Here is a 56,379-nt window from a genome sequence, read left to right as displayed (position 1 = left end):
TCCGCAAGGAAGTGTTCGGCCACGAAGTGGCGCAAGCGAAAGCCGCCGCCGAGTACATCACCTACTTCCCGCAATACATCGCCAAGGGTATCGAGAACGAGCTGCTGGACGCCGAGCTGGCCAAGTTCGACCTGGCCAAGCTGGCCAAGGCCCTGGTGGCCGACCGCGACCTGCAGTTCGGCTACATCGGCCTGCAGACCCTGTACGACCGCTACTTCCTGCACGTGCGCGACGTGCGCATCGAAATGCCGCAGGCCTTCTACATGCGCGTGGCCATGGGCCTGGCGCTGCGCGAAGACAACCGCGAAGCGCGCGCCATCGAGTTCTACAACCTGCTGTCGACCTTCGACTTCATGTCGTCCACCCCGACCCTGTTCAACTCCGGCACGCTGCGCTCGCAGCTGTCGTCGTGCTACCTGACCACCGTGTCGGACGACCTGGAAGGCATCTACGACGCCATTAAGGAGAACGCGCTGCTGGCCAAGTTCGCCGGCGGCCTGGGCAACGACTGGACCCCGGTGCGCGCGCTGGGCGCCCACATCAAGGGCACCAACGGCAAATCGCAGGGCGTGGTGCCGTTCCTGAAAGTGGTCAACGACACCGCCGTGGCGGTCAACCAGGGCGGCAAGCGCAAGGGCGCGGTATGCGCCTACCTGGAAACCTGGCACATGGACATCGAGGAATTCCTCGACCTGCGCAAGAACACCGGCGACGACCGCCGCCGCACCCACGACATGAACACCGCGAACTGGATTCCCGACCTGTTCATGAAGCGCGTGATGGAAAAAGGCGACTGGACCCTGTTCTCGCCGTCCGAAACGCCGGACCTGCACGACAAGGTCGGCAAGGCCTTCGAACTGGCCTACACCGGCTACGAAGCCAAGGCCGCTGCCGGCGAAATCCGCGTGTTCAAGAAAATCGCCGCGCTGGACCTGTGGCGCAAGATGCTGTCCATGCTGTTCGAAACCGGCCACCCATGGATCACCTTCAAGGACCCGTGCAACATCCGCTCGCCGCAGTCGCACGTGGGCGTGGTGCACTCGTCCAACCTGTGCACCGAGATCACCCTGAACACCGGTCCGGACGAAATCGCCGTCTGCAACCTGGGTTCGGTGAACCTGCCGGCCCACATGAAAGAGGGCAAGCTGGACCACGTGAAGCTGCAAAAGACCATCCGCACCGCGATGCGCATGCTCGACAACGTGATCGACATCAACTACTACGCGGTGGACAAGGCCCGCAACGCCAACATGCGCCACCGTCCGGTGGGCCTGGGCGTGATGGGCTTCCAGGACTGCCTGCACATGATGCGCGTGCCGTTCTCGTCGCAGGAATGCGTGAACTTCGCCGACACCTCGATGGAAGCGGTGTGCTACTACGCCTATCTGGCCTCGACCGAGCTGGCCGAAGAGCGCGGCCACTACGAGTCGTACAAGGGTTCGCTGTGGGACCGCGGCATCCTGCCGCAGGACTCGATCGCGCTGCTGGCCGAAGAGCGCGGCGCCGGCTACCTGGAGCAGGACCGTTCGGCGGCCATGGACTGGACCCCGGTGCGCGACCGCATCAAGAAGTTCGGCATGCGCAACTCGAACTGCGTGGCGATCGCTCCGACCGCGACCATTTCGAACATCATCGGCGTGTCCGCTTGCATCGAGCCAACGTTCCAGAACCTGTACGTGAAGTCCAACCTGTCGGGCGAGTTCACCGAAATCAACTCCTACCTGGTGCGTGACCTGAAGGCGCGCAACCTGTGGGACGAGGTGATGATTGCCGACCTGAAGTACTTCGACGGTTCGCTGACCAAGATCGACCGCGTGCCGCAAGACCTGCGCGAGATCTATGCCACCGCCTTCGAAGTATCGCCAAGCTGGCTGGTGGAAGCGGCTTCCCGCCGCCAGAAGTGGATCGACCAGGCCCAGTCGCTGAACATCTACATGGCTGGCGCGTCGGGCAAGAAGCTGGACGAGACCTACAAGCTGGCCTGGCTGCGTGGCCTGAAGACCACCTACTACCTGCGCACCATCGCCGCCACCCACATGGAGAAATCGACCTCCAAGACCGGCGCGCTGAACGCGGTGGCCGTGGACGGCGGCATGTCGGCCAGCGCCATCGCCGCTGCGGCCCCCGCTGCGGCGCCCGCCGCCGCCGTGGAAGAGGGCGCCGCCTGCTACCTGCGTCCGGGTGACGACGGTTTCGAGGAATGCGAAGCCTGCCAGTAATCGTTGCGGCGGGTTACGCGCTGGCGCGCTAACCCGCCCTACGGGGCTACAATGTACTTATCCGCGCGCCGATCCGCGCCGCAATCATTAACGAAGGAAATATCATGCTGTCCTGGGACGAAGACACTGCGCCCGCCGCGCAACCCCAAGCACCACTCAACGCCGAAGGCACCGCCGAGCAGATCGCGCGCCGCGTGAACGCCGACGACAAGCGCGTCATCAACGGCCAGACCGACGTCAACCAGCTGGTGCCATTCAAGTACAAATGGGCCTGGGACAAATACCTGGCCGGCTGCGCCAACCACTGGATGCCGCAGGAAGTGAACATGCAGCGCGACATCGAGCTGTGGAAGAACCCGAACGGCCTGTCCGAAGACGAGCGCCGCCTGGTGAAACGCAACCTGGGCTTCTTCGTCACCGCCGACTCGCTGGCCGCCAACAACATCGTGCTGGGCACCTACCGCCACATCACGGCGCCGGAATGCCGCCAGTACCTGCTGCGCCAGGCCTTCGAGGAAGCTATCCACACCCACGCCTACCAGTACATCGTGGAATCGCTGGGCCTGGACGAGCAGGAAATCTTCAACGCCTACAATGAAGTGAAGTCGATCCGCGACAAGGACGAGTTCCTGATTCCGTTCATCAACACGCTGACCGACCCGGCTTTCACCACCGGCACCGTGGAAAACGACCAGAAGCTGCTCAAGTCGCTGATCGTGTTCGCTTGCCTGATGGAAGGCCTGTTCTTCTACGTCGGCTTCACCCAGATCCTGGCGCTGGGCCGCCAGAACAAGATGATGGGCGCCGCCGAGCAGTACCAGTACATCCTGCGCGACGAATCGATGCATTGCAATTTCGGCATCGACTTGATCAACACCATCAAGATGGAAAACCCGCTGCTGTGGACGCCGGCCTTCAAGGAAGAGATCAAGGGCCTGTTCATGAAGGCCGTGGAGCTGGAATACGCTTACGCGGAAGACACCATGCCGCGCGGCGTGCTGGGTCTGAACGCAGCCATGTTCAAGGGCTACCTGCGCTTCATCGCCAACCGCCGCGCCACCCAGATCGGCCTGGAAACGCTGTTCGACCAGCCTGAGAATCCATTCCCATGGATGAGCGAGATGATCGACCTGAAGAAGGAACGCAACTTCTTCGAGACCCGCGTCACCGAATACCAGACCGGCGGCGCCCTGAACTGGGACTGATCCGCTACTGCTTCATCAAGAACCCGGCCTCTGCGCCGGGTTTTTTTTGGGCGGGCGCGGGGGAGCGTGTCCGAGGTGCTCAGGCTAGCCATCAAGCACTGGATTGCCGCCCGCAGGTGGTGGGCGACGAGCTGCTCTTCCGCAGCGTGCCGGTCTCGCCCCGGCAATTCACGCTGACGGCGGCCGGTCACGGCCGCAACGCTTGCGCGATGTCTGGGTAAGGCTGAACGGTGAGCGCAACTGGACCTTGCCCTGGTCGAGCACGCGCATCACAGAGCCATGCCGACCCGCCGAAATAGCCGTGATCCCAGCCTTGGCCGTGCCGCGCGAGCGCGATCTGCGTGGCGGCGCTCACCGATCCGCAGCGGGCCTGCGGCTCAGGAAACTGGTGGAGCGCGAGATGCTCCAGCCCATCCATGAGGACGCGTGGCAGTAATCGCTGGCCTTCGCCTCCGGCTAACCGGCGGCGGCGATGGCTTCGATCTCTATCATCGCCTCCGGCGCGTACAGCGCCGCCACCTCGACGATGGTGTCGGCCGGGTAGGGCGGCGCGAACCACTGGCGGCGCAGCGCGACGATGCGCTCGAAGTGCGCCATCGACGTCAGGTAGATGGTCACCTTGATGACGCGCCGCAAGTCCGAGCCGCCGGCCTTCAGCACCCGCTCCAGGTTGCGGAACGCCTGTGCGGCTTGCGCGTCGAAATCATCCGCGCCGACGATGGCGCCGTCGTCGCCCACGCCGGCCTGGCCGGATATATAGAGCAGGCCGCCGGCGCGGATCGCCTGCGACAGCAGGTAGGGCGCGTACGGATCGGGTGTGGTGTGGATCTGTTCGAGTTGCATGGTCTGTCCTTTGATGGCTGAGTTAAAATGAAGTGAAGACCATTATGCGAACGCCGCCCTACGGTGGCAAACGATCATTCCTCACCTGACAGGTGAGTAAAACTAATCCATAGCCACGATGAGAAAACTGCCCGCCATCGGCGCCTTGCGCGTATTCGAAGCGGCCGCGCGCCGCCTCAGCTTCAAGGACGCGGCCGAAGAACTGAACGTCACGCCCACCGCCGTGAGCCACCAGATCAAGCACCTCGAGCAGGCCATCGGCGTCGAGCTGTTCGAGCGCGGCCCGCGCCGCGTCACCCTGACCGCCGCCGGGCGCCAGCTGTTTCCCACCTTGCGCGACGGCTTCGACAGCATCGAGCGCGCCATCGAGCAGCTGGTGCGCGCGCAGGGCGCGCAGGTGGCGCGCCTGTCGTCCACGGTCGCCTTCATGGCGCGCCGGCTGGCCACCCGCGCCGGCGCCTTCCGCGACGCCTACCCCGACTGGACCCTGCGCCTGGACGCATCCAACGAGCTGGTCGACCTCGACGCCGACGCCGACGCGGCCATCCGCTACGGCACCGGCCTGTATCCGGGCCTGCTGGTCGAGCACCTGTTCGAGGACCGCTTCGCGCCCGTGTGCAGTCCGCTGCTCAACATCCGCAGCATGCGCGAGCTGCGCCGCGCCACCCTGATCCACTTCGAGTGGGGCGACGCGGTACGCGGCGACGAGCGCGCGGTCGAGTGGCGGCAGTGGCTGGCCGCCGCCGGCGCGTCCGGCATCGACGCCGACACCGGCGTGTCCTTCAGCGAGGAACTGCACGCGGTGCAAGCGACCATCGCCGGTCAGGGCATTGGCCTGCTCAGTCTCACTTTGGTGGAAGAGGAACTCGCTGCCGGTGTGCTGGTGCAGCCGTTCGACCTGTCGCTCGAGAGCTTCCGCTACGACCTCGTGTACAGCGCGCGCGCTTCGGCGCGGCCGGCCACGACGGTGCTGCGCCAGTGGGTGCACGAGCACTTCGCCGCGCACTGAAGCAGCGCGCCAAAGTGCGCCTGTGCGCGCAAGGCTTCCTTGCTCGCGCCGCGAAAAACCGCGCGCGCATTTTCCGGTTTTGCGCGCGCTCGCGATGCTGATCGACGAGGCGCAGCGCGCGAAAAAATCGGCGCGCAGTGTCTGCATTTGGTGAACTAATGTGCGATAGCGCGCCTAACGTGCAAAAAAGAGTGCGAAAGTTAGTTGTGCCGGTTGCGCACCGACAAGGTTTTCGTGTACTTTACGAGATTGAATTTGCGTGATTTTTTTTGTGCGGTTTTTTCAGCCGCTCGCACCCGCAAAACGATCAACAAAATGGGATACGAACACGCACGAGTATGCACAAGACCACACCGTTTTTTCGATGACCGCCTTGCCTGAGAACGACTCAGGTCGGGCGGTTTTTTCTTCGAAAAACAAAACGTGATGTGGCTGCGATGGGGACGACTGGAGCTGAGCGCACGCCCGCGGACCGCAAACATCGCAACAAGATTTAGTGCGTCGGCCGTTCATAGCGAACGCCGGCGTCGGGGCTGAAGCGCTGCAAACGTGAGGAGTTGCAGCAGTTCAGCTGGTGCCGAATTCATTAGCGCAAACCGTCGTTTGCGCCGATGAATAATTCGCCTGGCCAGGGGGCCGGACGGGTTTAAATCTTGTGCGTAATTCTCATCTCTAGATGAAGGAGAGACCAAAATGGCTACAGCAAAAGCAAAGAAAGAAGTAAAGAAACCAGCGGCTAAAGCAGCCGCTGCCACCAAACCAGCCGCAAAGAAAGCCGCCGCCAAACCGGCCGCCAAGCCAGCGGTGAAAGCCGCCGCTAAGCCGGCAGCCAAGCCGGCAGCGAAGAAAGCCGCCGCTAAACCAGCAGCGAAACCGGCAGCGAAGAAAGCCGCCGCCAAGCCGGCAGCTAAACCAGCAGCGAAGAAAGCCGCAGCCAAGCCAGTAGCGAAAAAGCTCAGCCAAGCCGGCAGCGAAGACCACGGCAAAAGCAGCAGCCAAGCCAGTAACGAAGAAAGCCGCAGCAAAGCCAGTGGCCAAGAAAGCCGCAGCCAAGCCAGCAGCCAAGCCGGCCGCGAAGAAAGCCGCCGCCAAGCCAGCAGCTAAAAAAGCTGCAGCTAAACCAGCCGCCAAACCAGCCGCCAAGAAAGCGGCCGCTAAACCAGCAGCCAAGCCGGCAGCGAAGAAGGCAGCAGCTAAACCAGCCGCCAAGCCAGCTGCCAAGAAAGCCGCCGCCAAGCCTGCAGCGAAAAAAGCCGCAGCCAAGCCAGCAGCTAAACCAGCAGCCAAGAAAGCTGCCGCTAAGCCAGCCGCCAAGCCTGCAGCGAAAGCTGCTGCCAAGCCAGCTGCTAAACCAGCCGCCAAGAAGGCCGCAGCCAAGCCAGCAGCCAAGCCTGCAGCGAAAGCCGCCGCCAAGCCAGCAGCCAAAGCAGCAGCAAAGCCTGCGGCGAAAGGCGTCGCCAAGCCAGCAGCAAAAAAGGCCGTTAAGGCAGTTGCCAAGGCGGCAGCTGCCCCTGCTGCTGCGCCAGCAGCAGCCGCACCGGCAGCTGCCGCGCCAGCGCCAGCCGCCGCTGCCAAACCGGCAGTGAAAAAGCCGGCCGCGCCGAAGAAGGCCGCTGCTCCTAAGAAGGAAGCCGCCAAGCCTGCAGCCGCACCTGCTGCCGCAGCCGCACCGGCCGCCGCACCAGCCGCGAAGACCGTGCCGACCCCGGCGGCCGCATGGCCGTTCCCGACCAGCACTCGTCCATCCTGAGCTGAGTCGTCGCTAGCCTTATGAGGCCAGGCCGCTGTGTGAGACAATCACACAGCGGTTTTTTTATGGAGGGAGCCCGTGCTTAGTATCGTCATGCTGATAGTGGACACCGTCGCCGGTTTGCTCGGCGCTGTCCTGTTGTTGCGCTTCTGGATGCAAGCCATCCGCGTGCGTCCGCCGTCGTCGGTGGCGCAATTCACCTTCCAACTGTCGGACTGGCTGGTGCGCCCGCTGCGCCGCGTGGTGCCCGGCGTGGGCGGCTTCGATTGGGCCAGCCTGATCGGCGCCTTCCTGATCGTGTTGCTGGCCACCTCGGTGCTGTTCTTCGTCGGCGCGCCGTGGCAGGCCGTGCTGCTGGCCGCGCTGCACCGCTTCCTGCAATGGATACTATATGGCTTCATGGCCATGCTGGTGATCGAAGCCATCTTCAGCTGGGTCAACCCGCATGCGCCGCTGGCGCCCTTCATCCGCGCCCTCAACGAGCCGCTGCTGCGCCCCCTGCGCAAGGTGGTGCCGCTGGTGGGCAACCTGGACTTGTCGCTGCTGGTGGCCTTGATCTTGCTGCAGATTGCGCAGCTGGTCTTGGGGATGCTGTTCGGCAGATAAAAAAAGGCGGGTTACGCGCGATGCGCTAACCCGCCCTACGGATGCAGAGGCGGCGCAGGCCGCCTTTTTTTATTCGTAACGGTAACCGAACGCCGCCTCGAAGCGCTCGGCGATCTGCTCCTTGGTCAGCACGTGGTTCTGCGCGCCCTTGTGCGCGATCTTGATCGCGCCCAGCAGGCTGGCCAGGCGGCCCGTGGTTTCCCAGTTCAAGTCGTGCGTGATGCCGTACAGCAGGCCGGCGCGGTAGGCGTCGCCGCAGCCGGTCGGGTCCAGCACCGCTTCGGCCGTCACGGCCGGGATGTCGATGCGCTGGCCGCCGGAGTAGATCTCGGAACCCTGCTCGCCGCGCGTGACGACCAGCGCCTCCAGGCGGCCGGCGATGTCCTGCAAGGTCAGCCCGGTCTTGGACATCAGCAGCTCGATCTCGTAGTCGTTGCAGGTGACATAGGTGGCCTTGTCGATGAAGGAGATCAGCTGCTCGCCGTTAAACATGGGCATCTGCTGGCCCGGATCGAACATGAAGGGGATGCCCAGCGCGGCCAGGTCGTCGGCGTGCTTGAGCATGCCCAGGTGGCCGTCCGGCGAAATGATGGCCACGCGCGCCGGGCCGGCGTTGGCTACCGGGTTCTCGTGCGCGAACGACATCGCACCCGGGTGGAAGGCGTTGATCTGGTTGTTTTCGCTATCGGCCGTGACGAAGCACTGCGCCGTGTAGGCGTCGCCCTTGATCAGGATATTGGCCGTCGAGATGCCCAGCTTCTGCAGGCGCGCCAGGTAAGGGCCGCTGTCCTGGCCCATGACGCCGACGATGCGGCCTTCGCCGCCCAGCAGCTTCAGGTTGTAGGCGATGTTGCCGGAGCAGCCGCCGAACTCGGTGCGCATGGTCGGCACCAGGAAGGACACGTTCACCTTGTGCAGCTGGTCGGCCAGCAGGCTGTCGGCGAAACGGCCTTCATGCTGCATGATGAAGTCGATGGCGAGCGATCCGCAGATCAGGGAGGTCTGGTTCATGATAGGTTCTTATGGATAGAAAACTGCGATGTGATAGCCCGATGCCTTGATCTGGGCCAGTTCGAAATACAGCTTAACCGATTGCTCGGAGCGCGGCGCGAAACCTTTGGCCATGTCGGCCGGGGCCACGGTGGCGGCCAGATACTCGCGCGGCGCGAACACGCGCCGCAGCACCGGCTTGCCGGCGTCGTCGTTCAGTATCAGTTCGATGTGCGGCCAGGCCTGGGCGCTGCGCGCACCGTTGCGCAAGGTAGTGGTGAAGCTGAAGACATTGTCGGCCAGCGTCTGCAGCTCGCCTTGTTCGATGCTCAGCGCGTCGATCTGCGCCGGCAGCTCCACCGTGCAGCCGGCCAGCGCACAGGCCGACACCAGCGCCGGCTTCAGCGACGGCACGGCGGCCGCCAGCGGGTTGCGGAACGTGCCCAGCACCTGCGCGGCCAGCGCGGCCAGCAGCAGCGGGATGCCCACCGCCATGGCGACTTTGGCCGCCTTGCCGACCTGCTTGCGGCGGCGGTCGCGTTTGACGAAGCCAGGTTCGTCGTCGTCCTGCCCCGCAGCCAGGCCGGCCGCGGCCAGGCCGCCCGAGGCGGGCGCGGCGGGGCCGGGTGCAGGTTCGGCAGGGGTTGCGGCAGCGGCGGCGGCATCGACAGCATCAGCATCCGCAGCATCAGCATCAGCATCAGCATCAGCGTCAGCATCGGTATCGGTTGCCGTAGCCGCGTCGTCGGCGGCGGCGTGGGCGCTGGCAGCTGTACCTGCATCATCTTCGCCGTCGGCCTGCGCGCCGGTGTCTGTGTCGGTGTAGGCTTCGGCATCTGCCCTGCCGGCGGCGGACAGCGTTACGACGTCGCCTTCCAGCTCGTCGCGCTCGGCGCTGCGGGCGGGGTAGGCGTCCAGCTCGAAGCTGTCATGCAGCGCGACTGCGGTCAGGTGTTCGTCGGCCTCTTCCAGCGCCGGCTCATCCTGGCGCTCGTGCGCGCGCTCCTCGTCGTCCAGTGCGGACAGGGGCGGGTAGGCCGGCTCGGACGGGGCCGTGGCCGCCTCCTGCGCTTCGGCCGGCCCCTCCGGCGACACCTCCGGCGGCTCTCCCGGCGCTGCCGGAGGCGGCTCATCGGACGCCCGCGCCGGCCGCGCCTCGACCTCGCCGATCGACAGCGCGTCCTGCGGTTCCTCGTCGATGTCGATATCGAGGTCCAGATCCAGATCCAGATCGAACGCCTCGCCATGCTCGGCCTCGCCGGCGCGCGCGTCCAGCGTGGTGATCAGGGCTTCGAGTTCAGGGGAGGAGGTCGGCGCCGGAGTCGGCGCCGAGGGCAGATCGATGATGACGGGCTGCTTCAGCGCCGGTTCAACCAGCGCCGCATTGCCGTCGAAAACTTCATGGCAGGCGCCGCAGCGCACTATGCCCCCACGTAATTTCAGCTGGTCGTGGGCGACCCGAAATATCGTGTTGCAGTGGGGGCATTTGGTGGCGAGCGCCATCGTGCTAGCGTGAGCTTAGCGGGCTTGCGGTGCAGTATCGCTGCCAAGTACGCCGTGCAGCGCCACCCAGCCGTCCAGTTCCGCCCATACGCCCAGCTTGATGAACGGCGCGTACGCGGCCGCCACTTCCTCCGCCTGGCGCGCCAGCACGCCCGACAGGATCAGCGAACCGCCGTCGGCCACGCGGCCCGACAACATCGGCGCCATCAGCTTCAATGGGCTCGACAGGATGTTGGCCACCACGATGTCGAAGCGCGCATTCGCGTGCGCCGACTCGGCAAAGCCGTCCGGCAGAAAGTATTCAATCTCGGCCACCTGGTTGCGCACCGCGTTGTCGCGCGCCGACTCGATCGCCTGCGGATCGATGTCCACGCCGGCCACCGCGCCCGCGCCCAGCTTGCGGGCCACCATGGCCAGGATGCCCGAACCGCAGCCGTAGTCCAGCACCGTCTTGCCCGGCGCCGGATGCGCCTCCAGCCACTCCATGCACAATCGGGTGGTCGGATGCGAACCGGTGCCGAAAGCCAGGCCCGGGTCCAGTTCCAGGATCAGCGCGTCCGGATCGGGCGCCTCGTGCCAGCTCGGTACCACCCAGATGTTCTTGCCGATGTGGATGGGATCGAACTGCGACTGCGTCAGGCGCACCCAGTCCTGCTCCTCCACGCCGCGCAGGGTGAACTTCGGCACCTCGGCCAGGCTGATGGCCGCCGCAGCTTCCGCTACGATGGCCGCCTGGTCGGCGTCCTCGCCGGTCAGGGCGACCACGCGGGAGTGATCCCACGCCGCCTCTTCCGGTTCCATGCCCGGCTCGCCAAACAGCGGCTTCTCGGCATCGGTGCCCTCATCGGCATCTTCCACCGAGACCGACAGCGCGCCCGCTTCCATCAACGCGTCCGACAGCGCCTCGGCGTGGTCGCGCGCGACCTCGATGACGATTTCTACGTAATTCATTTGTCCGCCTTAGGCATCGCTGCCAGTTTCTGTTCCAGGTAATGGATGTTGGTGCCGCCTTCGATGAAGCGTGCGTCCACCATCAGTTCGCGGTGCAGCGGGATGTTGGTCTGGATGCCCTCGACCACCATTTCCGACAGCGCGATCTGCATGCGGCGGATGGCCTGCTCGCGCGTGGCGCCGTAGGTGATGACCTTGCCGATCATCGAATCGTAGTGCGGCGGCACGTAATAGCCGGCATAGGAATGCGAATCGACGCGCACGCCCGGACCGCCCGGTGCATGCCACGACGTGATGCGGCCTGGCGACGGCGTGAACTTGAACGGGTCTTCGGCGTTGATGCGGCACTCGATGGCGTGGCCGGCCAGCATCACGTCGCGCTGGCGGAAGCGCAACTTCTCGCCGGCGGCGATGCGGATCTGCTCCTGCACGATGTCGATGCCCGTGATCATCTCGGTTACAGGGTGTTCCACCTGCACGCGGGTGTTCATCTCGATGAAATAGAACTCGCCGTTCTCGTACAGGAACTCGAAGGTGCCCGCGCCGCGGTAGCCGATCTTGCGGCAGGCTTCGGCGCAGCGGTCGCCGATCTTCTCGATCAGCTTGCGCGGGATGCCCGGCGCCGGCGCTTCTTCAATCACTTTCTGGTGGCGGCGCTGCATCGAGCAGTCGCGCTCGCCCAGCCACACGGCGTTCTTATGCTCGTCGGCCAGGATCTGGATTTCCACGTGGCGCGGATTTTCCAGGTATTTCTCCATGTAGACTTCCGGATTGCCGAACGCGGCGCCGGCTTCCGCCTTGGTCATGGCCACCGCGTTGATCAGGGCCGCCTCGGTGTGCACCACGCGCATGCCGCGTCCGCCGCCGCCGCCGGCCGCCTTGATGATGACCGGGTAGCCCACCTTGCGCGCGATCTGCACGATGGCTTTCGGATCTTCCGGCAGGGCGCCGTCCGAGCCGGGCACGCAGGGCACGCCGGCCTTGATCATGGCCTGCTTGGCCGACACCTTGTCGCCCATCATGCGGATCGACTCGGCGCGCGGGCCGATGAATACGAAGCCGGATTTCTCCACGCGCTCGGCGAAGTTGGCGTTCTCCGACAGGAAGCCGTAGCCCGGGTGGATCGCTTCGGCGTCGGTCACTTCGGCCGCGCTGATGATGGCCGGCATGTTCAGATAGCTCAGGGTGGAGGCGGCCGGCCCGATGCAGACCGACTCGTCGGCCAGCTTCACGTACTTGGCGTCCTTGTCGGCTTCGGAGTGGACCACCACCGTCTTGATGCCCATTTCTCGGCAGGCGCGCTGGATGCGCAGCGCGATTTCGCCGCGGTTGGCAATAAGGATTTTTTCAAACATGGCAGGTTCTGTGTTTGTGGGGAGCGGCTGCTCCAGGGTGTAGAGAGAGTGCGGAACCAGATCGGGGCGGCCGGCGGAAGTGTCCACTGGCCGCGCGCCCGATTTAGCCGATCACAAACAGGGGTTGGCCGAACTCGACCGGCTGGCCGTTTTCCACCAGGATCTGGGTCACGACGCCGGACACGTCCGCGTCGATTTCATTGAGCAGCTTCATCGCTTCGATGATGCACAGGGTGTCGCCTTCCTTGATGGACTGGCCCACTTCGACGAAGGCGGCGGCGCCCGGCGCGGAGGAGCGGTAGAACGTGCCCACCATGGGCGACTTGACCACGTGGCCGGTTGGCTCAGCGGCGGCAGCCGGAACGCTGGCGACTGGGGCCGCGGCCACCGGGGCGGCGGCGTGCTGCTGGTACTGCGGCTGCATGCCTTGCGGTTGCATCATCACAACCTGGTTTTGCGGCATGGCGGACGATTTGACGATGCGTACTTTGCTCTCGCCTTCCGTCACTTCGAGCTCGGCAATATCCGATTCAGCGACCAAGTCAATCAACGTCTTGAGCTTGCGTAGATCCATCTGAGACTCCCTGTGTATCTTTGTTATGTGATTGGGGCAGCAAGCCTTTGTGGGGCGTCGCCGCGATAAATGCGCGCAGATCGCGTAGATTAACGGTTTTTAAGAGCAAAGTCGATGGCTAAGCGATACCCGTCTATGCCCAGGCCGCAGATCGTTCCTTGCGCGACCGCGCTGAGAAAAGAATGGTGGCGGAATTCCTCACGCCGGTAAATGTTCGAAATATGGACTTCAATAAACGGGATCGCCACCCCGGCCAGCGCATCGCGCAGGGCCACGCTGGTGTGCGTCAGTCCACCCGGGTTGATGACGATCATATCCACGCCCTCGCCGCGCGCGGCGTGGATACGGTCGATCAACGCGCCTTCATGGTTGCTTTGGAAGCAAGCCAGCTGCGCGCCGGCTGCCTGCGCCTGCGCCTGGGCGGCCCGTTCCACATCGGCCAGCGTGTCGCTGCCATACACCTCAGGCTCGCGCGTCCCCAGCAAATTCAGGTTGGGGCCATTCAGTAGCAGGAGGTTTTTTGCCATGTGTCCAGACCGTTTTCCGCGAAAGTTTCGCATTTTGCCGCCAACAGCGACCATTGGCAAGTGAAAATATATTGCCGAAATTATTACATGCTTGCAAGATCCGCACGCAGCTCATCGAACTTCAGGCGGCCCAGATAGGTCTTTTTGACTTGGCCGTCGGCCCCGATCAGCACGGTAAACGGCAGCCCGCCATGGGCGTTGCCCAGCTGGCGCGACAAGTCCGTGCCGCTCATGCCGCCCACGTAGACAGGATAGGCGATTTTATGTTTCTCAGCGAATTCGGCGATGTTTGTAGGGCTATCGATGCCGATGCCGATGATTTGCAGCGGCTTGCCGGCCTGTTCGCCCTGCAGCGCCGACAGTTCCGGCATTTCCTCCACGCAGGGACCGCACCAGGTCGCCCAGAAATTGACCACCAGCGGCTTGCCCTGCCACTGCGCCAGCGCCTGCTCCACGCCCTGGTTGTCCTTCAGCTTCTGCTGGAACAGCGCCGCCACCGGCCCGGCCGGGGCCGCTGCAGGCGCGGCGGCGGCGCCGGCTGCGGCCGGCGCCGCCTTGTTGCTGTGCAAACTGGCCCACACGCCGGCCGCGCCGCAAGCGATAGCAATCACGGCGTATACAAGATAGTTCTTTTTAAACATTATATTTCTTCATGAGTACTTGCTATTAATAGAGCGCGCACGCCGGCGATGTCCGCACGCAACTGCCGGCCGTCGCTGCGCGCCTTCAGCGCGCCGCGCATATCGTCCAGTTCGTACAGCGCCGCATGCACGCCTTCCTTGTTCCACAAAAAGCTCACCGTCTCCACCGGGTCGTAGCGCGGCCCCTTGAAATGCGGCGTCTCCGAGATGTCGATCTGGACATTCTTATTTAGCAAGAAGATCTCCACCTCCTTGGCGCTGTCGGCAAACAGCTGCAGGTGGATATCGTCGTGCGGGCCGGCCGTGCCGTTCAGCACGGCACCGGTGAGGAAGGGATTGTACTGCTCCAGCGCTTCCATCACCTGCAAGGCGATGGTGCGCAGGCGGAACAGGCGCGCCGGCTGCGTGTCCGCGTTGAACAGCGCGTGATACAGGCGCACCTCTTCCTCGATCTGGCTATTGTCCGGCAACACGGCCGCGCCCGCATTGGCGCTGCGCTGCTCGCCCAGCACCTGGCGCGCCGCCTTGCGCTTGGCCGTGCCATAGTCGGCGCCGTCGGCCGCGATCAGGCGCGCCGCCGCTGCCGCCACCTGCGCGCGCAGTAACTGAATGTCATCGTTTGGGGTAGGCATCATGTCCCAGATCATACTCTGAACCGGAAGAGGGCACGCGTCAGGTAAAATCACCGTCCTGACAGTTTGTCCGACGTTTGTTTTATACGCACCCTCAACATGCATATTCATATACTAGGTATTTGCGGCACCTTCATGGGCGGCCTGGCCGTGCTGGCCAAAGAGGCGGGCCACCGCGTCACCGGCTGCGACGCCAACGTCTACCCGCCGATGAGCACCCAGCTCGAAGCCCAGGGCATCGAACTGATACAGGGCTTCGGCCCGGAACAGGTGGCGCTCAATCCCGACCTGTATGTCATAGGCAACGTCGTCTCGCGCGGCAACCCGCTGGTCGAGGAAATCCTCAACCGCAGCCTGCCCTATGTGTCCGGCCCGCAGTGGATGGGCGAACACATCCTGCGCAACAAATGGGTGCTGGCCGTGGCCGGCACGCACGGCAAGACCACCACCTCGGCCATGCTGGCCTGGATACTGGAAGACGCGGGCTACGCGCCCGGCTTCCTGATCGGCGGCGTGCCGATGAACTTCGGCATCTCGGCCCGTCTCAGCGGCACGGCCGACGGCAAGCCGGTGGACTCGGACTTCTTCGTCATCGAAGCGGACGAATACGACACCGCCTTCTTCGACAAGCGCAGCAAGTTCGTGCACTACCACGCCAAGACCGCCGTGCTGAACAACCTCGAATACGATCACGCCGACATCTTCCCCGATCTGGGCGCCATCGAAACCCAATTCCACCACCTGGTGCGCACCGTGCCCGGCATCGGCCGCGTCATCGCCAACGCCGACGAAGCTTCGCTGGGCCGCGTGCTCAAGCGCGGCTGCTGGAGCGAGCAGGAAAGCTTCGGCGGCGTGCCCGGCGCCAATTGGACGCTGAAGGAATATGAAGACGGCAGTTTCGACGTCATCTTCAACGGCGCCGTGGCCGGCAAGGTGCAGTGGCAGCTGACAGGCAAGCACAACCGCTCCAACGCGCTGGCCGCCATCGCCGCTGCGCGCCACGTCGGCGTGCCGATCGCGCAGGCGGCCGACTCGCTGGCGCGCTTCGTCAGCGTCAAGCGCCGCATGGAGGTGCGCGGCGTGGTCAAGGGCGTGACGGTGTACGACGACTTCGCCCACCATCCCACCGCCATCGCCACCACGGTCGGCGGCTTGCGCCAGAAGCTGCGCGGCGCCGCCACCGGCCGCATCCTGGCCGTGCTGGAGCCGCGCTCCAACACCATGAAGCTGGGCGCCATGAAGGACGCCTTGCCCGGCAGCCTGGGCGAGGCCGACCTGGTGTTCGGCTTCGGCAGCGAAAAAGCGCTGGGCTGGAGCCTGGGCACGGCGCTCGCGCCCATGGGCGATGTCGCCAGCGCCTATGAAGACATCGACGTGATGGTGCAAGCCATCGTCGCGCAAGCCCAGCCGGGCGACCACATCGTCGTCATGAGCAACGGCGGCTTCGGCGGCGTGCACCAGAAACTGCTGGAGGCCCTGGCCTCATGATTCTGTACCTGCACGGATTCCGTTCCTCGCCGCAATCGATGAAGGCGCGGCTGATGGGCGAACGCATGGCCGCGCTGGGCCGCGGCACGGAATATGTCTGCCCGCAACTGCCCGCCTCGCCCAAGCTGGCCATGGAACTGGCGCTGTCGCTGGTGGACGGCGTGCCGGCGCAAGAGCTGACCGTGGTCGGCTCCTCGCTGGGCGGCTACTACGCCACCTGGCTGGCCGAACGCCTCGGCTGCCGCGCCGTGCTGCTCAACCCGGCCATCGTGCCGCGCCAGGATTTGCAAAAGCACGTCGGCGCCACCACCCAGTACCACTCCGACCAGCCCTTCGAATTCAAGCCTGAATATATAGACGAACTGCGCGCGCTCGACGTGCCGCAGATCAGCAAGCCGGAGCGCTACTTCCTGCTCGCCGCCACCGGCGACGAAGTACTGGACTACCGCGACATGGTGGCGCACTATCGGGATGCGCGCCAGCACGTGATCCAGGGCAGCGACCACGGCATCAGCGAATTCGCCGACTATATAAATGAGGTGCTGGCCTTCTGCGGCATCGACCCCCAGGCCCGCGCCGGCGGTGGGCAGTGAAGGGCCGCTCGCTGCGGCTTGCGAACTGGCACAGCCACGTGATCGCCGTCAACGCGCCGGACGCCGTGCGCGGCTGGCTCACCGGCGGCGGTTCGCTGACCAACAAACTGAAAGCGCACAGCCGCGCCTTCCGCGTGCAGAAGCTGCACCAGAGTCCCGCGCTGTGCCTGGTGGACGAGGCGGCCGCCATCGGCCTGCACCGCGCCAGCCGCGTGATTGAACGCGAGGTGCTGCTGCGGTGTGATAATACGCCCGTGGTATTCGGCCACACCGTGGTGCCGACCTCGGCCGACGCCAGCGACTGGCCGCTGTTCAGCGCACTGGGCGAACGCTCGCTCGGCTCCACGCTGTTCGGCGACCCGCAAGTGCGGCGCGGCGAACTGGAGTTTGCGCGCCTGCGGCCCTGCCATCCGCTGGCCCGGCGCGCCCGCGCCGCCGCCGGCCTGCAGGACGGACAGATATTGTATGCACGGCGCTGCTTGTACCAGCGCCACAATGGATTGCTGCTGGTGACCGAGGTCTTCCTGCCCCAGGTGCTGGACCTCGCGCCGTCGGCAGCCAATTCGACTTTAGAGAACAGAACATAATAATGAACGTATTTTTCGAAGAATCCGGCGACTTCAAGGTCGGCTCCGTCATGTCCCACGCGGGCGAGGCCTACCAGGTGGAAATGGCCAGCGGCAAGCGCAACAAGGTCAAGGCCAAGGACGTGCTGCTGCAGTACGAAAAGCCGGCCCCGGCCGAGCTGCTGGAGCAGGCCAAGGCGGTCGCCGCCGACATCGACCTCGAATTCCTGTGGGAAGTGGCGGGCGAGGAAGAGTTCGGCTTTGCCGAGCTGGGCGCCGAATACTTCGGCCACGCGCCGCTGCCGCACGAAGCGGCCGGCCTGATCCTCGGCCTGCACAACGCGCCCATCTACTTCTACAAGAAGGGCCGCGGCCGCTACAAGAAGGCGCCCGAGCAGTCGCTGCGCGCGGCGCTGGCCGGCATCGAAAAGAAAAAGCAGCAGGCGGTGATCCAGGCCCAGTACGTGGAAGAACTGAAAGCCAACAAGCTGCCCGACAGCATGAAGGCCATCGTCCAGCAGCTGTTGTTCAAGCCGGACAAGAACACCATCGAATACAAGGCACTGGAAGCGGCCTGCAATGAAACGCACCAGAGCCCGCAGCGCCTGATGCTGGCCGCCGGCGGCATCGCCTCGCCGAAGGACTTGCACATGTCCAAGTTCCTGTTCGAGAACTTCCCCAAGGGCGCCGGCTTCCCGGACGTGCCGGTGCCGAGCGCGCCGGCCAACCTGCCGCTGGCGGCCGTCGAAGCGTTCTCCATCGACGACGTCACCACCACCGAAATCGACGACGCCTTCTCCGTTGTGCACCTGGAGGACGGCAAAGTGCGGGTGGGCATCCACATCGCCGCGCCCGGCCTGGGCATCCGCCCGGACGACGCGGTCGACAAGATGGCGCGCGCGCGCATGTCCACCGTCTACATGCCCGGCGACAAAATCACCATGCTGCCGGACAGCATCGTCGAAGCGTTCACGCTGGCCGAAGGCAAGACCTGCCCGGCGCTGTCCTTGTACGCCACGCTGGACCCGGCCGACTGGAGCGTGATCAGCACCGAAACCCGCGCCGAGCTCGTGCCCATCGCCAACAACCTGCGCCACAACACGCTGGATGACCTGGTCAACGAAGAGACCCTGGCCAGCGGCGAAGGCGACTACCCGCGCAAGGCCGAGCTGGGCCTGCTGTGGAAATGGGCGCTGCAACTGGAAGCGGGCCGCATGGTCAAGCGCGAAGGCTTCGGCCTCAAGCCCGAACAGAACAACCGCGTCGACTACAACTTCTACGTCGAGGACGACGTGGTGACGGTCACCCGCCGCAAGCGCGGCGCGCCGCTGGACAAGATCGTCGCCGAGCTGATGATCTTCGCCAACAGCACCTGGGGCAAGCTGATGCACGACCACGGCGTGCCCGGCATCTACCGCAGCCAGGGGCAGGGCGTGGGCGGCTGGGCCGCCAAGATGCAGGTGCGCATGCTCACGCACGCCGCGCCGCACCAGGGCCTGGGTGTGGACCAGTACGCGTGGAGCACCTCGCCGCTGCGCCGCTACACCGACCTGGTGAACCAGTGGCAAATCCTGGCCGTGGCCGAGAAGGGTGTCGCCGCCCCGTTCGTGGCCCCGTTCAAGCACAAGGACGCCAACCTGTTCGCCATCGTCTCCGCCTTCGACGCCGCCTACTCCGCCTACAACGACCACCAGAGCAATATGGAACGCTACTGGTGCCTGCGCTGGCTGGGCCAGCAGGAGCAGCGCCAGGTGGAAGCCGTGGTGCTCAAGGACGAAGTGTTGCGCCTGTCCGACATCCCCCTCATCATCCGCCTGTCCGGCATGCCGCCCGCCGCGCGCGGCGCCCAGGTCAAGCTGGACATCCTGCGTTGGGACGAAGTGGACCTGAGCGTGGAAGCGCGCCTGCTGGAAGTGATCACCGCCCCGGCCGCCGCCGACGCCGAGCTCGACTACGAAGACGAAGAAGAAACCCCGGCCGAGCACGAGCAAGCGCTGGCCGAAGCCGCCGCCCCCGCCGACGAGCAAGCCGAAGTAGCCGACCTCGCCAGCGAAACCGCCGTCACCGAACCGGCCCCCGAGCAAGCCAGCTAATCCAGCCAACCAGCCAACCAGCCAGCCAACCAGCCAACCAGCCTGAGCCGCATTCGGGGTCAGACCCCGAATGCGGCTCAGCTTGCTGCCGGAGCTGCCCCGCCAGGCTCCGCTTGTCGTAGAATGTGCAATCCTTTGATGTTGCTGACGGTCCCTGCGTGAAGTCTTTACAAGAAAACCGCTTCCTGTATTTCGCAACTGGCGTTTCCCTGCTGGCGCACGGCGTATTGTTGGCCGTTACCTTCGTCGCCCCTAAGAACTTCAAGATTGAGCCCACCGATCCCGGCCTGGAAGTCATCCTCGTCAACGCCAAGCACGACAAGGCTCCGCTGAAGGCCGACGCCCTGGCGCAGGCCAACCTGGACGGCGGCGGGACTGCCAATGCCGGCCGCGCCAAGTCGCCGCTGCCGGATATGCGCAAGAATGAAACCGGCGACAGCGTGAAAGCCACCAAGCGCCGCATCGCCGAGCTGGAGGAAACCCAGCGCAACCTGCTTACCCAGGCCGCCAAGCAGAACCCGCTCACCGCCGCGCCGGTCACGGAAAAGGTCAAGCCCGACCCCATGCCTTCCGGCGCCGACCTGCTGGAAAGCAGCAAGGCCATCGCCCGCATGGCCGCCGAGATCACCCAGACCATCGACGACCAGAACAAGCGCCCCAAGAAAACCTTCATCACCCCCAGCACGCGCGAGGTGGGCTACGCCATGTATTACCAGCGCCTGCAGCGCAAGGTGGAGGAGGTGGGCACACTGAATTTCCCGCAGAAGAACGGCCGCAAGCTGTACGGCGAACTGGTGGTCTACATCCCCATCTTCCAGGACGGCGCCATCTACGAGAAGGAAGGCGGCGTGCGCGTGGAAAAGAGCTCCGGCAACGACGCGCTGGACGAGGCCGCGCTGCGCATCGTGCGCCGCTCCGCGCCGTTCGGCAAATTCCCGCCCAATATGCTGTCCAGCGAACGCGACGACCTGTGGGTCATCATCACCCGTTTCAAATTCACGCGCGAAGAAAAACTGGAATCCAACCTGACCGGATCGAATTAATACAATATGGATAAGTACTGCGTCTTCGGCAATCCCATCGCCCACAGCAAATCGCCCGACATCCACGCCGCCTATGCGCAGCAAACCGGCCAGCAGCTGACCTATGAAAAGCGCCTGGCGCCGCTGGACGGCTTTGCCGCCGCCGTGCGCGCCTTCGTGGCAGAGGGCGGCAAGGGCGCCAACGTGACCGTGCCCTTCAAGCTGGAAGCGCACAAGCTGTGCGGCGCGCTGACCATGCGCGCGCAGGCGGCGGGTGCCGTCAACACGCTGCTGTTCACCGACGACGGCACCATAGGCGACAACACCGACGGCGCCGGCCTGGTCAATGACATCGTTTCCAACGCGGGCGTGCCGGTCACTGGCAAGCGCGTGCTGCTGCTGGGCGCTGGCGGCGCCGCGCGCGGCGTGGTGCTGCCGCTGCTGGAGCATCACCCTGCGCAGCTGACCATCGCCAACCGCACGGTGGCCACCGCCGAAGCCCTGGTCGAGCAGTTCGCCGCGCTGTCCGGCGGCGCGGCCCTGTCCGCCTGCGGCTTCGACGCGCCGCGCGGCCAGTATGACATCGTCATCAACGCCACCTCCGCCAGCCTGAGCGCAGACCTGCCGCCGGTGCCGTCCGAGGTGTTCGGCCCCGGCACCCTGGCGCTGGACATGATGTACGGCAAGGAGCCGACGGTGTTCATGCAGTTCGCTGCAGATCACGGCGCGATCGTGCGCGACGGCTTGGGCATGCTGGTCGAGCAGGCTGCCGAAGCGTTCTTTGCCTGGCGCGGCGTGCGCCCCGAAACCAAGGAATTATTGGCTCAACTGCGTTCAAAATTATGACAAAAGCGCGCAAACCGGCTGCGGCACGCGGCAGATGGTGGTGGGTTAAGTGGCTCTTCATCGCCCCGGTGCTGCTGTTCATCGTGATCCAGCTGTATTTTCTGCTGCAGATCTGGTGGTGGGTCGGCCATAATCCGACCACCACCGCCTTCATGCGCGCCCAGCGCGCGGCGCTGCAGGAGGTGAATCCCAACGCCAATATCCAGCAGCAGTGGGTGCCGTACGCGCGCATCTCTGGCAACCTGAAACGGGCGATTATCGCGTCCGAAGACGCCAATTTCTCCGAACATGAGGGCGTGGACTGGGACGCGCTGCAAAAAGCCTACGAGAAGAACAACAAGAAAAAGAAGGTGGTCTCGGGCGGCTCCACCATTACCCAGCAGCTGGCCAAGAACCTGTTCCTGTCCGGCTCGCGCAGCTATCTGCGCAAGGGCCAGGAGCTGATCATCACTTATATGCTGGAAGCGCTGATGGACAAGGAACGCATTTTCGAGATCTACCTGAACGTGGTGGAATTCGGCAAAGGCATCTTCGGCGCCGAAGCGGCAGCCAAGCACTATTACGGCATCAGCGCGTCCAAGCTGGGCGCGGCCCAGGCCGCCAAGCTGGCGGTCATGCTGCCCAATCCGCGCTTCTACGACAAGCACCGCGACTCCAACTACCTGGCACGCCGCACCGGCGTTATTTTGAGACGCATGGGCTCGGCTGAGTTACCATAGAGCATCATTTTAATCAGGAGGCGGCATGCTTCGTCGGCAGCGCGGTATCAGTCTGATCTGGGTAGCGGTGCTGATGGCCGGCATGGCAGCGCTGGCCATGGCGGCCATTTTCTCCATGCGCTACGAGCGCAACCTGTTCGCCGAAGGGCTGGCCAGGCTGACCGGCAAGACGCCGCCGGCGGCCACGGTGCAGGGCGGTGGCGCCGCGGCCGCAGTGGCAGCCGCAGCACCGTCCGCCCCCGGCAACCAGCTGCGCCGCTGCGTCATCAACGGTAAAACCGTGTTTTCGGACACCGAATGCAGCGCCGCCAACGCCACCACTCAAAACGTTATCGTCCATGAAACAAAGGGCGTGGAAGCGCCCAAGGCGCCCAAGCCGGACCCGGCTGCCGCCGCCCCGCAGGACCTGCGCGCGAAAATGATCGAAAACGCGGCCCGCTGAGGCAAAAAACAGCACGCAAAGGTGGCCGAAAAAAGGCCATGCGGGTACACTTGCGCTGTTTCGTTCCCACCGCTGGCTGAGAGTGCCTATGATCAATGTCTTCGTCTTACAAAATGGCCGTCTCAACCAGGTTCCCATCGAATCCCGTGAAGACCTGGAAAAGCTCGAACCCGTCTGGGTCGACCTGACTGATCCGAACGACGACGAGCGTGCCTGGGTCAAAGCCATTTACGGTGTAACGCTGCCGGGCGAAGACGAAGTCAAAGACATTGAAGCCTCGGCCCGCTACTACGAAGCGGAAAACGGCGACCTGCACCTGCGCACCGACTTCCTGCTGGAAGAAGACGACGGCCCCTCGCGCATCGTCACCGTGGCCTTCATCCTGGCCAAGAAAATGCTGTTCTCGGTCCACACGGACGACCTGCCGGTGTTCCGGCTGGTGCGCATGCGCGCGCGTTCGCGTCCCGGCTCCATCGCCGACTACATGGATGTGCTGCTGGACCTGTACGCCACCGACGCCGAGTATTCGGCGGACGCGCTGGAAGGCATCTACCAGAACCTGGAAGAAGTGTCCGGCCGCGTGCTGCAGGAAGAATTCACCGACAAGGACGCGGCCGACGCGCTGAGCGCCATCGCCCACGAGGAAGACTTGAACGGCCGCATCCGCCGCAATATGATGGACACGCGCCGCGCGGTCAGTTTCCTGATGCGCGGCCGCCTGCTCAATTCCGAGCAGTTCGAGGAGGCGCGCCAGATTCTGCGCGACATCGAATCGCTGGACGGCCACACGTCTTTCCTGTTTGACAAGATCAACTTCCTGATGGATGCCACGGTCGGCTTCATCAACATTAACCAGAATAAGATCATCAAGATCTTCTCGGTGGCCAGCGTGGCCTTCCTGCCCCCGACCCTGATCGCCAGCGTCTACGGCATGAACTTCGACAACATCCCCGAACTGAAATGGGCGCTGGGCTACCCTTGGGCCTGGGGCTTGATGATCACCAGCGCGATTGCGCCCTTCCTGTACTTCCGCCACCGCGGCTGGCTGAAATAAGCCAGTCGTTTACCCCAGGCGCGGGCTGAAATCTAGCGACAGCGAACGGTGGTAGGGGATGTCCTGCCATTGCGCATGCAGCGCCTGGGCGCGCTGGTACAGGCTGGCGTGCACGTCGACGCCGGCCAGGTCGAATGCCGCATGGCCGCGCGCGGCGCAGGCGCTATTGGCCGCTTCCAGGAATGCGTCCAGGTCGAAACTGCCGCACCATAGCTGGGTTTGCAGCCCTTCCACTATCGCTTCCACTTGCGCCGCCTGCTCATGCACTGCCGGGTTGCTTGCGTCGTGCACGGTTTGCATCACGAATTGCGCATCCGCGCCCAGCGCCACTTGGCTCAGGAAACCGTGGCGCAGCGGCAGGGCGGATTCCACCACATAATGAATTAAGTCATGCGGCAATATGCCTTGGCGCGGCATCAGCGTATCGCTGGCGCTGCCATTATTGCGCACGAAACGGAGTACATCGTACTTGTCGCTACTGGAGCGTTTTTCTGCAATTAATTTCATCCCAGTAGTATGCCTTTTTCAACATTGTTGAATTCTATCCAACGGTCACAAAACCCTTTCGCGCAGCGCGTTGATAAGACGGTGCATGCCCTAGATCGCAGCGGCATTGCCTCAGCGCCAGCTCCAACATTATGGCGGCAATAAAACCAGATCGTTGTGCGTGAATCGTGGGCAATAATAGGCCGCGTAATAACTCGACGCGGCGCAGCGTTAAATGCGCATCAGCCCGGACGACTGGCGATTTCGAAAGAATATGCCGGATTTTGGCGTGATCAAGCCAGAAAATGGCGCGAAATGGACGAAAAAAAGCCGCCGCAGCCCCGGAAGGGCGTGCGGCGGCTGTCGGTGGCGCCGGATTACTTCAGTGTCGCGAATACCTTGCGTGCCGCTTCGATGGTTTCATCGATCACCGCGTCATCGTGCTGTGCCGATACAAAGCCCGCTTCAAACGCGGCCGGTGCAAAATAAACGCCTTCATCCAGCATCGCATGGAAGAAGGTATTAAATTTCGCTCGGTCGCCTGCCATCATTTCGGCGTAGTTATTCGGCGGCACTTCACTGAAATACAAACCGAACATGCCGCCTTCCGCATCGGCGCAGAAAGTCACGCCCGCTTCTTTTGCTGCCGCAGTTAATCCCGCCGCCAGGCGTTTTGCCGACGCTGCCAATTTATCGTAGAAACCAGGCTGCTGAATAATCTTTAGCGTCGTCATGCCGGCCGCCACGGCCACCGGATTACCCGATAATGTGCCCGCCTGATAAACCGCACCCAACGGCGCCATTTTACTCATCAATTCAGCGCTGCCGCCAAATGCCGCCACCGGCAAGCCACCGCCGATTACTTTACCCAGCGCGGTCAGATCCGGTTTAATGCCATACAATTCCTGCGCACCGCCCAGGCCCACGCGGAAACCGCACATCACTTCATCGAAAATCAGAATGGCGCCGTGCCTGGTACACAAATCGCGCAAGGCTTGCAGGAATGCCGGCGTCCCCTTGATCAGATTCATATTGCCCGCCACCGGCTCCACAATAACGCAGGCGATTTCAGAACCGAAATTGGCGAAGGCCTCGGTAATCTGCTCCACATTGTTATAGTCCAGCACCAGCGTGTGCTTGACGAAATCTTCCGGCACGCCGGCTGAGGTCGGATTGCCGAAAGTCAGCAAGCCGCTGCCGGCTTTCACCAGCAGGGAGTCGGCGTGGCCGTGATAGCAGCCTTCGAACTTGATAATCTTGTCGCGGCCGGTGGCGCCGCGCGCCAAGCGCAGCGCGCTCATGGTCGCCTCGGTGCCGGAGGACACCAGGCGCACCTGCTCGATGGACGGCACCAGGCGGCAGATTTCCTCCGCCATCTCGATTTCCGCCTCGGTCGGCGCGCCGAACGACAGGCCGCGCGTGGCCGCTTCCTGCACCGCCTTCACCACCTCCGGGTGCGCGTGGCCGACGATGGCCGGGCCCCATGAACCGATGTAATCTATATAACGCTTGCCGTCCGCATCCCAGAAGTACGGGCCTTCGGCGCGGGTGATGAAGCGCGGCGTGCCGCCCACCGAGCGGAAGGCGCGCACCGGCGAGTTCACGCCGCCGGGCGTGGTTTTCTGGGCGCGCGCGAACAGCGTGTCGTTTTTCGATTCAGTCATGATGCCTCTTTGTTATCAGGTTGGAGTTACCCGGAAAGTCCGGTTGGGCACCAGCTTGCCCATGCCGTAGCGTTGGGCATGGGCCAGCGCGCCCAGGGTGTAGTCCTGCGCCAGTTCCACGGCGGTCGGCGTGTCCGCGCCGCGCGCCAGGTAGGCGGCAATGGCGGCCGACAGCGTGCCGCCCGCGCCCAGGAAGGGGCCGGGCAGGTGCTGCCAGGCGTCGTGCCGCACAACGCCGTCGGCGCCGTACAGCGTGTTGGCGCGCACCGCGTCGCCATGGCCGGCGCCGGCCGGGGTGCCGGTCACCAGCACAAATTCGCATCCCAGTTCGATCAGGTAGCGCACGTCGTCCTCGATCGGCGCGTCGATGTCGCGCCAGGTCTCGGCCAAACGGCCCAGCTCCACCTGCGACAGCATCAGCACCGACGTTTGCGGCACCAGCAGCTGGCGCACGATGGTGAGCAGCTCGTCGGCGTCCTCGCCCGCTTCGGGCAGGCGCGAACTGAACGGATCGAGCACCAGCGGCGCGTCCGGATAATCGGACACGATCTCGGCGATGGCCGAGGCGTGCTCCATGTTTTGCAGCGCGCCGATCTTGAAGGCCGACACCTGGGCGTCCTCCAGCAGCACGCGGGCCTGGTCCGACACCCAGTCCGGATCGGTTTCCTGCAGGTCCTCTATGCGGGCGCTGTCGCCGATCAGCAACGCGGTGGTGACGGCCAAGCCCTGGCAGGCCAGGGCGGAAAACACGGCCAGGTCGGCGGTGACGCCGGCGGCGCCCACCGGGTCGACGGCGCCAAAGGTCAGGATAAGGGGAGAAGTTTGGTTTTGCACGGCTGGTAGATTAAGATACCTGATTCGGCATTTTACTTGATAGAAGGTGACACAACGTGAGTAGCAATGATACAACGCAGGTATATCAAACCTGGATGTGCCTGATCTGCGGCTGGATCTACGACGAGGAAGCCGGCTTGCCGGAAGAGGGCATCGCACCGGGCACGCGCTGGGCCGATGTGCCGATCAACTGGACCTGCCCGGAATGCGGCGCCCGCAAGGACGATTTTGAAATGGTGGCGATTTAAGCTATCGTGTCGGTACATCCCGGTGAATAGAATATGACGACTACGCCGCAAGCGACAGGTTTGAAGATCATGGTGATCGACGATAGCAGCACCATTCGCCGGTCGGCCGAGATATTCCTGAGCCAGGCGGGTTACCAGGTGGTGCTGGCCGAAGACGGCTTCGAGGCCCTGGCCAAGATCAACGACCACCACCCCGCGCTCATTTTCTGCGACATCCTGATGCCGCGCCTGGATGGCTACCAGACCTGCGCCCTGATCAAAAAGAGCGCCAAATTCCACGCCACGCCGGTCCTGATGCTGTCCTCCAAGGACGGCCTGTTCGACCGCGCGCGCGGCACCATGGTCGGCTCGGCCGCCTACCTGACCAAACCATTTACCAAAGACAGCCTGCTGGCGGCCGTGCGCGAGCATACCGCAGGCGCGGCGGGGGTCTGAGTATCGTACGCATAGCGAGGGCATCATGGCCATACAAAGAATACTGATCGTCGACGATTCGCCGACCGAGCGCTACTACCTGACCGACATCCTGGTCAAGAACGGCTTTTCCGTCTCCACCGCCGAAAACGGCGAGGAGGCGCTGGTGAAAATCAAGGCCGACAAGCCCCAGCTCATCCTGATGGACGTGGTGATGCCCGGCGCGAACGGCTTCCAGGTCACGCGCTCGATCGCCCGCGACCCGGACCTGCAGGACGTGCCGGTGATTATCTGCTCCAGCAAGAACCAGGAAACGGACCGCATCTGGGGCTTGCGCCAGGGCGCCAAGGACTACCTGGTCAAGCCGGTGGATGCGGCCGAGCTGCTGGCCAAGATCGCCGCCCTTGGCGGCTAAGCGATGAGCAGCGCCGAGCCAGCACTGCCCGCCCCAACCGGCGCCGAGCGCCGCAGCCGTCTGCGCCGCTATCAGGCGCAGCTGCTCGAGCGCATGCATGACGCGCAAAGCGGCATTGCCGCCGCCGGGCGCGAGCTGGGCGTGCAGTTCGGCGCCAGCCGCTGCCTGCTCGACCTGACCCAGATCGGCGAAATCGTGCCCTGGCAGCCGGTCAGCCCCGTGCCGCTGGCGCGCGACTGGTACCTCGGCCTGGCCAACATCCGCGGCCAGCTCACCGGCGTGATCGATTTCGCCAGGTATCTCGACTACGAGGCCACTCCTCCCGCGGCGGACAGCCGCATCATCACATTGGCGCCCGGCCTGGGCTTGAACTGCGCGCTGCTCGGCGCGCGGGTGCTTGGCCTGCGCAAGCATGACGACATGACGCCAGCGCCGCTGGCGGACGACGTTCCATCCTGGTGCGTGCAGCAGTTCCTGGACCAGGAGGGGCAGCTGTGGTCGCGGCTGGACCTGGCCCTGCTGGTGCAGGAAGAAAGGTTCCTGCAAGTCGGTCTGTAATATTTTTGCAAATGAGGGACGGTGTAATGGGATTCATGAAGAATTTGTTCGCACGCTCCAAACAGGACGCTCTCCAGGAAGCGGCCCCTGATTCGGAATTTGCCGGCTACGGCCCTGCCGCTACCGCTGCCGCTACCGCTGCTGCTACCGCTACCGCCGCGGCCGAAGCCGGAGCTGCCGCGTCGCCCGCTGCGGCTTTCCCTGCCGCAGCCGCCGTCCCTGCCGCGCCGCCGTCCGACGCCGCCGCCTTATCCGGCGCCGGCGAAGACAGCGCGCCCCTGCGCCTGCGCGACGCGCTGCGCCGCCGTGGCACCGGCGCAGCCGCCGACAGCGGTCCCGGCATCAAGCTGCCGCTGATCGGCCACCTGCCCGCGCAGCGCCAGCTCAGCATCCTGTCCACCGCGCTGGCCGCCTGCCTGTTGCTGAGCGCCGGCGCGGTCGGCCTGAACATCCGCAACAGCAGCGTCACCTCGGCCCAGACCCAGATTGCAGCGGATGCGCTGATGCACTCGCAGCGCGTCGGCAAGGCCGCGCCCAACGCGGTGCAGGGCAATCCCGAAGCGTTCCGCCAGCTCGAGGACAGCCGCAAGGAACTGAACCAGGACTTCAAGCTGATGCAGGCCGGCGGCGTCTACCAGGGCCGCAGCATCGGCTCGCCCAACGCCGCCATGGCCAGCGCCGTGGCTGCGGCGCGCAAAGTGTGGGACACCTCCGAGCGGTCGGCCGACACCATCCTGCGCCTGAAGCCAGAGCTGACCGGCCTGGAAAAGACGCTGCGCCAGCTGGACCGCCTGTCGCCCGACCTGCTGGAGCAGACCGAAGCCATCGCCGCGCTCAAGCTGCTGCGCGGCGGCACGCCGCGCGAGATGGCCGCCCTCGGCAAGCTCACCATGCTCACGCAGCGCATGAACCGCAGCGTCAGCGAATTCATCACCGCCGGCGGCATCAGCGCGCAAACCGCGTTCCAGCTGGGGCGCGACATCACCGTGTTCCGCAACACCGTGGACGGCTTCCTGAACGGCAGCGAAACGCTGGCGCTGACGGCCACCCGCGACGCCGAGCTGCGCACCCTGTTCACCGAACTGAAAACGCCGTTCGAAACCTACCAGCAGCTGGTCGGCTCTGTGCTCGACAAGCTCGATAAATTCACCGCCGCCAAGGTGGCCGAACAAAAAATCTTCAGCGAAAACGAGGCGCTGCGCGAACGCCTGGGCGCGGTGCTGACCGAATACCGCAACCAGCAGGATTCGCTGACCCTGAGCTTCTGGCTGATGGTGGCCGCCGGCCTGCTCACGCTGCTCACCGCCGCCGCCATCGGCCGGGTGCTGCTGCAGGACTCCAACAACCGCACCCGCGGCGCGGACCGCCGCCGTCAGGAAGCGGAAGCCATGCGCCTGCAGGCGCAGCGCAAGGAGGAGGAAGCCAAGGCCATGAACGACCAGAACCAGGCCGCGATTCTGCGCCTGATGAACGAACTGCAGGAGGTGGCCGACGGCGACTTGACGGTGCAGGCCACGGTGTCCGAGGACATCACCGGCGCCATCGCCGACTCGGTCAACTACACGGTGGAGGAGCTGCGCGGCCTGGTCGGCCGCGTCACCACCACCGCCGAGCAGGTCACGTCCGCGTCCAGCCACGCGCAGAACATCTCCAGCGACTTGCTGCTGGCGTCGCAGCAGCAGTCGCGCGAAATCCAGGACGCCAGCGCCACCGTGGTGAAGATGGCCAACGAGATTACCGAGGTATCGAAGTCCGCCTCCGAGTCGGCCGACGTGGCGCGCCAGTCGGTGGCGGCGGCGCGCCAGGGTTCGACGGCGGTGGAAAACGCCATCAAGGGCATGCACGAGATCCGCGAGCAGATCCAGGAAACTTCCAAGCGCATCAAGCGCCTGGGCGAATCGTCGCAGGAGATTGGCGAGATCACCGAGCTGATTTCCGACATTACCGAGCAGACCAACGTGCTGGCGCTGAACGCCGCCATCCAGGCCGCATCGGCCGGCGAGGCGGGGCGCGGCTTCTCGGTGGTGGCGGAAGAGGTGCAGCGCCTGGCCGAACGCTCCGGCGAGGCGGCCAAGCAGATCGGCGCGCTGGTGCGCACCATTCAGACCGACACCCACGACGCGGTGGCGGCAATGGAAAAGTCCACCCAGGGCGTGGTAGAGGGCGCGCGCCTGTCCGACGCGGCCGGCGCGGCGCTGTCGGACATCTCGCAGGTGTCGAACCGCCTGGCGGAGCTGATCCAGGGCATTTCCTACGCCACCGGCATGCAGGCGACATCGGCCAGCGGAGTGGCGCAGAATATCCAGCATATCCTGGAGGTGACCGAGCAGGCGCAGGACGGCACCCAGCAAACCGCGCAGTCGATCCATAAGCTGTCCGTGCTGGCGCAGGAGCTGAAAAACTCGGTTTCGCGCTTCCGCATCTCGGCATCCTGATTACTTTGAAAGACCCAGCATGACCCATCCCGATTTTCCGACCGCAGCGCGATTCGACACTGGCCCCCTGTCCTGGGTGATGGTGGAAATCCGCGAGGCGCTGGTCCGCTCGAAAACCGCCTTGTTCGAGGCGGGCGGGCGGGCTCCGGAAGACCAGGCCACGGCGCTGCAGCACGCGCGCACCCATTTGCACCAGGCGCACGGCGCGCTGCAGATGGTGGACGTGGACGGAGTGGAAGTCATGACGCAAGGCGCCGAGGAGGCGCTGGAGCGCTTCAAGTCCGGCGCCCTGAAGTGCAGCCCGGACAACGCGCAAACCGTGGCCAATCTGTACCAGGCCGTTACCGAATACCTGGAAGAGCTGCTGGCCGGCGCGCCGTTCCAGCCCGTGCGGCTGTTCCCGTACTACCGCGCGCTGCAGGAAATGCTGGGCGCCGAGCGCATCCACCCAGCTGACCTGTTCTTTCCCGATCTGTCGCTGCAGGCTCGCATGCCCGCCCCGGCGGATGCGGCCGCGCCTGACTATCCGGCCTGCCGCCAGCGCTTCGAGCGCGCTTTGCTGCCGTATTTGAAAAGCACCGACCCCGCAGCCCAGCAAACCCACGCGGCGGCCCTGCGCGACGCGGTGGCGCAAGTGGCGGACGCGCAGCAGGACTCGAAGGCGCGCACCTTCTGGCTGGCGCTGCAGGCCTTCGCCGAGCTGGTGGCGGCGGGCCATCTGGAAGGCGGCCTGTATGTCAAGCAGCTGTTCGGCCTGATCAACCTGCAGATGCGCCGCCTCACGCAGGGCAACACGGCGCTGCCGGACGGCATGCTGCGCGAAGCGCTGTTCTTCATCGCCACCGTGCTGGCCGGCCCGCACGCGGACGAAGTGTCGCCGCTGGTGCTGCACCTGGCCAGCGTGTTCGGCCTGGAAGGCGCGGTGCCGAAGGATTACGAGGCGCGCCGCTACGGGCAGATCGACGCCGACGTGCTGGCCCGCGCGCGCGAGGCCCTGGCGGACGCCAAATCGGCCTGGCAGCACTTGTCGGAAGCGGTGATCGACCCGGCGCTGGATGCCGCCTTTGGTCAGGCACTGGCCACGGTGGCCGTCACCAGCGACAAGCTGGGCATGTCCGCGCTGGCCACGCTGATGCGGCAACTGGCCGAAGTGGCCAACGCCGCCATCACGGCCGGCCGCAGCGAGGCGCTGGCGATGGAAATGACGACGGCACTGCTGTTCGCCGAACATGGGCTGGAACACATCCGCCATTTGCCGGACGACTTCTCGGCCCACGCCGACACTATCGCCGAGCGCCTGAAAGCCTTGCTGGCAGGCGGCGAGGCGCCCGACCCGGCGCAGTGGCAGGGCGGCATCGCGCAGCAGATGCAGCAGGACGACACTGTGGTGGCGCTGGCGCTGGAAATGAAGACCGGCCTGCGCCAGGTTGAAAAGGTGCTGGACGAGTACTACAGCGACCCGTCGCAGCGCGCGCCGCTGCAGGAACTGGACAGCGTGCTGCACCAGTTGCAAGGCGCGCTGGCCATCCTGGACCAGGATGACGCCATGCGCGCCGCGCTGCACGTGAAAGCCGAAGTACGCAAGCTGGCTTCCGGCCTGGGCGACGCGTCGCAGGAATCGAAGCTGCTGGACGAGATCGCGCAAAACGTCGGCGCGCTGGGCTTCTTTGTCGACATGCTGGCGCAGAACGCCGCCGGCGCGCGCGAGCGGTTCGCGTTCGACGCGGAGCAGGGCGCCTTCAGGTCCGTGCCGTTCAAAAAGCTGGCCGCTGTTGGCCCGGTCCCGGTACCGGTGCTGGAAGAAAAAGTATCGCCCACCACTTCGCCCACGCCCGCGCCGCTGCCCGAGCCGGCGCTGCAATCGAGCGACGCGGCGGTTGAAGCGGAGCTGCTGGAGATCTTCATTACCGAAGCGCAGGAAGTGCTGGAGTTCGTGCGCGGCACGCTGGCCAAGCCGCGCGCCGAAGCCGGCAGCGCCGAGAACCTCGCCATGCTGCGGCGGTCCTTCCACACGCTGAAGGGCAGCGGCCGCATGGTCGGCCTGAACCAGTTCGCCGACGCCGCCGCCGGCGTCGAGCGCACCATGAACGTCTGGCTGGCCGAAGAGCGTTCCGCCACCGAGGCGCTGTTCGGATTGCTCGAATATGCCGAGCGCGAAATGACCGCGTGGGTCGCCGAACTGGTCGCGCAAGGCATCTCGCCCCGCAACGCCGACGCACTCACCGCCGCCGCCGCCCGCGTCCAGGAAGGCGCCCCCTTCGAGCCGCCCGCCGCCGCCGCCGCCTCCGCAGAAGCCGCTGCCGCAACGCCTACCGTCGCAGACGCCTCAGCCGACGCTGCTGCCGCCACGCCACCCGTCGCCGACGCCTCGGCCGACGCTGCCGCCGCCACGACACCGCTCGCCGACGCCTCCGCCGACGCCGCTGCCCATGCCGGCACCCCGGCTGCTGGCGCCGACACGCTTGCCGCCAACGAACCGCCATCCGCCGCGCCGGCCAGCGAATCCGGCGCAGCCACAGACGCCATCCCTAAAGACGCCTTCGCAACCGCGCCGCCGCCCGAACCCGTCCGCGAGTCCCCGCCAAGCACCGGCAACGTCATCGAATTCCCGACCACCGCCGTCCCCCTGGTCCCGCCGGAAGAAGACAACGTCAAGCACATCGGCGCCCTGAGCATCCCCCTGCCGCTGTACAACATCTACCTGGCCGAAACCGACGAACTGGTACGCCTGCTGGCGCGCGACTTCGGCGAATGGCGCCACGAAGCGCGCCGTCCGGTCACTCCCGAAGCGCTGCAAGCCGCCCACACCCTGACCGGCACCTCCGGCACGGTAGGCTTCAAAGCCCTGCGCGACCTCGCCCACTCGCTCGAGCAGACCCTGGACGGCCTGCAAGCCCCCGCACCGCAGCTCGACCACGCCCAGCACGACCTGCTGGACTTCGCCGTCGAACGCATCCGCCAGATGCTGCAAAGCTTTGCGCTGGGTGAAGTCGCCCCCGACCAGCCCGAGCTGATCAGCGCCCTGCACAAGCTGCGCGACGAACTGTCCGTCCCAGCCGGCGCCAGCCCAGACCTGGACGACCGCCTCGACACGCTCTTCGCCGTCGCAGGCGAGCCCGCTGCCGAAACCTCAGCCGCGCAAGCGGATGCCGCAGGCACGCAGCCCGCGCCGGCCGACGCCATCGTTGGCGCCCAGGCCGGCGGCCCCGCCGCCAAGCTGGACGCGCTGTTTGCAGCCGCCTACGAAAGCCTGATCGCCAATCCGCCGCCCGCATCCGACTTCGCCAGCCTCCCGCAGGCCGACAGCCCTGCGGCGCCCAAGATCTCCGGCGAAGCGGCGCGCGACGACTTCGACGACCTGTTCGACTCCGCCTTCGACGACGCCTTCGCCGCGCCCCTGTCGCAAATCACTGCGCCAAGCGAAGCCGACGCGCAAGCCGACGCCGAACTGCTCGCCTTCGCGGCGCCCGAGCCTATGCTGACGCTCGTCCCGTCGCCCGAAGCCGCGCCCGAGTCCACGCCAGAGCCAGCGCAAGCGCCAGCGCCCGAGCCCGAGCCCGAGCCCGAGCCCGAGCCTGTATCCGAACCCGAACCCGCGCCCGAGCCAATGCCCGAGCCCGAAGCGGCGCCCGAGCCGCAGGCGCCACAGAAGGACGCGGAGCCCGACGTCATCGTCATCCCGCTGCCGGAAGCTCCCGCCGAACTGTCCGCCGCGCTGCCAGGCAGCTACCACGACGAACTGGACGCCGACCTGCTGCCCGTGTTCCTGGAAGAGGGCGCCGACCTGCTGCCGCAAGTCGGCCAGTCGCTGCGCACCTGGCAGCGCAACCCATCCGACTTCAGCCACGCCCACATGCTGCAGCGCGTGCTGCACACCGTGAAAGGCAGCGCTCGTATGGCCGGCGCCATGCGTCTCGGCCAGCACGCCCATGAAATCGAAACGCACATCGAAAACATGGTGCATGCCCACAGCGCTTCGCCGCAAGCGTTCGAAGAACTGCTGGCTCACTACGACCACGCCCTGGTCCTTTTCGAACAACTCCAGCACCCTGCGGTGCTGACCGCTGCCACCGGCACTGGCCCCGCTGACGCAGACGCCGGCGTTGGCGGCGCAACCCCAGCGGCAGGCACCACTGCCGACGCAGCCGAGGCCCCCGCCCCGACCGCCGGATTCGAAGCCGCCGGTGCCGCCGCAGCCGCGACCACCGCTACCACCACAACTGCCGCAGCCGCCGCAGCCGCAACTGGGGCCGCAGGCGCTGCCGCCCCGCGTCCCGCTCCGGCTGACGACAGCGACGCCGCCGCCCGCTCCCCACTGGTGCGCGTGCGCGCCGACATCCTGGACCGCCTGGTCAACCAGGCCGGCGAAGTCTCGATCTCCCGCTCGCGCCTGGAAAACGAAGTCGGCTCCCTGCGCACCTCGCTGGCCGACTTCTCCGACAACCTCACCCGCCTGCGCCGCCAGTTGCGCGAGATCGAGATGCAAGCCGAATCGCAGATCGCCTCCCGCATGGCCATCTCCAGCGACCGCGAATTCGACCCGCTCGAATTCGACCGCTTCACGCGCCTGCAGGAACTGACCCGCATGATGGCCGAAAGCGTCAACGACGTGGCCTCCTTCCATGAAAGCCTGAGCCGCAGCGTGGACACCGCCAGCGGCGACCTGGCCCAGCAAGCACGCATGACGCGCGACCTGCAGCGCGACCTGATGCGCGTGCGCATGGTGCCCTTCGCCAGCATCGCCGAACGCCTGTTCCGCGTGGCCCGCCTGAGCGCCAAGGAAATGGACAAGCGCGTCAACCTGGACATCCGCGGCGGCGCCGTTGAAATCGACCGCAGCGTGCTGGAACGCATGGCCGCTCCGTTCGAACACCTGCTGCGCAACGCCATCGTGCACGGCGTGGAAAGCCGCGCCCAGCGCAGCGCCGCCGGCAAGGACGAAACCGGCGAACTGCTGGTGCAGGTCAGCCAGCAGGGCAATGAAGTGGTGCTCGAATTCAGCGACGACGGCGCCGGCCTGGACCTGGAACGCATCCGCGAGAAAGCCCGCCGCATCGGCCTGCTGCACGAAGGCGAAGAACTGAGCGACGCCGACACCGCCGACCTGATCTTCGAACCCGGCTTCTCCACCGCCGACTCGCTGACCGAACTGGCCGGCCGCGGCGTGGGCATGGACATCGTGCGCTCGGAAGCGCAGGCCTTGGGCGGCCGCGTCGATACCGCCACCGAAAGCGGCAAGGGGGCGCGCTTCACCATTCACCTGCCGCTTACGCTGGCCGTGACGCAAGTGGTGCTGCTGGCTGCGGGCGGGCGCACTTACGCGCTTCCGTCAACCCTGGTCGAACAGGTGCTGCAGATGAAAGAAACCGCGCTGCGTGACGCGCGCAGCATGGGGCACGTGGCGCTGCAGGGCCAGCAATCGCCGCTGCACTACCTGCCGGCCATGCTCGGCTTGGCCAACTCCCAGCCGCCTGCGCAGCGCTCCGCGCCGGTGCTGATGCTCCGCAGCGGCAATGAACGCCTGGCGCTGCAGGTGGACGAGGTGGTGGGCAACCGCGAGGTGGTGGTCAAGAACATTGGCCAGCAGCTGGCGCGCATGCCCGGCATTTCGGGCGCCACGGTGCTGGGCTCTGGCGAGATCGTGCTGATACTGAATCCGGTGGCGCTGGCGCAGCACCTGGCCAACCGGCCGGACCTGGTGGGCCGCCGGGAGGGCGCCGCCGGTGCCGCAGAGGTCCCAGCCCCGGCGGCGCAGCCGGCGCTGGCCACGCTGGGCAGCACCATCATGGTGGTGGACGATTCGCTCACCGTGCGCCGCGTGTCGCAGCGCCTGCTGGAGCGCGAGGGCTACCGCGTGGTGCTGGCCAAGGACGGCCAGGACGCGCTGGAGCAGATCCAGGAAGCACGCCCCGACCTGATGCTGGTCGATATCGAGATGCCGCGCATGGACGGCTTCGACCTGACCCGCAACGTGCGCGGCGACGAGCGCACCAGGGATATCCCCATCATCATGATCACCTCGCGCAGCGCGGACAAGCACCGCAATTACGCCATGCAGCTGGGGGTGAATGCTTACTTCGGCAAGCCGTTCCAGGAGCCGGTGCTGCTGGGGGCGATTGAGGGGCTGCTGGCGGATCAGCGGCGGGTTACGCTGCGCTAACCCGCCCTACATCCTGGTCCCGGCGTTTCGTCCGTAGGGCGGGTTAGGCGGAGCCGTAACCCGCCATCAGCCGGCCTTGACCACGGCATAGCGCTCCAGGGTGCGCTTGCGCGCCTCGTCATGCATCACCAGCGGCTCGGGATAGTTATCGCCGAGCCGCACGCCTTTCTCGGCCAGCAGCATGCGCGGCACCAGCCATGGCGCGTGGATCTCCTTGCCATCCAGCGCCGCCAGCTGCGGCAGGTAGCGCTTGATGAACTTTCCCTCGCCGTCGAATTTCTGCGACTGCGTCACCGGATTGAAGATGCGGAAGTGGGGCTGCGCATCGCAGCCCGACGACGCGGCCCACTGCCAGCCGCCGTTATTGGCCGACAAGTCGAAATCGTTCAGATGCCGCGCAAAGTATGCCTCGCCCCGGCGCCAGTCTATGCCCAGGTCCTTGATCAGGAAGCACGCCGTCACCATGCGCAGGCGGTTGTGCATATAGCCGGTGCGGTTCAGCTGCAGCATGGCCGCGTCCACCAGCGGATAGCCGGTGCGGCCCTCGCACCAGGCCTCGAACAGCGCGTCCGCCTCCGGCCCCGTTTCCCATTCAATGGCGTCGTACGCCGGCTTGAACGACGCGCCCGCCACGTGCGGATGATGGTACAGAGTCATCATGTAGAACTCGCGCCAGATCAGCTCCGACAGCCACACCGAGCCGCCTTCTCCGGCCAGCCCGCGCGCCGACAGTTCGGATACCGTGCGCACCATGTGCCGGATCGACACCGTGCCGAAGCGCAGGTGCAGCGACAGGTAGGACGGCCCCTTCACGGCCGGATAATCGCGCGCCGTGCCGTAGTCGGCCACCCGCGTCAGGAAATCCTCGAACAGCTGCGCGCCGCCGCTCATCCCGGCCGGAATCTTCAGCTCCGGCAAATTGGTGCGCTCGAAGCCCAGCTCTGCGAGCGAGGGCAGCGCTGGCGCGCCGGGCGAGGGCGGCGCCAGGCGCGCCGCCAGCGGCTCCACCGGCAGCGCCGCCACGCACTCCGGCTCGGCCAGCATCTTCTTTAGCCAGGCGTTCTTGTACGGCGTGAACACCGAAAACGGCGTGCCCGACTGCGACAGCACTTCGCTCTTCTCGAACACCACCTGGTCCTTGAAGGTGAAAAAGGGCCTTGCGTCCGCCGCCAGCGCCTTCGCCACGGCGTCGTCGCGGGCGATGGCGTCCGGCTCGTAGTCGTGGCTGGCGAATACCGCGTCCACGCCCAGCTCCGCCGCCAGGCGCGGAATTTCCTGCTCGGCCGCAGCGTGGCGCACAATCAGCTGTCCGCCCAGCTGTTGCAATTCGGCCGCCAGCTCCGCCACGCAGGCGTGGATGAACTCCACCCGGCGGTCCGCGCGCGGCAGGCCCTCCAGGATGGTCTTGTCAAAAATGAAAGCGCAATGCACGCGCGCGCTGCGCTGCAAGGCATGGTGCAGGGCGGCGTGGTCGAAGGCGCGCAGATCGCGCCGGAACCACACCAGGGAAGTACGCAAGGTCATGGATAGCCACACTCGTGTTCCGGCGCAAGACCGGGGCCGATTTACGGCCTAATATAGGGTTGTATAGGGTTGTGACAGGGTTTTCGGGCGCGCGCGCCGGTGCCCGAAGTTGCCGTAACATGGCTGCGGCGGCGTTTCATAGTAAACTATCGCCTGAACCATTATAAAAGAACACCGCAGCCCAGCAGAGAGAGCAACGCGTATGAAGAAAACTAAAGCTGGTCACGCTCTGCCCGCTCCCGGCCGACTCCAGGAGCCGGATGATCCCTTGGCGCCCGTCGCTGCCAAGGACGCGCCCGCGCTGAACCTGGCGAATCACTTCCTGATCGCCATGCCTGCCATGCAAGACCCCGTGTTCGGCGGCACCGTGGTCTACGTCTGCGAGCACAACGAAAACGGCGTGCTTGGCGTCGTCATCAACAAGCCCACCGACATGACCATGCAAGTGCTGTTCGAGCGCATCGACCTCGAACCGGCGCCCAACCTGGCGCCCGCTATCGTCGATGAACCCATCATGTTCGGCGGCCCGGTGCAGGACGACCGCGGCTTCGTGCTGCACACGCCCGGCGCGCGCTACTCGTCCTCGCTGACCGTCACCGACGACGTCGCTTTCACGACCTCCATCGACGTGCTCGAAGCGGTGGCGCGCGGCGCCGGCCCGGAGCGCATGCTGGTGTCGATCGGCTACTCGGGCTGGAGCCCGGGGCAGCTGGAAGACGAAATCAGCCGCAACGGCTGGCTCACCGTGGGCGCCGACGCGCACATCCTGTTCGAGGTGCCGGTGGAAGAGCGCTACTTCGCCGCCATGAAATTGCTCGGTTTCGATCCGCTGATGCTCGCGTCCGAAGCGGGCCACGCCTGATGCGGTGCTGAGCGTGGAGCATCTCGACACCATCCTCGGCTTCGATTTCGGCATCAAGCGCATCGGCGTTGCCATCGGCAACAGCGTGCTGCGCCAGGCGACGCCGCTGGCCGTCATTTCCAGCATCGGCAACGACGCGCGCTTCGGCGAGATCGCCGAACTGATCAAGCAATGGGAGCCGACCCTGTTCGTGGTCGGCCTGCCCAGCCATCCGGACGGCACCGCGCACGACATGACGGCGCGCTGCCGCAAGTTCGCCAATCAGCTCAACGGCCGTTTCAATTTGCCGGTGGTGCTGGTCGATGAGCGCTACTCGTCGGCCGTCATTTCGGCCAAGCGCGGGGAGGTCATCGACGACCGCGCCGCCTCCATCATTTTGCAACAATACTTTGACGAATATGTCCCTACCAACTAACTCCTCCGCGCCGGCCTCGCTGGACGCGGAAGCGCTGTACGCCGAGCTGCTGCAGCAGGTGAAGGCCGGCCTGGCCGACGCCCACGAGCCGGCCATCGTCGGCATCCATTCGGGCGGCGCCTGGCTGGCCGAGCGCCTGGCCGCCGACCTGGGCCTGTCCGCGCGCTGCGGCGTGCTGGACGTGTCCTTCTACCGCGACGACTACGCGAAGAAGGGCCTGCCGGCCGAAGTCAAGCCCACCCAGATCGGCTTCGACGTGGCCGGCGCCACCCTGCTGCTGGTGGACGACGTGCTCTACACCGGCCGCACCACGCGCGCCGCCATCAACGAACTGTTCGACTATGGCCGCCCGGCGCGCATCATGCTGGCCGCGCTGGTCGACCGCGGCGAGCGCCAGCTGCCCGTGGCCGCCGACTTCGTCGCCGCGCGCGTCGCCGTGCAGCCGGGCCAGGCGCTGCGCCTGAAGCGCAACGACGCCGGACAATTCACGCTTACCATCGAAAACGACCATGCTTAATCCGCAACTGAACAAACACGGCGAGCTGCAGCACTTGCTGTCGATCGAAGGGCTGCCCAAGTCCATCGTCAACCACATCCTGGACACCGCGTCCTCCTTCGTCGGCGTGTCCGACCGCGAAGTGAAGAAAGTGCCGCTGATGCGCGGCAAAAGCGTGTTCAACCTGTTCTTCGAGAACTCCACGCGCACCCGCACCACCTTCGAGATCGCCTCCAAGCGCCTGTCGGCCGACGTGATCAACCTGAACATCTCGGCCTCCTCGGCCAGCAAGGGCGAGTCGCTGCTCGACACCATCGACAACCTGTCGGCCATGCACGCCGACATGTTCGTGGTGCGCCACTCGCAATCCGGCGCGCCCTACCTGATCGCCAAGCACCTGAACGACCACAAGCAGCACCACGTGCACGTGGTGAACGCGGGCGACGGCCGCCACGCGCACCCGACGCAGGGCCTGCTGGACATGTACACCATCCGCCACTACAAGAAGGACTTCACTAACCTGACGGTGGCCATCGTGGGCGACATCCTGCACAGCCGCGTGGCCCGTTCCGACATCCACGCGCTCACCACGCTGGGCGTGCCCGAAGTGCGCGCCATCGGCCCGCACACGCTGCTGCCGGGCGGCCTGGACCAGATGGGCGTGCGCACCTTCACCAATATGGATGAGGGCCTGAAAGGCGTGGACGTGATCATCATGCTGCGCCTGCAGAACGAGCGCATGAATGGCGCGCTGCTGCCGTCGGCGCAGGAATACTTCAAGAACTACGGCCTCACGCCGGAGCGCCTGGCGCTGGCCAAGCCGGACGCCATCGTCATGCACCCGGGACCGATGAACCGCGGCGTGGAGATCGACTCCGCCGTGGCCGACGGCCCGCAGGCAGTGATCCTGCCGCAGGTCACGTTCGGTATTGCAGTCCGCATGGCGGTGATGAGTATTCTGGCAGGGGCGAAGGAATGAAACTGGTAATCAAGAACGGCCGCGTGATCGACCCGGCCAACGGCGTGAACGGCGTGCAGGACCTCTACATTGAAGACGGCAAGGTCGCTGCGCTGGGCGCGGCCCCGGCCGGCTTCACGGCCGGGCAGACCATCGACGCCACCGGCCTGGTGGTCGCCCCCGGCCTGGTCGACCTGGCCGTGCGCCTGCGCGAACCGGGCTACGAATACAAGGCCACGCTGGAATCCGAAATGCAGGCCGCCATGCAGGGCGGCGTCACCAGCCTGGTCTGCCCGCCCGACACCGACCCGGTGCTGGACGAACCCGGCCTGGTGGAAATGCTCAAGCACCGCGCGCGCCGCCTGAACCAGGCCCACGTGCACCCGCTGGGCGCGCTCACCATGGGCCTGAAAGGCGAGTCCATCACCGAGATGGCCGAGCTGACCGGCTCCGGCTGCATCGGCTTCTCGCAAGCCGAAGTGCCGGTGCAAGACACCACCGTGCTGCTGCGCGCGCTGCAATACGCCAAAACCTTCGGCTACACCGTCTGGCTGCGCCCGCAGGACGCCCACATCGGCCGCGGCGGCGTGGCCCACAGCGGCCCGCTGGCCTCGCGCCTGGGCCTGTCCGGCGTACCCGTGATGGCTGAGACCATCGCCCTGCACACCATCTTCGAACTGATGCGCGCCACCGGCGCCCGCGTGCACCTGTGCCGCATCTCCTCGGCTGCCGGCCTGGAGCTGGTGCGCGCGGCCAAAGCCGAAGGCCTGCCGGTCAGCTGCGACGTCGGCGCCCACCACGTGCACCTGACCGACGCGGACATCGGCTTCTTCGACTCCAACGCGCGCGTGACGCCGCCGTTCCGCGCCCAGCGCGACCGCGACGCCATCCGCGCCGCCGTGCTGGACGGCACGGTGGACGCCATCTGCTCCGACCACACCCCGGTGGACGACGACGAAAAGCTGCTGCCCTTCGGCGAAGCCTCGCCCGGCGCCACCGGCCTGGAACTGCTGCTGTCGCTGGCGCTGAAATGGGCCGACGACTACGCCGCCGCCCAGCCGGGCGTGAAGGAGGGCGACGCGCTGGCGCTGGCCATCAGCCGCATCAGCGCGGACGCCGCGCGCGTGTCCGGCCTGGACCGCCTCGGCGCCGGCCAGCTCGGCGTAGGCAGCGCGGCCGACGTCTGCCTGTTCGACCCGGCAGCGCGCTGGACCGTGGAAGGCAGCGCGCTGGCCAGCCAGGGCAAGCACACCCCCTTCCTCGGCTACGAGCTGGCAGGCCAAGTGCAAGCGACCATCGTCGCCGGCCGCGTCGCCTACCAGCGCAACGCCCGCTAACCACGCTAACCAACTTAACCCGTGGGGGTCAGGTCCGGCATCGCGCCATTTTGGCGCGATGCCGGACCTGACCCCGCCTCAGGAAAGTGACCATTTTGCTTATTTACCGCTTGCTGCGGATGGTGGTGCACGTGCTGTACGGCATGGCTGTGTGCGCCACCGTCTTTCCCTGGATCGGCGTGGAGGCGCGCAATGGCCATATCCGGCGCTGGTCGCGCACCTTGCTCGGCATTTGCAATGTGACGGTGGAGATGGCGCCGGACAGCGCCCAGCCGTTGGCGCACGCGATGGTCGTGGCCAACCATGTGTCGTGGCTGGATATCTTCGTGGTGGATGCGTTCTATCCCTGCCGCTTCGTGGCCAAGGCGGAAATCCGCTCGTGGCCGCTGGCCGGCTGGCTGGCCGAGAAGGCGGGTACGGTCTTTATCGCGCGCGGCAGCAAGCGCGATTTGCGCAATATCTTCAAGGGCCTGGTGCATAGCCTGCAGGCCGGCGAGCGGGTGGCGTTTTTCCCGGAGGGGACCACGGCGCCGCAAGGCTCGCTGCTGCCGTTCCACGCCAACCTGTTCGAGGCGGCGGTGGACGCGAAGGTGATGGTGCAGCCGCTGGCGCTGAGCTATTCGGATGCGTCCGGCGGGCATCACCCGAACGTGGATTTTATCGGCGAGACCACCTTTGCCGAGAGCGTGTTGGCCATCCTGCGCGGCACGCCGGTGCGCGCGCGGCTCAAGTACATGCCGGCCATGGACGCGGCCGGCGGCCACCGCCGCGACCTGGCGCAGGCCGCGCATGACGCGGTCGCGGCCGGGTTGGGGATAGTGGCGCAGCCCGGCGGCTTACGGCCGCACGCGGCCTAAGCCGCCCTACGGGTCACGATGCACGCCCCACGCCCCGGCGCAGCGCACGTGGACGGCCGTAGGGCGGGTTAGCGGGGCACCCGCGTAACCCGCCAGCGCGCCCCCGGCCTACTTCTTGCCCGTATGCTCGCGGTATTCCGGGCACTGCACCTGCATCAGCGACCTGTCGTCCAGGCACACGGCCGACAGGTAGCCGCCCCACACGCAGCCGGTGTCGAGCGCGATGAGGTTGGGTTTGAGCATCAGCCCCAGCGCAGACCAGTGGCCGAACACCACCGTCACATCCCGCGTGCGCCGGCCCGGCACCTCGAACCACGGCATCAGCCCGCTGGCCGGATCGGCCTTGGCGCTTTCCTTCAGCTTGAAATCCATCACCCCGTCCATGCTGCAAAAGCGCAGCCGCGTCAGCGCGTTGACGATGCAGCGCAGCCGCGCCGGTCCGTGCAGCTCGTCGCTCCAGGCGTCCGGCTGGTTGCCGTACATCTGCGCCAGGAAGCCGGTCCAGGCCGGGCCGCGCAGCGCCGCCTCCACTTCGCCGGCCAGCGCCATCACCTGCGCCGCGTCCCACTGCGGCAGCACGCCGCCATGCACCAGCAAGTGGCCCTGGTGCAGCATGGCCATGGGCCGCGTGCGCAGCCACTCCAGCAGCTCGGCGCCGTCCGGCGCTTCCAGGATGTGCTCCAGCGTGTCCGAGCCGGACGCGGGCCGGATGCCGTTGGCCACCGCCAGCAGATGCAGGTCGTGGTTGCCCAGCACGGTGTCGATGCGGCCGCCGCTGGCCGCCGCCAGCGCGTGCACATAGCGCAAGGTGGCCAGCGAATCCGGCCCCCGGTTGATCAAATCGCCGGTGAACAAAATGGACGGCGCTTGCTCTTCTTGCGCAAGGATGCGGTCGACCAGGGCAACGGTCTGGTCGTGGCAGCCTTGCAGGTCGCCAATCACATAGGTTTTCATAGGTGGTGTTGCAATTGAAGAAATAAGTTGTATGCGGCGCTAAATTCTCGCGGAATGGGCCGAGTTTCACATAAAATCATGCCTATGACTAATTCAACGCTCTGAGCGGGATGCTAAATGATTTTTGTTACAGGCGGTGCGGGCTTTATCGGCTCTAACTTTGTACTCGACTGGCTGGCGCAATCCGATGAGCCTGTCCTGAATTTCGACAAGCTGACCTATGCAGGCAATCTGAATAACCTGGCCAAGCTGAAAAACGACAGCCGCCATGTCTTTGTGCGCGGCGATATCTGCGACCAGGCCCAGGTGCTGGAATTGCTGAATACGCACAAGCCGCGCGCCATCGTGCATTTCGCCGCCGAAAGCCACGTGGACCGTTCCATCCACGGCCCGGGCGAATTCATCCAGACCAACATCAACGGCACCTTCAGCCTGCTGGAAGCGGCGCGCAGCTACTGGAACGCGCTGCCCGAGGCCGAGCGCGCCGCGTTCCGCTTCCTGCACGTGTCCACCGACGAGGTGTACGGCACGCTGGGGCCGGACGACGCGCCCTTCAGCGAAACCACGCCGTACGCGCCGAACAGCCCGTACTCGGCCTCCAAGGCAGCCTCGGACCACCTGGTGCGCTCCTACCACCACACCTACGGCTTCCCCACGCTGACCACCAACTGCTCCAACAACTACGGCCCCTACCACTTCCCCGAGAAGCTGATCCCGCTGATCATCGCCAACGCGCAGGCCGGCAAGCCGCTGCCGATCTACGGCGATGGCCAGCAGGTGCGCGACTGGCTGTATGTGAGCGACCACTGCGCCGCCATCCGCCGCGTGCTGGACGCCGGCCGCCTGGGCGAAACCTACAATGTGGGCGGCTGGAACGAAATGGCCAACCTGGACGTGGTGCACACGCTGTGCGAGATGCTGGACCAGCTCAAGCCGAAAGCGGCCGGCAGCTACCGCGACCAGATCACCTTCGTCAAGGACCGACCCGGCCATGACCGCCGCTACGCGATCGACGCGCGCAAGCTGGAGCGCGAACTGGGCTGGAAGCCGGCCGAGACCTTCCAGACCGGCATCAGGAAAACCGTGCAGTGGTATCTCGACAACCAGGACTGGGTGGCCGACGTGCAGTCGGGCGGCTACGCGAAATGGGTGGAAACCAATTACTTCAACCGGGACGGCGCGCAATGAACACAGCAGTCAATCCAGTAAGCGGCCGCAAAGGCATCATCCTGGCCGGCGGTTCCGGCACCCGCCTGTACCCGGTCACCATGAGCGTGTCCAAGCAGCTGCTGCCGATCTACGACAAGCCGATGATCTACCATCCGTTGACCACGCTGATGCTGGCCGGCATGCGCGAGATCCTCATCATTTCCACGCCGCAGGACACGCCGCGCTTCCAGGACCTGCTGGGCGACGGCAGCCAGTGGGGCATCAAGCTGAGCTACGCGGTGCAGCCCTCGCCGGACGGCCTGGCGCAAGCCTTCATCATCGGCCGTGAATTCGTCGGCGACGCGCCGTCGGCGCTTATCCTGGGCGACAACATCTACTACGGCAACGACCTGGACGGCCTGCTGCGCAGCGCCGCCGAGCAGACCTCGGGCGCCACCGTGTTCGCCTACCACGTGCAGGACCCGGAACGCTACGGCGTGGTGGAGTTCGACAAGGAGCGCCGCGCCGTCAGCATCGAGGAAAAGCCGGCCGTGCCCAAGTCCAACTATGCGGTTACCGGCCTGTACTTCTACGACGAGCAGGTCTGCGACATCGCCGCCGGCATCAAGCCGTCCGCGCGCGGCGAGCTGGAGATCACCGACGTCAACCGCGCCTACCTGGAAGCCCAGCAGCTCAACGTGGAAGTGATGGGGCGCGGCATGGCCTGGCTGGACACCGGCACCCACGAGTCGCTGCTGGACGCGTCGCAATTCATCGCCACCATCGAAAAGCGCCAGGGCCTGAAAGTGGCTTGCCCGGAAGAGATCGCCTACCGCAAGGGCTATATCGACGCGGCCCAGCTGCGCCAGCTGGCCGAACCGCTGAAAAAGAATAACTACGGGCAATACCTGCTGCAAATCCTGCAAGACAAGGTTGTTCCACGATGAAAATCCATCCCACCCCGCTGGACGGCGTGCTGCTGATCGAACCCACGGTGTTCGGCGACGAGCGCGGCTATTTCTATGAAAGCTTCAACGCGCGCCGCTTCGCCGAACTGACCGGCGTCGCGGCCCACTTCGTGCAGGACAACCACTCGCGCTCGGCCAAGGGCGTGCTGCGCGGCATGCACTACCAGATCCAGCAGCCGCAAGGCAAACTGATGCGGGTGACGGCCGGTGCGGTGTTCGACGTGGTGCTGGACTTGCGCAAAAGCTCCGCCACCTTCGGCCAGTGGTACGGGGTGGAACTGTCGGCCGACAACAAGAAGCAGCTGTGGATACCGCCCGGCTTCGCGCACGGCTTCACCGTCACCAGCGACATGGCCGAAGTGCAGTACAAGACCACCGACTACTGGGCGCCGGAGTTCGAGCGCTCGGTGATCTGGAACGATCCGGCGGTCGGCATCGTGTGGCCGCTGCAGGGCGAACCGCTGCTGTCGGCCAAGGACAGGAGCGGCGTGCCGCTGGCGCAAGCGGAAACCTTCCCATGAAGATCCTGCTGACGGGCAGCAGCGGCCAGGTGGGCTACGAACTCGAGCGCAGCCTGCAGGGCCTGGGCGAGGTGGTGGCGCTGGACCGCAGCCGCATGGACCTGGCCGACCTGGACCAGGTACGCGCCGTGATCCGCGCCGTGCAGCCGGGGCTGATCGTCAACCCGGCCGCCTACACGGCAGTGGACAAGGCGGAAAGCGAGCCGGAGCTGGCCTTCCGCATCAACGCCGAGGCACCCGGCGTCATGGCCGAGGAAGCGAAGAAGCTGGGCGCGGCCCTGGTGCACTATTCCACCGATTACGTGTTTCCGGGCGACGACCCAGCGCCGCGCGTGGAGCACGACGCCACCGGCCCCATCAACGTGTATGGCGCCAGCAAGCTGGCCGGCGAGCAAGCCATTGCGGCAGCCGGCGTGCCGCACCTGATCTTCCGCACCAGCTGGGTGTACGGCATGCGCGGCAAGAACTTCCTGCTCACCATGCTGAAACTGGCGCGCGAGCGCGACGAGCTGCGCATCGTGGCCGACCAGCACGGCGCGCCCACGTGGAGCCGCACCATCGCCGACGCCACCGCCCTGGTGCTGGCGCAGGCGGGCGCGGGCGGGCAGGACTGGTGGCAACAGCACAGCGGCATCTACCACCTGAGCAGCCAGGGACAAACCACCTGGTTCGAATTCACTCAGGCTATCATAGAGCAAGCCGGCATCGATTGCCGGCTGCAGCCCATCACCAGCGCCGAATACCCGGTGCCGGCGCGCCGGCCGCAGTACTCGGTGCTGTCTTCCCAGCGTCTACAGCAACAGTTCTGCCGCCTGCCGCACTGGCGCGATGCGCTGGCCTTGTGCATGCGCTAGCCTGCGGGCAATTGTATCGAATGGTAAGGGCGGCGCGGTGCGCGGCCGGATTTGTTAGAATCCTGCCGCGCGCCGCGTTACCACGCGCTCCGGAATCTTGTATTGATAAATAATAATGTTTTCATTCTTAGTCAGCTTTATTGCGTCCGCGCTCCTGACCCTGCTGGTCATTAAAGAGGCGAAATTGCACGGACCGGCGCTTGATTCGGATTTCGGCGGCGTACAAAAAAACCATGTCCATTCGGTGGCCCGTATTGGCGGGCTGTCGATATTCTTTGCCGTGGCAATAGCCGCGTGCATCTCCATTTGGCGGGTGCCGGCCATGACCAGCTGGATGGTGTCGCTGATGGCCTGCGCCTTCATCGCTTTCGCCGGCGGCATCGTGGAGGATTATACAGGCAAGGTCAGCGCCATGCGCCGCCTGCTGCTGACCATGGCGGCCGCTTTGCTTGCCTATTTCCTGCTGGACGCGCGCCTGGACCGCATCGATTGGCCATTCTCGGTGTGGCCGCTATATATCTGGCTGGCCTTGCCGATCTCGGTGCTGGCGGTGGCCGGTATTGCCAACGCGATTAATATTATCGACGGATTTAATGGCCTGGCCAGTGTAGTGACTATCTGCATGCTGCTTTCCCTCGGTTATGTGGCATTGCAGGTCAATGATATGTTCGTGCTGGTGGCCGCGCTGATGGTGGCCGGTGCCACGGCCGGCTTCCTGATCTGGAATTACCCGGTCGGCCTGATTTTCCTGGGCGACGGCGGCGCCTACTTTATCGGATTCATGCTGGGCGAACTGGCGCTGCTGCTGGTGGTGCGCAATCCGCAAGTGTCCACCTGGTACGCCGCGCTGCTGCTGATCTATCCGGCTTTTGAAACCCTGTTTTCCGCCTATCGCCGCATGTTTGTCCGGGGCAAATCGCCGACCATGCCCGATGGCATACATTTACACAGCCTGATATTCCGCCGCATCGTGCAATGGGCGGTGGGCCGCAAGGAAGGCCGCGCCTTATTGCGCCGCAATTCGTTGACGTCGCCTTATTTATGGATGTTTTCGCTGATGGCGGTTATTCCCGCCACCATGTTCTGGCGCCATACCTGGGTACTGATGATCTTCTGCCTGTTGTTTATGACCAGCTACATCTGGTTATATGTGCGCATCGTGCGATTTAGAGCGCCACGCTGGATGATACGGCACAAGAAACACTAGAAAATTTTACATTTTGTAGTATATTTCGATCAGAATCATTTTACCCAATCACAAAAGGATAAAGTTATGGATCTGACGAATATGTCTTCGGCTCAATTGCGCGATCTGCAAAAGCAACTGGAGCGCGAATTAAAGAAACGAGAAAGCGAAGACCTGGCAAAAGCCCGCGAGCAGATACTGGCCATCGCCCAATCCGTCGGCGTGCCGGTGAAAGACCTGATCGGCAACGCCGTGCGCCCGAAAACCGGCGGCACGGTGGCGGCGCGCTACCGCAACCCGGCCGATTCGTCGCAGCAGTGGACCGGCCGCGGCCGCCAGCCGAAATGGGTCAAGGAATGGGTCGAATCGGGCAAGGCGCTGGACGGCCTGCGCATCTGACGCCGCCGCGCTGTGGTTGCCGGGCGAGGGCTGACTGACAGCTTGCCGCCCGCGTTACAGGTTATACTTGTAAGCAAAGTTGCAAACGCGCCCGCACTTGTGCGGGCTGCTTTTTTTATTATTCTCCCGAATCCAGAATCCACTATATCCCTATGGTCACCCTGTCTAAATCGATCTTCAAAGCTTACGATATCCGCGGCATCATCGGCAAAACCCTCGATGCCGGCGTCGCCAGGCAAATCGGCCACGCGTTCGGCCTGGCTGCAGCGGCCAAGGGCGAGCGCAGCGTGGTGATTGGCCGTGACGGCCGCCTGTCAGGCCCCGAGTTGGCCGCCGCGCTGGCGCAAGGCCTGCAATCGGCCGGCGTGGACGTGATCGACCTGGGCGTGGTGGCCACGCCCATGGTGTACTTCGGCACCAATGTGCTGTCGGCCAAGTCCGGCATCATGGTCACCGGCAGCCACAACCCGCCGGACTACAACGGTTTCAAGATGGTGCTGGCTGGCGAAGCCATCCACGGCGAGGCCATCACCGGCCTGTATGACTCCATCCTGGCCAATGCCGATAAAGTGGCGGCCGAGCCGGGCGCCTACAGCACCCACGACATCCGGGCCGAATACCTGGCCCGCATCATCGGCGACGTGAAGATCGCCCGTCCGATCAAGATCGCGGTCGACTGCGGCAACGGCGTGGCCGGCGCCTTCGCGGGCGACCTGTACCGCGGCATGGGTTGCGAAGTGGTGGAACTGTTCTGCGAAGTGGACGGCACCTTCCCCAACCACCACCCGGACCCGGCGCACCCGGAAAACCTGCAGGACCTGATCCGCGCGCTGCAGGAGACCGACGCCGAAATCGGCCTGGCCTTCGACGGCGACGGCGACCGCCTGGGCATCGTCACCAAGGACGGCCAGATCATCTACCCGGACCGCCAGATGATGCTGTTCGCGCAGGACGTGCTGACCCGCCATCCGGGCGAACAGATCCTGTACGACGTGAAATGCACGCGCCACCTGGCGCCGTTCATCGAAAAGAGCGGCGGCGTGCCGCTGATGTACAAGACCGGCCACTCCCTGGTGAAGGCCAAGCTGAAGGAAACCGGCGCCCCGCTGGGCGGCGAAATGAGCGGCCACATCTTCTTCAAGGACCGCTGGTACGGCTTCGACGACGGCCTGTACTCGGGTGCGCGCATGCTGGAGATCCTGACCCGCGAAGCCGACCCGTCGGCGCTGCTGAACTCCCTGCCGCAGTCAGACAGCACGCCGGAGCTGCACCTGCACCTGAAGGAAGGCGAGAACTTCATCGTCATGGACAAGCTGCGCAGCGACGCCACCTTCCCGGGCAACGAGCGCATCATCACCATCGACGGCCTGCGCGTGGAATACGCGGACGGCTTCGGCCTGGCGCGCTCCTCGAACACCACGCCGGTGATCGTGATGCGCTTCGAAGCCGAAACGCCGGCGGCGCTGGCGCGCATCCAGGGCGAGTTCAAGCGCGTGATCCTGGCCGCCAAGCCGGACGCGGAACTGCCGTTCTAAAGCCGTTCTGAATCGATGAAGATACTGCTGGTGCGCGTCTCCTCCCTGGGGGACGTGCTGCACAACCTGCCCATCGTGGCGGACATCGCACGCCACTATCCGGACGCACAGATCGACTGGGTAGTGGAAGAGGGCTACGTGAGCCTGGTGCGCCTGAACGGGCGGGTGCGCAACATCATCCCGTTCGCGCTGCGGCGCTGGCGCAAAAGCCTGGGCAACCCGGCCACGCGCGCCGAGATCAAGGCCTTCTTCCGCACGCTGCGCGCCGAGCAGTACGACTACGTCTTCGACACCCAGGGCCTGCTCAAGACCGGCATCATCATGGGCGCCGCGCGCGTGGTGAAGGGCGGGCAGAAAGTGGGCCTGGCCAACGGCAGCGAAGGCTCCGGCTACGAAGGCATCTCGCGCTTCTTCCACACCAAAAGCATCCCGCTCGACCCGCGCACGCACGCGGTGGCGCGCGGACGCCTGGTGGTGGGAGCGGCGCTCGGCTACAGCGTGGACGCGCCGGCCGACTTCGGCCTGCCCGCCGTGTCGCCGTCCGACCCGCGTCCCGAATGGATGCCGGCCGGCCCATACGCCGTCTACTTCCACGGCACCGCGCGCGACGCCAAGAAGTGGGCGCCGGCCAGCTGGATCGAACTGGGCGCAGCGCTGGCCCCGATGACCATATTGCTGCCATGGGGCTCGCCGAAGGAAAAGGCCGAAGCCGAAGCGCTGGCCGCCAGCCTGCCGAACGCGCGCGTGCTGCCCAGGCTGTCCATGGCGGACGCAGTGCTGCTGGCGCGCCACGCCGCGCTGGCTGTCGGCGTCGATACCGGCCTGACCCACATTGCCGCCGCCTTCACCACGCCGACGGTGGAAATCTACGCCGACTCGCCGCGCTGGAAAACCGAAGGCAACTGGTCGCCCAAGATCATCAACCTGGGCGACCGCGGCGCGCCGCCGTCCGTGGCCGACGTGCTGGCCGCCGCCCGCTCATTGCTTGCCGCAGGCTGACATGCTGAGACTCTATTCCCTGATGTGGTGGCTGGCCATGCCGCTGGTGCTGGGCCGCCTGTGGTGGCGAGGGCGCCAGGAAGCCGGCTACCGCCAGCACTGGAACGAGCGCCTGGCCATCTACCGCCCGCGCGCCGCCAACGACGAACCGCACACCATCTGGCTGCACGCCGTATCGGTGGGCGAAACCCGCGCCGCCGAGCCGCTGGTGGACGCGCTGCTGAAACAATACCCGCGCAGCCGCATCGTCATGACGCACATGACGCCCACCGGCCGCGCCACCGGCAAGCAGCTGTTCGGCAAGCACGGCGCGCGCCTGGCGCAAGCCTATCTGCCGTACGACACCATGACCATGGTGCGGCGCTTCATCCGCCACTTCGAGCCGCGCATCTGCATCCTGATGGAGACCGAAGTGTGGCCGACGCTGATCGCCGAATGCGGCAAGGCCGGCGTGCCGGTGGTGCTGGCCAACGCCCGCCTGTCCGAGCGCTCGCTGCGCAAGGCGCGCAAGCTGGGCAAGCTGATCGCCGACGCGGCGCGCGGCATCACCCTGGTGGCCGCGCAGACCGAAGCGGACGCAGAACGCGTACGTTCGCTGGGCGTGCCGCAGGTTGCCGTCACCGGCAGCATCAAGTTCGACGTGCTCGTGCCCGCCGCCGCGCTGGCGACCGGCGCCGCGCTGCGCGCGCAGATCGGCGGCCGCCCCGTGCTGCTGTGCGCCAGCACGCGCGAAGGCGAAGAAGAACTGATACTGGACGCCTTCCGCTCCGCGCTGGCCGGCACGCTGCCCGCCGACACCCTGCTGCTGCTGGTCCCGCGCCACCCGCAGCGCTTCGACGCCGTCGAACAGATGGCAGTGGCGCGCGGCCTGCCGCTGCAGCGCCGCAGCGCGCTCGCGCAGCCCGGCGCCTCGGTGGCGGCCGGCACGCAAGTCCTGCTGGGCGACTCCATGGGCGAAATGTTCGCCTACTACTCTGCCTGCGACCTCGCCTTCATCGGCGGCAGCCTGCAGCCGCTGGGCGGCCAGAACCTGATCGAAGCGGCCGCGCTGGGCAAGCCCGTGCTGATCGGCGAGCACACCTTCAACTTCGCGCTGGTGACCGAGCAAGCCGTGGAAGCGGGCGGCGCCGCCCGCATCGCCAGCGCCGGCGACCTGATGCAGCAAGCGGCCGCGCTGCTGCGCGACGACGGCGCCCGCACCGCCATGGGCCGCAGCGCGCAAGCCTTCGCCAACCAGCACCGCGGCGCCACCGCCCGCACCCTGGCCCTGCTGCCGCCCCTGCTGCCATCCCACCAGGCGGCCTGAGCCGCATTCGGGGACTCGGCGTCCCCGTCAGTCCCCGGACGCGGCTCAGGCTGCCTGACGGGGCGGGCGGGGCAGCGATGAAAGGAATTGCATGCGATTGTTGCGACGCTGGATAGATGGTCCTTGGGTGCCGCCCCAGGTGGGGCGCGCGCCGTATTTATGGATCGCTTCGCTGGCCTTCTTTGGCTGGAAGTACCTGTACGTCGATGCCAGCGCGCTGGAATACGCGCTGCTGGCGCTGACGCTGGCCGCGTTCGTGGTGATCTACTTTGCCAGCTTCTGGTACGCGGGACGCCGGGCGGTCCCGTTCATTGCCGCCGCGTTTGCGATGGGCGTGGCCTGGGCGCCGGTCAATTTCGGCGCCAGCACCTTCTTTATCTTCGCTTCCGCCATGTGTTCCCGGCTTGGCCGACCGCGCATCGCCTATTGCTGCCTGGCGGCGGTGCTGCTCTCGGCCACGGCCCTGGCGCTCGGCTTGCAGCTGCCGCTCAGCTTCCTGATTCCCACGCTGGCCACCGGCGCGCCGGTTGGCATCGCCTCCATCATGGATGCCCAGGTGCGCAGTTCGCGCAGGCTGCTGCTGCTCAAGCAGGAAGAGGTGGAGCACCTGGCCCGCATCGCCGAGCGCGAACGCATCTCGCGCGATATGCACGACCTGCTGGGCCACAGCCTGTCGCTGATCACGCTGAAGGCGGAACTGGCGGGCCGCCTGCTGGAGCGCGACCCGGCCGCCTGCCGCCAGGAGATCAGGGACATCGAAGCGAGCGCGCGCCATGCGCTGGCCGAGGTGCGCAGCGCCGTCAGCGGCTACCGCGAAACCGGCTTCGCCCAGGAACTGGAGCGCGCCCGCGTCGCGCTGTCGGCCGCCGGCGTCACGCTGCACGCGGACGCCGCGATGGCGTCCCTGCCAGCCATGCCCGCCACGGCGGAAAACGTGCTGGCGCTGGCGTTGCGCGAAGCCGTCACCAACATCCTGCGCCACGCCGGCGCCACGCGCTGCGACGTGAGCCTTGGCATGCAGGACGGCCTGATCGTGTTCCGCATCCGCGACGACGGCAAGGCCGTGGCGGAAGCGGGCGCGCTCGTGCAGGGCAACGGCTTGCGCGGCATGCAGGAGCGCGTGGCGCAGCTGGGCGGCTGGCTGGGCATGCGATGTGATCAGGGGATGTCGCTGGAACTGCGGCTGCCGATGGAGCGCGCTGCGCAGGGAGCAAGTAGATGATACGGGTGTTGATTGCCGAAGACCAGGCGCTGTTGCTGGGCGCGCTGGCGGCGCTGCTGCGGCTGGAGGACGATATGGAAGTGGTGGGCCAGGCCCGCAACGGCCAGGAGGCGCTGGCGCTGTGCGGCACGCTGAAGCCGGACGTGGTGCTGACCGATATCGAAATGCCGCTGATGACGGGCCTGGAGCTGGCTGCAGCGCTGCGCGAGCAGGGCGGCGCCACCAAGGTCATCATCGTGACCACCTTTGCGCGCTCGGGCTATCTGCGGCGCGCCATGGCGGCCGGCGTGCGTGGCTATTTGCTGAAGGATGCCCCGGCCGAGACGCTGGCCGCCGCCATCCGCAGCGTGCACGGGGGCGGCCGCGCCATCGCGCCCGAGCTGGCGCTGGAAAGCGGCAGCGGCGGGGAAGACCCGCTCAGCGAGCGCGAACGGCAGGTGCTGCGGCTGGCGGGCGAAGGGCGCAGCGGGGCGGACATCGCGCGCCAGCTGCACCTGTCGGAAGGCACGGTGCGCAACTATTTGTCCGAAGCGATCAGCAAGCTCAACGCGGGCAACCGCGTCGAAGCCTTCCGCCTGGCGCGCGACGCGGGCTGGCTCTAGGGCTGGCGGCTTACGCTGCTGCGCAGCTAACCCGCCCTACATGGGCCGCGCGGCGAGCTTGCCGTAGGGCGGATTAGCGCGCCGCAGGCGCGCGTAATCCGCCGGCTCAGCTGAACAGCACCGGCAGCTCCTGCGCGCGTTTGCGCAGCAGGGCTTTGGCTTCGTCGTAGGCGGGGTAGATGCGGCCCACGGCGGCCCAGAATTGAGCGCTGTGGTTCATTTCCAGGATGTGCGCCAGTTCGTGCGCCACCACGTAGTCGATCAGCGGCAGCGAGAAGTGGATCAGGCGCCAGTTCAGCCGGATCACGCGCTGCACCGTGCACGAGCCCCAGCGGGTGCCGGCCGACGACAGGGCAAAGGCGCTGTATTCCACGCCCAGGCGCGCCGCGTACAGGTCCAGGCGCTGCTCGAACAGCACCTTGGCCTGCTGCTGCATCCAGGCGCGCACGCGCTCCTTGAGCAGCGTTTCGGTGGCGCCTTGCACCAGTCCCATATGCAGCTCGCGCGTGTCGGCGTTGTAGTCGGTGCGGTTGCGCGTGGCCGTGTACAGGCGCAGTTTCAGCTCGCCGCCCAGGTAGGGCAGCACGGCGCCGTCTTCCCACACAACCGGCGGCTTTTCCAGCCGCGCCGCGCGCCGTTCGCGCCGTTCGTCCAGCTTGGAGATGATCCAGTGCTGCTTGGCGCGGATGGCACTGTCGATTTCGGCCACGCTGACGCGTTTGGGCGCGGTCACGCGCAGGCCTTCGTCGTCGATCATGAAGCCGATGGAGCGGCGCGTGGAGCGGCGCAGCGTGTATTCAAGGATGAACTGGCCCACCAGCAGCTGGCGGCGCGGCAGCGTGTCGGCCGGCGGCGCAGCCGGCTCGGGGGCGCGCACCGGCACCGGGATGGGGGGCGGGCGCAGCAGGTTGGCGCTCGGCGGGGCATGCGGCGCTTGGGCGGCATCGGGCCAATCGGCCGCAGCGGGCGCATGGGCGCTGCCGGCGGCGGACGGCACGGGTGCTGCGGAGGACGGGGAAAACGGGGCGGGGACGGTTGGCGTAACAGGCGTGGTGGGCGTGGCAGGCGTTGCAGGCGTAGCGGATGCGGGGCGGGGCGCCTGCCAGGTGGACGGCGGGGGGTACCGGCACCGGCGCGGACGGCGGATGCATCACCGCCGCGTTGGCGGCGGGGCCGGCGGGACGCGATGCCGCGCCCGGCGCAGTTTCGCCGAACAAGTCGAGCTGCCCCTCGTCGGCCGTGGCGGCCGGCCTGGCAGCGGTGGCCAGGTCGTCTAGCCAGCGCTGTAGGCGTGGGGCGAAATGACGCGCATTTCTGATTCTATCCACTGTTCCACCTGCTCCATCAACTCGTCCGGACTGCGTCCTTCCGAGGGTATCGGCTTGCCGACGGA

Annotated in this window: 54 protein-coding genes (2 of these 54 only partly in view); 37 read left to right on the top strand and 17 right to left on the bottom strand. The window is 65.8% G+C overall.

The window, feature by feature from the left end:
- Window positions 1–2,219, top strand: partial view of a ribonucleoside-diphosphate reductase subunit alpha gene (locus tag ACFJI2_RS22615; protein WP_377702003.1) — the 3' portion only. It extends 703 nt beyond the left edge of the window; only the last 2,219 of its 2,922 coding nucleotides appear in the window; its start codon lies off the left edge, out of view; it ends in the stop codon at window positions 2,217–2,219.
- Window positions 2,220–2,323: 104 nt separating this feature from the next.
- Window positions 2,324–3,424, top strand: a complete 1,101-nt coding sequence (locus tag ACFJI2_RS22610; RefSeq protein ID WP_181259889.1) for a ribonucleotide-diphosphate reductase subunit beta — start codon at window positions 2,324–2,326, stop codon at window positions 3,422–3,424.
- A gap of 456 nt (window positions 3,425–3,880) precedes the next feature.
- On the opposite strand, the gene ACFJI2_RS22605 is transcribed toward ACFJI2_RS22610, so the two are convergent.
- Window positions 3,881–4,267 (bottom strand): RidA family protein, encoded by a 387-nt coding sequence (locus ACFJI2_RS22605; protein ID WP_107876740.1) that lies wholly within the window; start codon window positions 4,265–4,267, stop codon window positions 3,881–3,883.
- A gap of 118 nt (window positions 4,268–4,385) precedes the next feature.
- Between ACFJI2_RS22605 and ACFJI2_RS22600 the strand changes: the two genes are divergently transcribed.
- Window positions 4,386–5,276, top strand: a complete 891-nt coding sequence (locus tag ACFJI2_RS22600) for a LysR substrate-binding domain-containing protein (RefSeq protein ID WP_377702001.1) — start codon at window positions 4,386–4,388, stop codon at window positions 5,274–5,276.
- 509 nt (window positions 5,277–5,785) lie between these two features.
- Here ACFJI2_RS22600 and ACFJI2_RS22595 read toward each other — a convergent pair.
- Window positions 5,786–6,301 carry a hypothetical protein gene (locus ACFJI2_RS22595; RefSeq protein ID WP_377701999.1) on the bottom strand — a complete coding sequence of 172 codons (516 nt, stop codon included), beginning with the start codon at window positions 6,299–6,301 and terminating at the stop codon, window positions 5,786–5,788.
- A 5-nt stretch (window positions 6,302–6,306) separates the two neighbouring features.
- Between ACFJI2_RS22595 and ACFJI2_RS22590 the strand changes: the two genes are divergently transcribed.
- Both ACFJI2_RS22590 and ACFJI2_RS22585 read left to right on the top strand, forming a co-directional pair.
- Complete coding sequence (locus ACFJI2_RS22590; protein WP_377701998.1) at window positions 6,307–7,026, top strand: hypothetical protein; 720 nt, start codon at window positions 6,307–6,309, stop codon at window positions 7,024–7,026.
- A gap of 93 nt (window positions 7,027–7,119) precedes the next feature.
- A complete protein-coding gene (locus ACFJI2_RS22585; protein ID WP_377705884.1) occupies window positions 7,120–7,632 on the top strand; it encodes a YggT family protein in 513 nt (170 codons plus the stop codon).
- A gap of 69 nt (window positions 7,633–7,701) precedes the next feature.
- On the opposite strand, the gene ACFJI2_RS22580 is transcribed toward ACFJI2_RS22585, so the two are convergent.
- The 8 genes from ACFJI2_RS22580 to ACFJI2_RS22545 form a co-directional block, all read right to left on the bottom strand.
- Window positions 7,702–8,643 (bottom strand): carbohydrate kinase family protein, encoded by a 942-nt coding sequence (locus ACFJI2_RS22580; protein WP_377701996.1) that lies wholly within the window; start codon window positions 8,641–8,643, stop codon window positions 7,702–7,704.
- 9 nt (window positions 8,644–8,652) lie between these two features.
- Entirely contained in the window at window positions 8,653–10,125 is a 1,473-nt protein-coding gene (locus ACFJI2_RS22575; protein WP_377701994.1) for a DUF3426 domain-containing protein, read from the bottom strand.
- A gap of 15 nt (window positions 10,126–10,140) precedes the next feature.
- Entirely contained in the window at window positions 10,141–11,076 is a 936-nt protein-coding gene (gene prmA / locus ACFJI2_RS22570; RefSeq protein ID WP_377701993.1) for a 50S ribosomal protein L11 methyltransferase, read from the bottom strand.
- Complete coding sequence (gene accC / locus ACFJI2_RS22565; RefSeq protein WP_107876727.1) at window positions 11,073–12,431, bottom strand: acetyl-CoA carboxylase biotin carboxylase subunit; 1,359 nt, start codon at window positions 12,429–12,431, stop codon at window positions 11,073–11,075. Before accC ends, prmA begins: the two co-directional genes overlap by 4 nt.
- A gap of 103 nt (window positions 12,432–12,534) precedes the next feature.
- The gene (gene accB, locus ACFJI2_RS22560; protein WP_132135718.1) at window positions 12,535–13,005 is read right to left on the bottom strand and encodes an acetyl-CoA carboxylase biotin carboxyl carrier protein; all 471 of its coding nucleotides are present in this window, start codon (window positions 13,003–13,005) and stop codon (window positions 12,535–12,537) included.
- Window positions 13,006–13,094: 89 nt separating this feature from the next.
- A complete protein-coding gene (gene aroQ, locus ACFJI2_RS22555; protein WP_132135715.1) occupies window positions 13,095–13,532 on the bottom strand; it encodes a type II 3-dehydroquinate dehydratase in 438 nt (145 codons plus the stop codon).
- Between the two features lie 83 nt (window positions 13,533–13,615).
- Window positions 13,616–14,173 carry a TlpA family protein disulfide reductase gene (locus ACFJI2_RS22550; RefSeq protein WP_377701991.1) on the bottom strand — a complete coding sequence of 186 codons (558 nt, stop codon included), beginning with the start codon at window positions 14,171–14,173 and terminating at the stop codon, window positions 13,616–13,618.
- Complete coding sequence (locus tag ACFJI2_RS22545) at window positions 14,173–14,808, bottom strand: hypothetical protein (RefSeq protein WP_107876809.1); 636 nt, start codon at window positions 14,806–14,808, stop codon at window positions 14,173–14,175. Before ACFJI2_RS22545 ends, ACFJI2_RS22550 begins: the two co-directional genes overlap by 1 nt.
- Before the next feature lie 96 nt (window positions 14,809–14,904).
- Here ACFJI2_RS22545 and mpl point away from each other — a divergent pair, with 96 nt between their 5' ends.
- From mpl to corA, 9 genes are all read left to right on the top strand, one after another.
- Window positions 14,905–16,293 (top strand): UDP-N-acetylmuramate:L-alanyl-gamma-D-glutamyl-meso-diaminopimelate ligase, encoded by a 1,389-nt coding sequence (mpl, locus tag ACFJI2_RS22540; RefSeq protein ID WP_377701990.1) that lies wholly within the window; start codon window positions 14,905–14,907, stop codon window positions 16,291–16,293.
- Complete coding sequence (locus ACFJI2_RS22535) at window positions 16,290–16,886, top strand: YqiA/YcfP family alpha/beta fold hydrolase (protein ID WP_377701989.1); 597 nt, start codon at window positions 16,290–16,292, stop codon at window positions 16,884–16,886. Before mpl ends, ACFJI2_RS22535 begins: the two co-directional genes overlap by 4 nt.
- Window positions 16,883–17,473: a chorismate--pyruvate lyase family protein gene (locus ACFJI2_RS22530; RefSeq protein WP_377701988.1), complete on the top strand. Its 591-nt coding sequence runs from the start codon at window positions 16,883–16,885 to the stop codon at window positions 17,471–17,473. The genes ACFJI2_RS22535 and ACFJI2_RS22530 overlap by 4 nt, the downstream gene beginning before the upstream one ends.
- A 2-nt stretch (window positions 17,474–17,475) precedes the next feature.
- Window positions 17,476–19,545 (top strand): ribonuclease catalytic domain-containing protein, encoded by a 2,070-nt coding sequence (locus ACFJI2_RS22525; RefSeq protein ID WP_377701987.1) that lies wholly within the window; start codon window positions 17,476–17,478, stop codon window positions 19,543–19,545.
- 158 nt (window positions 19,546–19,703) lie between these two features.
- Entirely contained in the window at window positions 19,704–20,588 is an 885-nt protein-coding gene (locus ACFJI2_RS22520) for a TonB family protein (protein WP_377701986.1), read from the top strand.
- A 6-nt stretch (window positions 20,589–20,594) separates the two neighbouring features.
- Window positions 20,595–21,413 (top strand): shikimate dehydrogenase, encoded by an 819-nt coding sequence (gene aroE / locus ACFJI2_RS22515; protein ID WP_377701985.1) that lies wholly within the window; start codon window positions 20,595–20,597, stop codon window positions 21,411–21,413.
- Complete coding sequence (gene mtgA, locus ACFJI2_RS22510; protein WP_377701984.1) at window positions 21,410–22,132, top strand: monofunctional biosynthetic peptidoglycan transglycosylase; 723 nt, start codon at window positions 21,410–21,412, stop codon at window positions 22,130–22,132. Before aroE ends, mtgA begins: the two co-directional genes overlap by 4 nt.
- Before the next feature lie 25 nt (window positions 22,133–22,157).
- Window positions 22,158–22,574, top strand: coding sequence for a DUF4124 domain-containing protein (locus tag ACFJI2_RS22505; protein WP_377701983.1), 417 nt, complete (start codon window positions 22,158–22,160; stop codon window positions 22,572–22,574).
- A gap of 88 nt (window positions 22,575–22,662) precedes the next feature.
- A complete protein-coding gene (corA, locus tag ACFJI2_RS22500) occupies window positions 22,663–23,628 on the top strand; it encodes a magnesium/cobalt transporter CorA (protein ID WP_056393003.1) in 966 nt (321 codons plus the stop codon).
- 9 nt (window positions 23,629–23,637) lie between these two features.
- On the opposite strand, the gene ACFJI2_RS22495 is transcribed toward corA, so the two are convergent.
- The 3 genes from ACFJI2_RS22495 to ACFJI2_RS22485 all read right to left on the bottom strand — a co-directional run bounded on the left by ACFJI2_RS22495 (window position 23,638) and on the right by ACFJI2_RS22485 (window position 26,612).
- Window positions 23,638–24,135 carry a hypothetical protein gene (locus ACFJI2_RS22495; protein WP_377701982.1) on the bottom strand — a complete coding sequence of 166 codons (498 nt, stop codon included), beginning with the start codon at window positions 24,133–24,135 and terminating at the stop codon, window positions 23,638–23,640.
- Window positions 24,136–24,491: 356 nt separating this feature from the next.
- Entirely contained in the window at window positions 24,492–25,778 is a 1,287-nt protein-coding gene (gene hemL, locus ACFJI2_RS22490) for a glutamate-1-semialdehyde 2,1-aminomutase (protein WP_377701981.1), read from the bottom strand.
- A gap of 15 nt (window positions 25,779–25,793) precedes the next feature.
- A complete protein-coding gene (locus ACFJI2_RS22485) occupies window positions 25,794–26,612 on the bottom strand; it encodes a hydroxymethylpyrimidine/phosphomethylpyrimidine kinase (protein WP_377701980.1) in 819 nt (272 codons plus the stop codon).
- A gap of 95 nt (window positions 26,613–26,707) precedes the next feature.
- On the opposite strand from ACFJI2_RS22485, the gene ACFJI2_RS22480 reads away from it, so the two are divergent.
- Genes ACFJI2_RS22480 through ACFJI2_RS22455 form a run of 6 tightly spaced genes read left to right on the top strand, consistent with a single transcriptional unit; the run spans window position 26,708 to window position 36,842 of the window.
- On the top strand, window positions 26,708–26,860 hold the full coding sequence (locus ACFJI2_RS22480; RefSeq protein ID WP_057153170.1) for a rubredoxin: 153 nt from the start codon (window positions 26,708–26,710) through the stop codon (window positions 26,858–26,860).
- 33 nt (window positions 26,861–26,893) lie between these two features.
- Window positions 26,894–27,295, top strand: a complete 402-nt coding sequence (locus ACFJI2_RS22475) for a PleD family two-component system response regulator (protein ID WP_057153667.1) — start codon at window positions 26,894–26,896, stop codon at window positions 27,293–27,295.
- 25 nt (window positions 27,296–27,320) lie between these two features.
- Entirely contained in the window at window positions 27,321–27,689 is a 369-nt protein-coding gene (locus ACFJI2_RS22470) for a response regulator transcription factor (RefSeq protein WP_056393017.1), read from the top strand.
- Between the two features lie 3 nt (window positions 27,690–27,692).
- Window positions 27,693–28,247: a chemotaxis protein CheW gene (locus ACFJI2_RS22465; RefSeq protein ID WP_377701979.1), complete on the top strand. Its 555-nt coding sequence runs from the start codon at window positions 27,693–27,695 to the stop codon at window positions 28,245–28,247.
- Between the two features lie 26 nt (window positions 28,248–28,273).
- Window positions 28,274–30,682 carry a methyl-accepting chemotaxis protein gene (locus tag ACFJI2_RS22460; protein ID WP_377701978.1) on the top strand — a complete coding sequence of 803 codons (2,409 nt, stop codon included), beginning with the start codon at window positions 28,274–28,276 and terminating at the stop codon, window positions 30,680–30,682.
- Between the two features lie 19 nt (window positions 30,683–30,701).
- Window positions 30,702–36,842: an Hpt domain-containing protein gene (locus ACFJI2_RS22455; protein WP_377701977.1), complete on the top strand. Its 6,141-nt coding sequence runs from the start codon at window positions 30,702–30,704 to the stop codon at window positions 36,840–36,842.
- Window positions 36,843–36,908: 66 nt separating this feature from the next.
- Here ACFJI2_RS22455 and ACFJI2_RS22450 read toward each other — a convergent pair whose 3' ends face one another.
- Window positions 36,909–38,366: a cryptochrome/photolyase family protein gene (locus ACFJI2_RS22450; protein WP_377701976.1), complete on the bottom strand. Its 1,458-nt coding sequence runs from the start codon at window positions 38,364–38,366 to the stop codon at window positions 36,909–36,911.
- A gap of 202 nt (window positions 38,367–38,568) precedes the next feature.
- Here ACFJI2_RS22450 and ACFJI2_RS22445 point away from each other — a divergent pair, with 202 nt between their 5' ends.
- From ACFJI2_RS22445 to ACFJI2_RS22420, 6 genes are all read left to right on the top strand, one after another.
- Window positions 38,569–39,228, top strand: a complete 660-nt coding sequence (locus ACFJI2_RS22445; protein WP_107876695.1) for a YqgE/AlgH family protein — start codon at window positions 38,569–38,571, stop codon at window positions 39,226–39,228.
- A 7-nt stretch (window positions 39,229–39,235) separates the two neighbouring features.
- Window positions 39,236–39,643: a Holliday junction resolvase RuvX gene (ruvX, locus tag ACFJI2_RS22440; protein ID WP_132135970.1), complete on the top strand. Its 408-nt coding sequence runs from the start codon at window positions 39,236–39,238 to the stop codon at window positions 39,641–39,643.
- Window positions 39,627–40,160 carry a bifunctional pyr operon transcriptional regulator/uracil phosphoribosyltransferase PyrR gene (gene pyrR / locus ACFJI2_RS22435; RefSeq protein WP_132135665.1) on the top strand — a complete coding sequence of 178 codons (534 nt, stop codon included), beginning with the start codon at window positions 39,627–39,629 and terminating at the stop codon, window positions 40,158–40,160. The genes ruvX and pyrR overlap by 17 nt, the downstream gene beginning before the upstream one ends.
- A complete protein-coding gene (locus ACFJI2_RS22430) occupies window positions 40,153–41,118 on the top strand; it encodes an aspartate carbamoyltransferase catalytic subunit (RefSeq protein WP_132135662.1) in 966 nt (321 codons plus the stop codon). The genes pyrR and ACFJI2_RS22430 overlap by 8 nt, the downstream gene beginning before the upstream one ends.
- Window positions 41,115–42,434 carry a dihydroorotase gene (locus tag ACFJI2_RS22425; RefSeq protein ID WP_377701975.1) on the top strand — a complete coding sequence of 440 codons (1,320 nt, stop codon included), beginning with the start codon at window positions 41,115–41,117 and terminating at the stop codon, window positions 42,432–42,434. The genes ACFJI2_RS22430 and ACFJI2_RS22425 overlap by 4 nt, the downstream gene beginning before the upstream one ends.
- Window positions 42,435–42,520: 86 nt before the next feature.
- Window positions 42,521–43,291 (top strand): lysophospholipid acyltransferase family protein, encoded by a 771-nt coding sequence (locus ACFJI2_RS22420; protein WP_377701973.1) that lies wholly within the window; start codon window positions 42,521–42,523, stop codon window positions 43,289–43,291.
- 108 nt (window positions 43,292–43,399) lie between these two features.
- On the opposite strand, the gene ACFJI2_RS22415 is transcribed toward ACFJI2_RS22420, so the two are convergent.
- On the bottom strand, window positions 43,400–44,245 hold the full coding sequence (locus ACFJI2_RS22415; protein WP_377701972.1) for a symmetrical bis(5'-nucleosyl)-tetraphosphatase: 846 nt from the start codon (window positions 44,243–44,245) through the stop codon (window positions 43,400–43,402).
- A 117-nt stretch (window positions 44,246–44,362) separates the two neighbouring features.
- On the opposite strand from ACFJI2_RS22415, the gene rfbB reads away from it, so the two are divergent.
- The 11 genes from rfbB to ACFJI2_RS22360 all read left to right on the top strand — a co-directional run bounded on the left by rfbB (window position 44,363) and on the right by ACFJI2_RS22360 (window position 54,986).
- Window positions 44,363–45,433, top strand: coding sequence for a dTDP-glucose 4,6-dehydratase (gene rfbB / locus ACFJI2_RS22410; RefSeq protein WP_377701971.1), 1,071 nt, complete (start codon window positions 44,363–44,365; stop codon window positions 45,431–45,433).
- On the top strand, window positions 45,430–46,341 hold the full coding sequence (gene rfbA / locus ACFJI2_RS22405; protein WP_377701970.1) for a glucose-1-phosphate thymidylyltransferase RfbA: 912 nt from the start codon (window positions 45,430–45,432) through the stop codon (window positions 46,339–46,341). The genes rfbB and rfbA overlap by 4 nt, the downstream gene beginning before the upstream one ends.
- Window positions 46,338–46,883 (top strand): dTDP-4-dehydrorhamnose 3,5-epimerase, encoded by a 546-nt coding sequence (gene rfbC / locus ACFJI2_RS22400; RefSeq protein ID WP_377701969.1) that lies wholly within the window; start codon window positions 46,338–46,340, stop codon window positions 46,881–46,883. The genes rfbA and rfbC overlap by 4 nt, the downstream gene beginning before the upstream one ends.
- Complete coding sequence (rfbD, locus tag ACFJI2_RS22395; RefSeq protein WP_377701968.1) at window positions 46,880–47,737, top strand: dTDP-4-dehydrorhamnose reductase; 858 nt, start codon at window positions 46,880–46,882, stop codon at window positions 47,735–47,737. The genes rfbC and rfbD overlap by 4 nt, the downstream gene beginning before the upstream one ends.
- A 115-nt stretch (window positions 47,738–47,852) precedes the next feature.
- The gene (locus ACFJI2_RS22390; RefSeq protein WP_107876675.1) at window positions 47,853–48,944 is read left to right on the top strand and encodes a glycosyltransferase; all 1,092 of its coding nucleotides are present in this window, start codon (window positions 47,853–47,855) and stop codon (window positions 48,942–48,944) included.
- A 66-nt stretch (window positions 48,945–49,010) separates the two neighbouring features.
- Entirely contained in the window at window positions 49,011–49,322 is a 312-nt protein-coding gene (locus tag ACFJI2_RS22385; protein ID WP_107876673.1) for an H-NS histone family protein, read from the top strand.
- Window positions 49,323–49,474: 152 nt separating this feature from the next.
- The gene (locus ACFJI2_RS22380) at window positions 49,475–50,857 is read left to right on the top strand and encodes a phosphomannomutase/phosphoglucomutase (RefSeq protein WP_107876671.1); all 1,383 of its coding nucleotides are present in this window, start codon (window positions 49,475–49,477) and stop codon (window positions 50,855–50,857) included.
- Window positions 50,858–50,872: 15 nt separating this feature from the next.
- Entirely contained in the window at window positions 50,873–51,856 is a 984-nt protein-coding gene (waaC, locus tag ACFJI2_RS22375; protein WP_377701967.1) for a lipopolysaccharide heptosyltransferase I, read from the top strand.
- A gap of 1 nt (window position 51,857) precedes the next feature.
- Complete coding sequence (gene waaA / locus ACFJI2_RS22370; protein ID WP_377701966.1) at window positions 51,858–53,162, top strand: lipid IV(A) 3-deoxy-D-manno-octulosonic acid transferase; 1,305 nt, start codon at window positions 51,858–51,860, stop codon at window positions 53,160–53,162.
- A 91-nt stretch (window positions 53,163–53,253) separates the two neighbouring features.
- The gene (locus tag ACFJI2_RS22365) at window positions 53,254–54,384 is read left to right on the top strand and encodes a sensor histidine kinase (protein ID WP_377701965.1); all 1,131 of its coding nucleotides are present in this window, start codon (window positions 53,254–53,256) and stop codon (window positions 54,382–54,384) included.
- A complete protein-coding gene (locus ACFJI2_RS22360) occupies window positions 54,381–54,986 on the top strand; it encodes a response regulator (RefSeq protein WP_377701964.1) in 606 nt (201 codons plus the stop codon). The genes ACFJI2_RS22365 and ACFJI2_RS22360 overlap by 4 nt, the downstream gene beginning before the upstream one ends.
- 106 nt (window positions 54,987–55,092) lie before the next feature.
- On the opposite strand, the gene ACFJI2_RS22355 is transcribed toward ACFJI2_RS22360, so the two are convergent.
- Together ACFJI2_RS22355 and ACFJI2_RS22350 are read right to left on the bottom strand one after the other, a co-directional pair.
- Window positions 55,093–55,983 (bottom strand): M48 family metallopeptidase, encoded by an 891-nt coding sequence (locus tag ACFJI2_RS22355; RefSeq protein WP_377701963.1) that lies wholly within the window; start codon window positions 55,981–55,983, stop codon window positions 55,093–55,095.
- A 276-nt stretch (window positions 55,984–56,259) separates the two neighbouring features.
- On the bottom strand, window positions 56,260–56,379 hold the end of the coding sequence (locus ACFJI2_RS22350; RefSeq protein ID WP_107876661.1) for a lysophospholipid acyltransferase family protein. 573 nt of this gene lie beyond the right edge of the window; only the last 120 of its 693 coding nucleotides appear in the window; the start codon falls outside the window, past its right edge; it ends in the stop codon at window positions 56,260–56,262.

It is taken from the genome of Pseudoduganella sp. UC29_71, from assembly GCF_042693265.1.
Classification (GTDB): domain Bacteria; phylum Pseudomonadota; class Gammaproteobacteria; order Burkholderiales; family Burkholderiaceae_D; genus Rugamonas.
Note: the sequence above shows the minus strand (reverse complement) of the source record. Positions and strands in the feature narration are given on the sequence as shown.

Bases quoted from the DNA above. Each gene is read 5' to 3' on its own strand.
- ACFJI2_RS22610 (WP_181259889.1), top strand. From the start codon at position 2,324: ATGCTGTCCTGGGACGAAGACACTGCGCCCGCCGCGCAACCCCAAGCA.
- ACFJI2_RS22605 (WP_107876740.1), bottom strand. From the start codon at position 4,267: ATGCAACTCGAACAGATCCACACCACACCCGATCCGTACGCGCCCTAC.
- ACFJI2_RS22600 (WP_377702001.1), top strand. From the start codon at position 4,386: ATGAGAAAACTGCCCGCCATCGGCGCCTTGCGCGTATTCGAAGCGGCC.
- ACFJI2_RS22585 (WP_377705884.1), top strand. From the start codon at position 7,120: ATGCTGATAGTGGACACCGTCGCCGGTTTGCTCGGCGCTGTCCTGTTG.
- ACFJI2_RS22580 (WP_377701996.1), bottom strand. From the start codon at position 8,643: ATGAACCAGACCTCCCTGATCTGCGGATCGCTCGCCATCGACTTCATC.
- ACFJI2_RS22575 (WP_377701994.1), bottom strand. From the start codon at position 10,125: ATGGCGCTCGCCACCAAATGCCCCCACTGCAACACGATATTTCGGGTC.
- prmA (WP_377701993.1), bottom strand. From the start codon at position 11,076: ATGAATTACGTAGAAATCGTCATCGAGGTCGCGCGCGACCACGCCGAG.
- accC (WP_107876727.1), bottom strand. From the start codon at position 12,431: ATGTTTGAAAAAATCCTTATTGCCAACCGCGGCGAAATCGCGCTGCGC.
- accB (WP_132135718.1), bottom strand. From the start codon at position 13,005: ATGGATCTACGCAAGCTCAAGACGTTGATTGACTTGGTCGCTGAATCG.
- aroQ (WP_132135715.1), bottom strand. From the start codon at position 13,532: ATGGCAAAAAACCTCCTGCTACTGAATGGCCCCAACCTGAATTTGCTG.
- ACFJI2_RS22550 (WP_377701991.1), bottom strand. From the start codon at position 14,173: ATGTTTAAAAAGAACTATCTTGTATACGCCGTGATTGCTATCGCTTGC.
- ACFJI2_RS22545 (WP_107876809.1), bottom strand. From the start codon at position 14,808: ATGATGCCTACCCCAAACGATGACATTCAGTTACTGCGCGCGCAGGTG.
- mpl (WP_377701990.1), top strand. From the start codon at position 14,905: ATGCATATTCATATACTAGGTATTTGCGGCACCTTCATGGGCGGCCTG.
- ACFJI2_RS22535 (WP_377701989.1), top strand. From the start codon at position 16,290: ATGATTCTGTACCTGCACGGATTCCGTTCCTCGCCGCAATCGATGAAG.
- ACFJI2_RS22525 (WP_377701987.1), top strand. From the start codon at position 17,476: ATGAACGTATTTTTCGAAGAATCCGGCGACTTCAAGGTCGGCTCCGTC.
- aroE (WP_377701985.1), top strand. From the start codon at position 20,595: ATGGATAAGTACTGCGTCTTCGGCAATCCCATCGCCCACAGCAAATCG.
- mtgA (WP_377701984.1), top strand. From the start codon at position 21,410: ATGACAAAAGCGCGCAAACCGGCTGCGGCACGCGGCAGATGGTGGTGG.
- ACFJI2_RS22505 (WP_377701983.1), top strand. From the start codon at position 22,158: ATGCTTCGTCGGCAGCGCGGTATCAGTCTGATCTGGGTAGCGGTGCTG.
- corA (WP_056393003.1), top strand. From the start codon at position 22,663: ATGATCAATGTCTTCGTCTTACAAAATGGCCGTCTCAACCAGGTTCCC.
- ACFJI2_RS22495 (WP_377701982.1), bottom strand. From the start codon at position 24,135: ATGAAATTAATTGCAGAAAAACGCTCCAGTAGCGACAAGTACGATGTA.
- hemL (WP_377701981.1), bottom strand. From the start codon at position 25,778: ATGACTGAATCGAAAAACGACACGCTGTTCGCGCGCGCCCAGAAAACC.
- ACFJI2_RS22480 (WP_057153170.1), top strand. From the start codon at position 26,708: ATGTGCCTGATCTGCGGCTGGATCTACGACGAGGAAGCCGGCTTGCCG.
- ACFJI2_RS22475 (WP_057153667.1), top strand. From the start codon at position 26,894: ATGACGACTACGCCGCAAGCGACAGGTTTGAAGATCATGGTGATCGAC.
- ACFJI2_RS22470 (WP_056393017.1), top strand. From the start codon at position 27,321: ATGGCCATACAAAGAATACTGATCGTCGACGATTCGCCGACCGAGCGC.
- ACFJI2_RS22465 (WP_377701979.1), top strand. From the start codon at position 27,693: ATGAGCAGCGCCGAGCCAGCACTGCCCGCCCCAACCGGCGCCGAGCGC.
- ACFJI2_RS22460 (WP_377701978.1), top strand. From the start codon at position 28,274: ATGGGATTCATGAAGAATTTGTTCGCACGCTCCAAACAGGACGCTCTC.
- ACFJI2_RS22455 (WP_377701977.1), top strand. From the start codon at position 30,702: ATGACCCATCCCGATTTTCCGACCGCAGCGCGATTCGACACTGGCCCC.
- ACFJI2_RS22450 (WP_377701976.1), bottom strand. From the start codon at position 38,366: ATGACCTTGCGTACTTCCCTGGTGTGGTTCCGGCGCGATCTGCGCGCC.
- ACFJI2_RS22445 (WP_107876695.1), top strand. From the start codon at position 38,569: ATGAAGAAAACTAAAGCTGGTCACGCTCTGCCCGCTCCCGGCCGACTC.
- pyrR (WP_132135665.1), top strand. From the start codon at position 39,627: ATGTCCCTACCAACTAACTCCTCCGCGCCGGCCTCGCTGGACGCGGAA.
- ACFJI2_RS22430 (WP_132135662.1), top strand. From the start codon at position 40,153: ATGCTTAATCCGCAACTGAACAAACACGGCGAGCTGCAGCACTTGCTG.
- ACFJI2_RS22425 (WP_377701975.1), top strand. From the start codon at position 41,115: ATGAAACTGGTAATCAAGAACGGCCGCGTGATCGACCCGGCCAACGGC.
- ACFJI2_RS22415 (WP_377701972.1), bottom strand. From the start codon at position 44,245: ATGAAAACCTATGTGATTGGCGACCTGCAAGGCTGCCACGACCAGACC.
- rfbB (WP_377701971.1), top strand. From the start codon at position 44,363: ATGATTTTTGTTACAGGCGGTGCGGGCTTTATCGGCTCTAACTTTGTA.
- rfbA (WP_377701970.1), top strand. From the start codon at position 45,430: ATGAACACAGCAGTCAATCCAGTAAGCGGCCGCAAAGGCATCATCCTG.
- rfbC (WP_377701969.1), top strand. From the start codon at position 46,338: ATGAAAATCCATCCCACCCCGCTGGACGGCGTGCTGCTGATCGAACCC.
- rfbD (WP_377701968.1), top strand. From the start codon at position 46,880: ATGAAGATCCTGCTGACGGGCAGCAGCGGCCAGGTGGGCTACGAACTC.
- ACFJI2_RS22390 (WP_107876675.1), top strand. From the start codon at position 47,853: ATGTTTTCATTCTTAGTCAGCTTTATTGCGTCCGCGCTCCTGACCCTG.
- ACFJI2_RS22385 (WP_107876673.1), top strand. From the start codon at position 49,011: ATGGATCTGACGAATATGTCTTCGGCTCAATTGCGCGATCTGCAAAAG.
- ACFJI2_RS22380 (WP_107876671.1), top strand. From the start codon at position 49,475: ATGGTCACCCTGTCTAAATCGATCTTCAAAGCTTACGATATCCGCGGC.
- waaC (WP_377701967.1), top strand. From the start codon at position 50,873: ATGAAGATACTGCTGGTGCGCGTCTCCTCCCTGGGGGACGTGCTGCAC.
- waaA (WP_377701966.1), top strand. From the start codon at position 51,858: ATGCTGAGACTCTATTCCCTGATGTGGTGGCTGGCCATGCCGCTGGTG.
- ACFJI2_RS22365 (WP_377701965.1), top strand. From the start codon at position 53,254: ATGCGATTGTTGCGACGCTGGATAGATGGTCCTTGGGTGCCGCCCCAG.
- ACFJI2_RS22360 (WP_377701964.1), top strand. From the start codon at position 54,381: ATGATACGGGTGTTGATTGCCGAAGACCAGGCGCTGTTGCTGGGCGCG.